Origin of the sequence: Verrucosispora sp. WMMA2121 (assembly GCF_027460185.1) — a bacterium.
Classification (GTDB): Bacteria; Actinomycetota; Actinomycetes; order Mycobacteriales; family Micromonosporaceae; genus Micromonospora; species Micromonospora palythoicola.
This window is the reverse complement of the sequence record NZ_JAPZBH010000005.1, coordinates 20,001-74,957: the sequence shown is the minus strand read 5'-3', so window position 1 is coordinate 74,957 and position 54,957 is coordinate 20,001. Positions and strand designations below refer to the sequence as shown.

The window sequence follows — 54,957 nt, the reverse complement described above, 5'->3', positions numbered from 1 at the left end:
GGTGGCCGATTCCCGGTCACGTCGGTGAGGGTACCGACGTGCAGGGTCTCGGCCTGGTGCGGCTCGGCGCAGTCCACCGGGGCGTACGCGCTGAGGTAACCGACCTCCTGCGGTCGCCGGTGGCAGGTGCCGGAGTCGGGAGTGAAGGACGCGGGCACCGCCATCGACGCCCAGTCGTCGACCAGGTCACCGTCGGTGCCGGCCGGTCTGGTGCAGCCGGTCGCCGCCAACGCCACCACGGCACCCAGTGCGACTCCGGTCAACCATCGCCGCATCCCCGCCGACCTCCCGCTGCCGCCCGTCGAAGCGGCAGCATACGGTACCGGGATCGGACGGTGCCGGGGACGTTCGCGCGCCGTGCTCACGTCACGGGCAGTCCCCGCGGGCCGACGCCGCGCATCGAGCCGGTGAGCTTGCGGTCGTCGCTCCACAGGATGCACCGCACCCCCCGGTCGCCCTCCTCCCACTCCCGCTGCGAGGGCGGGTAGAAGATGGAACCGGCGCGGTAGGGCAGGTCGGCGTTGTTGGGCACGTCCGCGAAGGCGGCGATCAGCTCCATGCACCGTTTGTGGGCCCGGCCGGCCGAGGCGACGAACTGTTCCCAGCTCATGTCCTGCTCGACGTAGACACCGACGAACTCCGCGCCGTGCGGCTCGGTGCACAGCACCGGTGCCATGTAGTTCAGGCTGTCGCCGATCAGTTTCGGGTCGAAGCAGCGATGCACCAGCGGTGAGTCGCCGATCAGCGCGCCACGCAGGCTGCCGGTGCGGTTGACCGGCCGGGTGTTGTCGATGCTGTCGGTCTCGCTCAGGTCGCACCGGAACCAGCGGGCGCCGCCGTTCCAGGCCGGCACCGACGGCAGGGCGATGTTGAGCGTCAACCGGGCGGTGTGCCAGTCACCGCCGAGCACCAGCCGGGCCCGCTGATCGCACTCCGCCCGGGCGGTACGCAGCGCCGCCGACCCCGGCTCCGGACGCTCGCCCTCGGCGTCGTCGTCGGTGAACGTACCGACGTGGATGGTCTCGGCGAGGTGGTTGCGGGCGCAGTCCACGGTCTCGTACGTGCTCGCCTGCACGACCGAGGTGATCCGGGGCAGGCAGGCGTCGGTGGCCGGGACGAACATCGTGGGTGCCCGCAGTGTCTGCCAGTCGTCGGTGAGGTCGCCGTCGGTTCCGCCCGGCCGCACGCAGCCGCCGAGCACCATCGCAGCCACACTGGCCAGCGCCAGTGCCGCGAGCCACCGTCGCATCGTCCGCCCTTTCCGGGAGCTGCCGCCCGGCTGCCGGCTCCCGCGCCCACCGGCCTGCACGATACCGTCACCGTCCCCGATGGAGTGTTGCCGCGAATGGGTCGTCTGGCCAGTGGAAGCCGAGCTTCATTCCGTTTCACCGGTTCGAAGGGGGTCATTCTGCACCATTGGTCACCTCCGGGTCACCAGGCGTCCCGGTTGCTGGCACGCTGCCGTGGCCGCTGGCCACGTTCGTACACTGGCTCCGTGACCGTACCGCCGCCGATCGTCGCGCCCAGCATCCTCGCCGCCGATTTCTCCCGTCTCGCCGAAGAGGTGCGTGCCGTCGAGGACGCCGCGGACTGGCTGCATGTCGACGTCATGGACAACCACTTCGTGCCGAACCTGACCATCGGGCTGCCCGTGGTGCAGAGCCTGCGGGCCGCCACCAAGCTGCCCTTCGACGTACACCTGATGATCACCGACCCGCGGCGTTGGGCGCCTGGCTACGCCGACGCCGGGGCGTACAACGTCACCTTCCACGCCGAGGCCTGCGACGACCCGGTGGCGTTGGCCCGCGACCTGCGGGCGGCGGGCGCCAAGGCGGGGCTGGCGATCGACCGGGACACCCCGATCGAGCCGTACCTCGACCTGCTGCCGAGCTTCGACACGCTGCTGGTCATGACCATCAAGGCCGGGTTCGGCGGGCAGCGGTTCCTCCCGCAGTTGCTGGACAAGGTCCGCGCCGCGCGCCGGCACGTCGACGCCGGCCACCTGGAGCTGCGCATCGAGGTCGACGGCGGGATCGCCGCCGACACCATCGAACAGGCGGCCGAGGCAGGTGCCGACGCCTTCGTGGCCGGCACCGCCGTCTACGGCGCCGACGACCCGGCCGAGGCGGTACGCCGGCTGCGCGGGCTGGCCGAGCGCGCGGCGACCCGGGCCTGACGTGGAGACCTCCGACGATCGCAAGGACGTGATCCTCGTCGTCGACGACGACGAGGACATCGCCCGCTTCGTCGAGTTCAACCTGCGTCTGCAGGGCTTCGACGTGATCCTCGCCGCCGACGGCCAGGAGGCACTGGAGCTGATCGAACGCCAGCGGCCGGACCTGGCCGTGGTCGACCTGATGATGCCCCGGGTGGACGGGCTGGAACTGACCCGACGTCTGCGCGCCGACCCGATGACCGCCGCCCTGCCGGTGATCATGTTGACGGCTAAGGGAATGACCCAGGACAAGGTTCACGGGCTCAACGCCGGCGCCGACGACTACCTGGTCAAGCCCTTCGACAACGCCGAGTTGGTCGCCCGGGTCAGCTCCACGCTGCGGCGCAACAAGGAGTTCCGGGAGGTCTCCCCGCTGACCGGCCTGCCGGGCAACAGCCGGATCCGCCGGGAGATCGCTGACCGGGTCCGTGGCGGCGCGGACTACGCCGTCGGCTACATCGACATCGACCGGTTCAAGAGCGTCAACGACCGGTACGGGTTCGTCCGGGGCGACGGCTTCATCTCCGCGCTGGCCCGCAGCCTGCACCGGGCGGTGGTCGCGGTGGCCCTGCCGCCGGCCTTCCTCGGCCACGTCGGCGGCGACGATTTCGTCTTCGTGTGCACGCCCGAGCAGGTGCGGCCGCTCACCCTGCGGGTGTCGGCGGACTTCGAGAAGGCTGCGGACGCCCTCTACGATCCCACCGACCGGGAACGCGGTTACGTGGAGTTGAAGGACCGGCGCGGCAACATCCGCCGGGCGGCGCTGGTCACCCTCTCCATCGGGGTCGCGATCTCCGACACCGACAAGCGCATCACCGATCCGCTGGAGGCGATGACGGTCGCCTCCGAGATGAAGACCGTGGCCAAGAGCCAACCCGGCTCGTACGTGGCGGTGGACCGTCGTCGCGGTGTCGCCGACCCCGGTCACCGTCATGTGAAGTAGCTCGCCCGGGTGCCCCGACGCCCCGGCGGGCGTGTAAGACTTTGCTCAGTACCCACCACGCGCTGGCGGGACTCGGTGTAATTCCGAACCGGCGGTGATCCACGGTCCGACCGTGGTAAGCCCGCGACCCGGGAGCGGTTCGTCCGCCCGGTGGACCTGGTGAGAATCCGGGGCCGACGGTTGGGGGCGGCTCGTCCGCGCCCAGACAGTCCGGATGGGAGACAGCGCGCGGGACGGAAGGGGGCCGTGTGGCTCGCCGGGCTCCGGCGTGCGCGCGTCCCGACCGGGGCGGCTGTGCCGTACCCGGACTCCGCCTGCCCGTGGCCACCTGGCCGAACTCCCCGCCCGCGCGTACGAGCGAGAGGGCAACGGCAGGCGATGGCGAGCGTCTCCGTGGACGAGGCGATGCGTCGGGCGATCGAACTCGCGGCGCGCGGGCTCGGCACCACAAGTCCCAATCCCGTCGTCGGCTGCGTGCTGCTCGACGCCGACGGTGAGGTGGTCGGCGAGGGCTTCCACGCGTACGCCGGGGGACCGCACGCGGAGATCGTCGCGCTGGCCCAGGCCGGCAAGCGGGCCAAGGGTGGCACGGCGGTGGTCACCCTGGAACCCTGCGACCACGTCGGCCGCACCAGCCCCTGTAGCACCGCGCTGGTCCAGGCGGGGGTGGCCCGGGTCGTCATCGCGGTGCCGGATCCCAACCCGGTCGCCACCGGCGGCGCGGCCACGTTGCAGTCCGCCGGCATCCGGGTCGACGTCGGCGTCCGCGAGGCCGAGGCGGAGGCCGGCAACGTGGCCTGGCTGACCGCCATGCGCCGAGGCTGGCCGTACGTGATCTGGAAGTACGCGGCGACCCTCGACGGTCGTTCCGCGGCGGCCGACGGCACCAGCATGTGGATCACCTCCGAGGCTGCCCGGATGGACGTGCACGCGCTGCGCGCCACCGTCGACGCGGTGGTCGTCGGCGTCGGCACGGTCCTCGCCGACGATCCCCGGCTCACCGTGCGCAACCTGCGCGACGGCAGTCTGGCCATCCGGCAGCCGCTGCGCGTGGTGGTCGACTCGGCCGGGCGTACCCCGGACGACGCCCGGGTCCGCGACGGCGCCGCCCGCACCTGGGTGGCCACCGCCGCCGAGGTGGGCACCGGCCCGGACGGCGGGGTGGACCTGCCGGCGCTGCTCGCCGCCCTGCACACCCGGGGGATACGGGCGGTGCTGCTGGAGGGCGGCCCCCGGCTCGCCGGGGCGTTCCTCGCCGCTGGCCTGGTCGACCGGGTGGTCGGCTACCTCGCACCCCGGCTGCTCGGCGCCGGGCCAGCCGCGCTCGTCGACGCGGGTGTGAGCACCATCGCCGAGGCGATCGACCTGGAACTCACCGACGTTACGCAGGTCGGTCCCGACCTGCGGATCACCGCGCTGCCCCGGAAGAGGGAGGGCTAGGCATGTTCACCGGCATCGTCGAGGAACTGGGCGAGGTCGTCGGGATGACCCCGACGGCGGAGGACTCGACCCTGGTAGCGGTCCGTGGCCCACTGGTCACCTCCGACGCACGGCACGGCGACTCGATCGCGGTCAACGGCGTCTGCCTGACCGTCGTCGAGGTCGACGGCGGGGTGTTCACCGCCGACGTGATGGGCGAGACGCTGCGCCGCTCGGCGCTGGGCGCGCTGGGTACCGGCGACCGGGTCAACCTGGAGCGGGCCGCCGCGCTGGGCGGCCGCCTCGGCGGTCACCTGGTGCAGGGGCACGTGGACGGCGTGGGCGAGGTGCTCTCCCGCGAGCCGGCGGCGCGCTGGGAGACGGTCCGGTTCCGGTTGCCCGCCGCGCTGTCCCGCTACGTGGTGGAGAAGGGCTCGATCACCGTCGACGGGGTTTCGCTGACCGTCGCCGAGGTGGGCGACGACTGGTTCACCGTCGGCCTGATCCCCACCACCCTGTCGGCGACCACCCTCGGCAGCCGGTCCGTCGGTGATCCGGTCAACCTGGAGGTGGACGTGCTGGGCAAGTACGTCGAGCGGCTGCTGGGCGCTCGCGCGGCCGACGGGGCGGAGGTGCCGGCATGACCTTCGCCGACATCGAGCAGGCCCTGGCCGAGATCGCCGCCGGCCGCCCGGTCGTGGTGGTCGACGACGCCGACCGGGAGAACGAGGGCGACCTGATCTTCGCGGCCGAGCTGGCCACCCCGGAACTGCTGGCCTTCACGGTGCGGCACACCTCGGGCTTCATCTGCGTACCGCTCACCGAGAGCGAGTGCGACCGGCTCGACCTGCCGCCCATGCACCACACCAACCAGGACCGGCGGCAGACCGCGTACACGGTGACCGTCGACGCGCGGGAGGGGGTGACCACCGGCATCTCGGCGGCCGACCGGGCGCACACCATCCGGCTGCTCGCCGACCCGGCCACCGGATCGACGGACCTGGCCCGTCCCGGGCACGTGGTGCCGCTGCGGGCCCGTCCGGGTGGGGTGCTGCGCCGTCCCGGGCACACCGAGGCGGCCGTCGACCTGACCCGGCTGGCCGGGCTGCGCCCGGCCGGGGTGCTCTGCGAACTGGTCAACGACGACGGCACCATGATGCGGCTGCCGGACCTGGAGAAGTTCTGCGCCGAGCACTCGCTGACCCTGGTCACCATCGCGGATCTGATCGCCTACCGGCGGCGTACCGAGAAGCAGGTCGAGCTGGTCGCCGACGCCCGGATGCCCACCGAGCACGGAGTGTTCCGGGCGCTGGGCTACCGCAGCGAGTACGACTCGGCCGAGCACGTGGCGTTGGTGATGGGCGACCTCGGCGACGGCCGCGACGTGCTGGTCCGGGTGCACTCGGAGTGCCTGACCGGTGACGTCTTCTCGTCGGTGCGCTGTGACTGCGGCCCGCAGCTCAACGCCGCCCTGGACCGGGTGGCTCGCGAGGGACGGGGCGTGGTGCTCTACGTGCGGGGCCACGAGGGGCGCGGCATCGGGCTGCTGCACAAGCTCCAGGCGTACCAGTTGCAGGACCAGGGCCGGGACACGGTGGACGCGAACCTCGACCTGGGGCTGCCGGCCGACGCGCGCGACTACGGCACCGGCGCGCAGATCCTCTACGACCTCGGGGTGCGCTCGATGCGACTGCTGACCAACAACCCGGCCAAGCGGGCGGGGCTGGAGGGCTACGGCCTGACCATCACCGGCCGCGAGGGGCTGCCGGTGCGCCCGCACCCGGAGAACGTACGGTACCTGCGGACCAAGCGGGACCGGATGGGGCACCTGCTGGACCAGCTGGACGAGGCCGCCGAAGCGCCGATGGGGCGTACGGTGCCGGGCACAGAGATCGGAGCGTAGGCGAGATGGCGGGTTTCGGGGAGCCGGGTTCGGCTCCGGTCGACGCGGCCGGGATGACCGTCGGTGTGGTCGCCGCAAAATGGCACGGTGACCTGACCGACCACATGCTCGACCGGGCGGTGGCCGCCGCGCAGGCGTGCGGCGCCCGGGCGGTGGTGGCCCGGGTGGCCGGCTCGGTGGAACTACCGGTGGTGGCGCAGGCGCTGGCGCGGCGCTGCGACGTGGTGGTCGCCCTCGGCGTGGTGGTGCGCGGTGCCACCGCCCACTTCGACTACGTCTGCCGGTCGGTCACCGACGGGCTGACCCGGGTCGCCCTGGACGAGGGCAAGCCGGTCGCCCACGGCGTGCTGACCGTGGACACCATCGAGCAGGCCCGCGACCGCGCCGGCCTGCCCGACTCCGCCGAGGACAAGGGCTGGTCGTCGACGGTGGCCGCCCTCGACGCCGCCCTGGCCATCCGCCAGGTCGCCACCTCCGCCAATCAGCGCGTCGGCTTCACCTCCTGACCCCCACCCCCTGCCCGGTTGATCAAGAAGTTCGCGTCAAGAAACCGTGCTCGGGCGACGAAAACTTCTTGATCAACACTTGAGGTGGAGGGCGGGGGAGGGCCGAGTCAGGTGAGGTCGGGGGCCTTGGCGGCCTGGGTGAGCCACTGTTGTTCGAGTTGTTCGAGGACGCCCTCGGCGGCGAGTTGCCCGACCGCCGCGCTGACGCAGCCGGCCAGCGGCGAGTCCTTTGCCAGCAGCAGTCCGAACGCCTCCGGGCTGCCCACCTGGGGCAGTTGTCCGACGACCACCGCGTCGTCGATCTCCCCGCCGGTGAGGTCGAACGCGGTGGGCAGGTCCACCACCAGGCCGTCGATCCGCCCGCCGCGCAGCGCCTTCGTGGCCTCGTCGTCGGACTTGTAGGTCCTCGGTTCGGATTTCGGCCGGACCAGATCGGTGATGGCCTGGTAGCCGGCCGTGCCGGTCCGGGCGCCGAGCCGGGCGTCCCGCAGCTCGGTCAGCGCCCTCCGGTCGGCGATCTTGGAGGACTCCAGCGCGACCACCGCCTGCCGGACCAGGTAGTACGGCGCGGAGAAGTCGACCGCCTGCCGGTGCTCATCGGTCATCGGGTACCTGTCGATGCCGAAGTCGAAGGTCTTCGGCCCGGCGGCGACGGCGGCGTCGGACGGCACCCGGGTCCAGGTGACGTCGTCGCGGGCGTAGCCGAGCTGCTCCGCCACCGCGTAGGCGACGGCGGACTCGAAACCCTTGCCGTTGGCCGGCTGGTCGTCGACGAACCACGGCGCCTCGGCCGGCTCGCCGGTGGCGACGGTGAGGGTGCCCGGCGACTGGGTGGGCAGGCTGTCCTTGGCGCACGCCATCGACACGGTCGGCATGGGCGCGGGCTGGGCCTGCGGCGTGCAGGCGCTGGCCGCGAGCAGGACGGCCGCCGCGGAGGCGAAGGCGAGGGTACGCGGGGTGGTGACCATGGCGGACAGCGTACGACCAACATAGGCGAGGATCGAAGGGTTGTCCCACCGCTCCGCCAGGTGCGCCGGTCCCGTCCACCGGTCACCACCGACCCGGTGCTCGGGGCGACCCTCGGCGACTGCGAGAATCCGTCTCCGTGAAGACGTTCGAGGAGTTGTTCGCGGAGTTGCAGGCCAAGGCCGCGGCCGGCACCCCCGGCTCGGGCACGGTCGCCGCACTGGAGAAGGGCGTGCACTTCATCGGCAAGAAGGTCGTCGAGGAGGCCGCCGAGTCGTGGATGGCCGCCGAGCACGAGGGGCCCGAGCGCACCGCGGAGGAGATCTCCCAGCTGCTCTACCAGGTCCAGGTGCTGATGCTCGCCAGTGGTCTGGACCTGAAGGACGTCTACCGACATCTGTGAGTGCCCCCGCCGTCGACCAGAGACCCGATCGAAGGAGCACTCCCGTCATGCTGCGTGTCGCCGTACCCAACAAGGGCGCGCTGGCCGATTCGGCCGCCCAGATGCTGCGTGAGGCGGGCTACCGCCAGCGCACCGACACCAAGGACCTGGTCTGCCGTGACCAGGCGAACGACATCGAATTCTTCTACCTGCGCCCGAAGGACATCGCGACCTACGTCGGCTCCGGTGACCTGGACGTCGGCATCACCGGCCGGGACCTGCTCATCGACTCCGGTGCGCCGGCCGAGGAGGTGGTCGACCTGAACTTCGGGCGGGCCACCTTCCGGTTCGCCGCCCGTCCGGACGACGTCGACGACGTACGGGAGCTGGGCGGGCACCGGATCGCCACCGCGTACCCGGGGCTGGTCGAGCGGCACCTCGCCGAGCTGGGCGTCAAGGCCGACGTCATCCGGCTCGACGGTGCGGTGGAGAACGCCATCCGGCTGGGTGTCGCCGACGTGGTCGCCGACGTGGTCGAGACCGGAGCCACGCTGCGTCAGGCCGGTCTGGTGGTCTTCGGTGAGCCCCTGCTGAAGTCCTCGGCGGTGCTGGTCCGCCGCACCGGCGCGGCGGCGCACCCGCAGGCCGAGCAGCTGATGCGCCGGCTGCACGGGGTGCTGGTGGCCCGCCGCTACGTGATGCTCGCCTACGACGTGCCGGCCGGGCTGCTGGACCGGGCCAGCTCGCTCACCCCGGGTATCGAGTCGCCGACGGTCTCCCCGTTGCACCGGGAGGGCTGGGTGGCGGTGCAGGCGATGGTGCTCCGCGACGACGTGCACCGGATCATGGACGAACTCTACGAACTGGGCGCCCGCGCGATCCTGGTCACCAACATCCACGCCTGCCGGCTGTGACCGGTGGGTGGGCCGGTACGTCGCTGTGTGGCGGCGGCCGCCCGGGTACGACCGGATGGCAGACTGGTGGGGTGAGTGACACCGACGTGGTCCGGGTGCGGCCCCGGCGAATCCGGCTGGTCTGCTGGGTGTCGGCCATCCTGCTGGTCGTGGTCTTCGCCCTGGTCGCCACCACCCTCACCGGCCCCACCGGTAACGGGTACGGCACCTTCCAGCGCGGCGACCAGTTGGCCATGATCGGGCTCGGGATCATGTTCGCCCTGGGCACCCTGCTGTTCACCCGACCCCGGGTCGAGGCGGACGTGCGGGGGGTGCGGGTCCGCAACATCATCGGCTCGTACGAGCTGCCCTGGGAGGTCGTCCGCGGCGTCCGGTTCGACCGTGGGGCACCCTGGGCGGCGCTGGAGCTCTACGACGACGACCTGCTGCCGGTGGTCGCCCTCCAGGCCGCCGACAAGCAGCTCGCCGTCGACGGGGTACGCGCCCTGCGCCGCCTGCACCAGGCGCACCTGACCGCGCTCGCTGAGCGGGCAGCGGGCCGGCGCCCGGTTTGAGGAGCCGCTGGCCGAGGGTGTAGTGTTGTCGAGTCGACCAGGCTGTCCTAACCGTTAGGACGGCCGTGAAAGCGGAGCGCCTGCTCCCACCCGAGTCGCCGCCTGTGGCGTCCGGGTCCGGTCACCGGTTCCGGGCACGTCCCGGCGCCGGATGCGCGATCCTGTGATCGTGCCGACCGGTCGAGCGGGCCCTGGCATACGCCGGGGCCTTCTACTTTCCGGGCCGGCTCCCACCGGGAGCCGCCGGGTCGGCCACGCATGAAGATCCGACTCGAGGAGGCCCCATCAGCGTCGAACCACGCGTGAACGAGCAGATCCGGGCACGTGAGGTCCGACTGGTCGGCCCCGAGGGTGAGCAGGTGGGCATCGTCCCGCTGGAGCGCGCCCTTCAGCTGGCCGCGGACGTCGATCTGGACCTGGTCGAGGTTGCGCCGATGGCGCGCCCGCCGGTGTGCAAGCTCATGGACTTCGGCAAGTTCAAGTACGAGAGCGCACTGAAGGCGCGCGAAGCGCGGCGTAACCAGCAGCAGACCGTCATCAAGGAGATGAAGCTCCGGCCGAAGATCGATCCGCACGACTACGAGACCAAGAAGGGTCACGTGGTGCGGTTCCTGAAGGCCGGTGACAAGGTCAAGGTGACGATCATGTTCCGCGGTCGCGAGCAGAGCCGCCCGGAGCTGGGCTACCGGCTCCTGCGCCGGCTCGAGTCCGAGATCACGGAACTGGGATACGTGGAGTCCGCTCCGAAGCAGGACGGCCGAAACATGATCATGGTTCTCGCTCCGCACCGGGCCGTTAAGGCCTCCGCGGTCGCCGCCACGGCGTCCCGCGGTGGACCCCGGGAGCGGACCGCGGAGGAGCCCGCCACCGCCGCGGCCGCCGAACCTGCGGTGACCAGTGAGAGCGCAGCAGCCGGTGAGACCGGCACGACCGCTGACACCAGCGGTCAGTAACAGGGGAGAAGACGTTCCACATGCCGAAGATGAAGAGCCACACGGGGATGGGCAAGCGGGTCCGCGTGACCGGCAAGGGCAAGATCACGAAGCAGCAGGCCGGTCTGCGTCACAACCTCGAGAAGAAGCCCTCCACCCGCACCCGCCGGCTGACGGGCGTGGTCGAGGTGGCCAAGGCTGACGTCAAGCGCATCAAGAAGCTGCTCGGCCGCTGACGCGCGCCACCTGAATCCAAGAAGGAGTTGAGATGGCACGCGTCAAGCGGGCTGTTAACGCCCAGAAGAAGCGCCGTACCCTGCTGGAGACCGCGAGCGGATACCGCGGTCAGCGCTCCCGGCTGTACCGCAAGGCCAAGGAGCAGGTGCTGCACTCGATGCAGTACGCCTACCGGGACCGTCGCGACCGCAAGGGCGACTTCCGGCAGCTGTGGATCCAGCGGATCAACGCGGGTGCCCGCGCCAACGGGATGACCTACAACCGGCTGATCCAGGGCCTGCGCCTGGCCGGCATCGAGGTCGACCGCAAGATCCTGGCTGACCTGGCCGTCAACGACGCCGCCGCGTTCGCGGCGATCGTCGAGCTGGCCCGGGCCGCCGTGCAGGCCGAGGGCACCGGCGGCGCGCCCGCCCAGGCCGCCTGAGTCCCACGCAGCGCAGCGAGGCGTCCCTCGGCAACGGGGGACGCCTCGCGCGTGCGGCCGAGACCATGCTCTTCACACCGCGTACGCCCCGGGTGGTGGCCGCGCGCCGACTCCAGCGTCGCCGCGACCGCGAGGCCGCGGGTCGGTTCCTCGCCGAGGGACCGCAGGCGGTCCGGGAGGCGCTGAGCCGACCCCGCACCGTGCTGGAGCTGTTCGGCACCCCGGCCGCCCTCGACCGGTACGCCGATCTGGCGGCGAGCGCCGCCGGCGGCGACGTGCCCGTCTCCGAGGTGACCGACGAGGCCTTGGCCGCGCTCGCCGAGACCGTCGCCCCGCAGGGGCTGGTCGCCGTCTGCCGGCACCTCGACGTGTCCCTGGAGGTCGCGTTGTCACGCGTCCCCCGGCTGGTGGCCGTGCTCGCCGGCATCCGTGACCCGGGCAACGCCGGCACCGTGCTGCGGACCGCCGACGCGGCCGGCGCCACCGCGGTGATCTTCGCGGGTGACGCCGTCGACCCGTACAACGGCAAGTGCGTCCGGTCGTCGGCCGGCAGCCTCTTCCACGTCGACGTGGTACGCGAACGCGACCCGGCCGCAACGCTCACCGCCGCCCGGGCCGCCGGACTGACGGTGCTCGCCGCCACCGGCCACGGCGAATCTGACCTCGACGAGCTGGTCGACGCCGGCCGGCTGGCGGCACCGACCGCCTGGCTGTTCGGCTCCGAGGCGCACGGCCTGCCCGTCGACCTGGCCGAGGCCGCCGACGCCCGGGTCCGGGTGCCGCTGCACGGGCGGGCCGAGAGCCTCAACCTGGCTGCGGCGGCGGCCGTCTGCCTGTACGCTTCGGCCAGAGCACAGCGCTGACCCGAGGTCAGGCGCGCATGACGGAGGAGACGCGGCCCCCATGGTGAACGCACCACGGCGTTCGTTTAGCCAGCCCGCCGGTGTCGGCGGGCGGCGGGCCTGACCTGCTCTCCACACGACTCCCACCGGCGGGCTGCGGCACAGCCGCGCGTCCGTAGACTCGCCTAGCCGCCCGCGAGGGCCGGCGCCGTCGTGAGGGAGTGCCCGTACGCCATGACTTACCGCAACGATCCGTACGACCCGAAGCAGGTCGCCCTGCTGGACCCGGCCGCGCTGGCCGAGGCCGTGACCGAGGCCGAGAAGGCGTTCGCCGCCGCCGGTGACCCGGACGCGCTGGCCGCGGTGCGCCCGGCGCACCTGGGCGACCGGGCCCCGGTCTCGCTGGCCCGTCGCGAGATCGGCGCGCTGCCGCCGGCCGCCAAGGCCGACGCCGGCAAGCGGGTCAACGAGGCCCGCCGGGCCATCGAGCAGGCGCACGCCGCCCGGGCCGAGGTGCTGGAGCGCGAGCAGGCCGAGCGGGTCCTGGTCGCCGAACGAGTCGACGTGACGTTGCCGTACGACCGGCGCCCGCGTGGCTCCCGACACCCGATCACGCTGCTGATGGAGCAGATCAGCGACCTGTTCATCGGGATGGGCTACGAGGTGGCCGAGGGCCCCGAGGTCGAGCTGGAGTGGACCAACTTCGACGCGCTGAACATCCCCGCCGACCACCCGGCGCGGGGGCTGATGGACACCTTCCACATCGCACCGGAGGGTTCCGGTCTGGTGCTGCGTACGCACACCTCACCGGTGCAGGCACGCACCATGCTCAGCCGCAAACCGCCGATCTACGTGGTGGTGCCCGGCCGGGTCTACCGCACCGACGAGTTGGACGCCACCCATTCCCCGGTCTTCTACCAGGTGGAGGGTCTGGTGGTGGACAAGGGCATCACGATGGCGCACCTGCGGGGCACCCTCGACCACTTCGCCCGGGCGATGTTCGGCGCGGGGGCGAAGACCCGGTTCCGGCCGCACTACTTTCCGTTCACCGAGCCGTCGGCGGAGTTCGACGTGTGGTTCCCGGAGCACCGCAAGGGCCCGCAGTGGGTCGAGTGGGGTGGCTGCGGCATGGTCAACCCGCGGGTGCTGCGGGCCTGCGGCATCGACCCGGAGGTCTACTCCGGCTTCGCCTTCGGCATGGGCATCGACCGGACGGTGATGTTCCGGCACGGAGTGGGCGACATGCGGGACCTGGTCGAGGGCGACGTCCGGTTCACCCGGGCGTTCGGCCACGGGGCTTAGTGCGGGCGCGAGTTACGGAGACGGTGGTTACCCATAATGCGAGTTTCTCTCAGTTGGCTGCGGGAGTACGTCGACGTACCCGACCTGCCCGTCGACGAGCTGGAGCGGGCCCTGGTCGACCTCGGCATCGAGGTCGAGTCCATCGTGGACCTGTCCGGCACGGTCACCGGGCAACTGGTGGTCGGCGAGGTCCTGGAGATCGAGGAGCTGACCGGCTTCAAGAAGCCGATCCGGTTCTGCCTGGTGAACGTGGGCGCCGCCAACGGCACCGGTGAGCCGCAGGAAATCGTCTGCGGTGCCCGCAACTTCGCCCCGGGTGACCGGGTGGTGGTGATCCTGCCCGGCGGCGTGCTGCCGGGTGGCTTCGCCATCGGTGCCCGCCGCACGTACGGGCGCAACTCCAGCGGCATGATCTGCTCGGCCCGGGAACTGGGCCTGGGCGACGACCACTCCGGCATCCTGGTGCTGCCCGAGCACGTGGTGGCGGCGCCCGGCGACGACGCCCGTCCGGTGGTCGGCCTCGACGACGTCATCGTCGAGGTGGAGATCACCCCGGACCGGGGCTACCAGATGTCACTGCGCGGGCTCGCCCGCGAACTGGCGCACGGCCTCGGCCTCGACTACTCCGACCGGGGCCGGATGCCCGCGACGCCCGGCACGGCCGAGCCGGCGTACCCGGTCGAGGTGCGCGACCCGGTCGGCTGCGACCGGTTCGCGGCCCGGATGGTGCGCGGCGTCGACCCGGCGGCGCAGACCCCGGACTGGATGCGGCAACGGCTGACCATCGCCGGCATCCGCAGCATCTCGTTGCCGGTGGACATCACCAACTACGTGATGCTCGAACTCGGCCAGCCGATGCACGCCTTCGACGCCGACCGGATCGCCGGCCCGCTGGTGGTGCGCCGGGCGGTACCGGGGGAGAAACTGACCACGCTCGACGGGGTGACCCGCGCCCTCGCCCCCGAGGACATGGTCATCTGCGACGCCGGGCTGCCGAACCCGGTCGCCGCCGAGGGTGACGGCATGCCGATCTCACTGGCCGCCGTGATGGGCGGCGAGACCAGCGAGGTGCTGCCGGGCACCGTCAACGTGCTCTTCGAGGCCGCGCACTGGGACCCGGCGATGGTGGGTCGCACCGCGCGCCGGCACAAGCTGTTCAGCGAGGCGGCGAAGCGTTGGGAGCGCGGGGTCGACCCGGCGCTGCCGCTGGTCGCCCTGGACCGGGCGGTCGGGCTGCTCACCTCGTACGCGGGCGGCACCGCCGGCGAGGAGGTGCTGGACATCAACCACGTCCGGCCGCGTACCCCGGTCACCCTGCCGGCGGACCTGCCCAGCCGGCGGGTCGGTGTGGACTACCCGCCGGCCCGGGTGGTCGCGCTGCTGGAGCAGGTCGGCTGCACCGTGGCGCGCGGCACCGACCGGCTGGCCGAGGAACCGGGCTCGGTGGGGGTGGCCGCCGGAGACGGCGAGGCGCTGAGCGTCACCCCGCCGACCTGGCGGCCCGACCTGACCGATCCGGCGGACCTGGTCGAGGAGGTGGTCCGCCTCGACGGGTACGACAAGGTGCCGTCGGTGCTGCCGACCGCGCCGCCCGGCCGGGGCCTGACCTGGCAGCAGCGACGCCACCGGGCGGTGTCCCGTTCCCTGGCCGAGCGCGGCTACGTCGAGGTACTGGCGCACCCGTTCGTCGCCACCGAGCTGGCCGACCAGCTCGGCCTGCCCGCCGACGACCCGCGCCGCCGGGCGGTGCGGCTGGCCAACCCGCTGTCGGAGGAGGAGCCGCTGCTGCGCACCACGCTGCTCGGCCCGCTGCTCGGCATCGTCCGGCGCAACCTCGGCCGTGGCCTGCGGGACCTGTCCCTCTACGAGATCGGCACGGTCTTCCAGCCTCGGGTGGATGCCGGCAGCCCGCCGCCGATGGGCGTGGACCGGCGTCCTACCGACGCGGAGTTCGCCGCCGCCGACGCGGTGGTTCCGCACCAGCCCCGGCACGTCGCCGTCGTGCTGACCGGTGAGATCGAGCCGGCCGGCTGGTGGGGCGGCGGGCGGGCGGCCGGCTGGGCGGACGCCGTCGAGGCGGGCCGCGCGGTGCTCGCCGCCGCCGGGATACCGGACCGGCAGGTCGAGGTGCGCTCGGCCGAGTACGCCCCCTGGCACCCGGGCCGCTGCGCGGCGCTGCTGGTCGACGGTGCGGTCGTCGGCCACGCCGGTGAGCTGCACCCGCAGGTCGTGGCGACGCTCGAACTGCCGAGGCGGACCTGCGCCATGGAGCTGGACCTGGACGCTCTGCCGGCACCTGCGGTGACGGCCGCGCCCGCTGTCTCCGGCTACCCGCCGGCGCTGATCGACGTGGCGCTGGTGGTGGCCGAGTCGGTACCGGCGGCGCAGGTCCGGCAGGCACTCGTCGAGGGTGCCGGCGAGCTGCTGGAGTCGGTCAGCCTGTTCGACGTGTACGCCTCGGAGCAGCTCGGCACCGGACGCAAGTCACTGGCCTACAAGTTGACCTTCCGGGCTCCGAACCGCACGTTGACGGTCGAGGAGGCGGTGGCCGCCCGCGACGCCGCCGTCGCCCGCGCCGCCGAACGCTGCGGCGCCGCCCTCCGCGGCGCCTGAGCGGCGGGCAAGGGCCCCTTCCCGACGCCTCGTGCGGGGAAGGGGCCCTTGCTCACTGCGGGAGTGGGAGCGGTGTGCGGTCGGTGACGGCGGCAAGGGGGTAGGTGCGGGATCGACCGAAAGGTCAACACCGGTGGCTGTTTGGTTACCCGCGAGTCACGTCTGAGGGGTTAGCCTGCTGTATCCCGACGACCCTGGGATCACACCCGCCACCCCCACGGGAGCCCCCTCATGTCCGATGATCCGCCCGCCTCGGTCGACGTCTGCATCGTCGGTGGTTGTGGCCGGGTGGGCCTGCCGCTGGGCATCGCCTTCGCCGCCCGCGGGCTGTCCGTCGTGCTGTACGACATCAACGCCGAGGCTGTCGCGGGCGTCAACGCGGCCACCCTCCCCTTCGCCGAGCCCGGCGCGGCCGATCCGCTGGCCGAGGCGGTGGCGGCCGGCCGGTTGCGCGCCACCACCGACCCCGCTGCCGTCGGGATCTCGGACCACCTGGTCGTCGTGGTCGGTACGCCGGTCGACGAGCACCTCAACCCGGATCTCGGTGCTGTGCCCCGCGCGTTGGAACGCTGCGCCGAACACCTGCGCGACGGTCAGTTGATCGTGCTGCGCAGCACCGTCTACCCCGGGGTCACCGCGCTGACCGAGAAGTTGCTGGCCGGCAAGGGCCTGCGCGCGGACGTGGCGTTCTGCCCGGAACGGATCGCCGAGGGCCGGGCGATGACCGAGCTGTTCACGCTGCCGCAGATCGTCGCCGCGCGGACCCCGGAGGCGCTGGCGCGGGCGGAAGAGCTGTTCCGGCACCTGACCGACCAGATCGTCCCGCTCGAACCCGAGGAGGCCGAGCTGGCGAAGCTGTTCACCAACACCTGGCGGTACATCAAGTTCGCCACCGCGAACCAGTTCTGGATGATGGCGAACGACTTCGGGCTGGACTTCGCCCGGATCCGGCACGCAGTGGCGTACGACTACCCGCGTGCGGCCGATCTGCCGATGCCCGGTTTCGCCGCCGGGCCGTGCCTGTTCAAGGACACCATGCAACTGGCCGCGTTCAACCGGAACAACTTCGTGCTCGGCCACTCGGCGATGCTGATCAACGAGGGGTTGCCGCTGTATCTGGTGTCCCGCCTGGAAGACCGGTTCGACCTGGCCACCTCGACGGTGGGCATCCTCGGCATGGCCTTCAAGGGCGGCAGCGACGACCCCCGGGAGAGCCTGGCGTACAAGCTGCGCAAGATCCTGGCGTTGAAGACCCGGGAGACGCTCTGCACCGACCCGTACGTGGCCGACGACCGCTTCGTCGACCTGGACGAGGTGTTGCGCCGGGCCGACCTGCTGGTCATCGCCGCACCGCATGAGCAGTACGCCCGCCTGGACACCGACAAACCGGTGATCGACATGTGGGGTCTGACCGGGCAGGGGGTACGGGTGTGATGAATCCCCGGGTCTCGGTGATCGTGCCGGTCTACAACGAGGGCGAGGCGATCATCCGCTGCCTGGAGCGGATGCTGCGTGAACTGATGCTGCCCGCCGAGGTGCTGATCGTGCACGACATGCCCGAGGACACCACGGTCCCGTACGTCGAACGGATCGCGCGTACCGACCCCAGGGTCCGGGCGGTGCTCAACACCTACGGCCGGGGCCCGGCCAACGCGATCCGGTTCGGCATCGACGCGGCCCTGGCACCGGTCGCGGTGGTGACGATGGCCGACGGGTGTGACGATCCCCGGCAGATCGACGAGTTGGCCCGGTTGGTGGACCGGGGGGTGGTGGTCGCCGCGGCCTCCCGGTACATGCCGGGTGGTCAGCAGGTCGGCGGGCCGAGGCTCAAGCGGATGATGTCCCGCTGGGCGGGACGAAGTCTTTACACCTTCGCCCGGGCCGGCACCCGCGACGCCACCAACAGCTTCAAGGCGTACGACACGGCGTTCGTCCGGGAGGTCGGCATCGAGTCGCGGACCGGCTTCGAGATCGGGCTGGAACTGACCGCGAAGGCCACCCGGCTGCGCCTGCCGGTGGCGGAGATTCCGACCATCTGGCTGGACCGTCCGCTCGGCGAGTCCCACTTCGACCTGGGCCGCTTCCTCCCCGGCTACCTGCGCTGGTACCTGTTCGCCTACGGTCGACGGCTGAGCCGGGAGAAGTTGACCGCCCGGGTGCGGACGGCGGCCGTGCCGGCTCCGCGTGGCACCGAGTACGAGAAGACGGCATAGGAGCGTTCGTGGCGAAGATCCTGGTAACCGGTTCGGCCGGCTTCATCGGCGGCTATCTCGTCGCGGAGCTGCTGGACCGCGGCCACGAGGTGGTGGGTGTCGACAACTTCTCGAAGTACGGTCCGGTCGCCCAGAGCCACGAGGGGAACCCCCGGTTCCGGTTCGTGGAGGGGGACGCCCGCGACACCGAGCTGCTGACCGGGCTGCTCGACGGCTGCGACCACCTGGTCGCCGGGGCGGCGATGATCGGCGGGATCTCCTACTTCCACGCGTACGCCTACGACCTGCTCGCCACCAACGAGCGGATCATGGCGGCGACCTGTGACGCGGCGATCCGAGCCCACCGCGACGGCCGGCTGTCCAAGGTCACCTACCTCTCCTCCTCGATGGTGTTCGAGTCCACCGAGCACTGGCCCAGCCGGGAAGGCGACGAGCGACGTGTCCCGCCGCCGCTGTCCTCGTACGGCTTCCAGAAGCTGGCCGTGGAGTACTACGCCCGCGCGGCCTGGGACCAGTACCGGTTGCCCTACACGATCGTGCGGCCGTTCAACTGCGTCGGCGTGGGGGAGGGGCGGGCGCTGGGCCAGGCCGAGGTGCTCTCCGGCAACGTCAAGCTGGCCATGTCGCACGTGGTGCCCGATCTGGTGCAGAAGATCGTCAAGGGGCAGGATCCGCTGCACATCCTCGGCGAGGGCGACCAGGTGCGGCACTACACCTACGGCGGGGACCTGGCCCGGGGCATCGCGCTGGCCATCGAGCATCCGGCGGCGGCCAACGAGGACTTCAACCTCTCCACCGCTGAGTCGACCACCGTGCTGGAGTTGGCCGAGCTGATCTGGCGCAAGATCAAGGGACCGGACGTGCCGTTCCGGTACGTCAGCGACGACCCCTTCCAGCATGACGTACAGAAGCGGGTGCCGGACACCACGAAGGCCCATGAGGTGCTCGGCTTCACCGCCACCACATCCCTGGATGAGATGCTCGACGAGGTCATCCCCTGGGTGACCGACGCGGTCGCCGAGGGCCGCCTCTAGTGCCTTGACCACGAAGGTTCGCGGTGTTGGGTCAGGCTGCGAGGGCGGCGGGTTGGCCCCAGCGTTGTTGGCGTTCGCTGCGGATGCGGGCTCGTTCGCGGCGTTGGGCGGCCAGGACGTCGGGGTGGCGGGCGTTGGCGTTGCGCCAGCGCAGGTAGGTCTGCAGCTTTCGAGTCAGCGCCGGGTGGTTCGGGTGGTTGGAGCCGGCGATGACGAAGGTGCGTAGCGGCCCGAACTGGGCTTCGATCGGGTTGGCCCAGGAGGCGTAGGTCGGGGTGAAGCAGAGCTCGACCTTGTTGCGGGCCGCCCATGCCCGGATCTTGCGGCCTTTGTGCGCGGACAGGTTGTCCAGGATGACGTAGATCGGTGCCCCGTCCGGGCGGGCGGCGCGGATCGACGTGAGTGCGGCCAGGGTGTTCGCGGCGCTCTTGCGGCGCCGGACGACACCCCAGAGCTGGTCGTCGCCGACGGAGTAGCAGCCGTGGAACTGCCGGACGCCGTGCAGCTTGTGGTAGTTCGCGGGCAGCCGGTGCGGATGGCCTGCGGGTGCCCACCCGGCGCCGGGCTGGGGGCGGATCACGAGGGGTCCGAACTCGTCGAAGGCGAACACCCGTTGTGGGAAGTGGGTGCTGACGTACTCGATCCGGGCGAGTTCGGCATCGCGCTGCGGGTCGGTGGACTCCTTCCACGTCTTGGTCCGCTGGAAGGTGATCCGGTGCCGGTGCAGGATCTGCCGCAACCGTTCCCGCCCGATCCGGACCCGGCGGGTGGCATGCAGGCGCAGGTGGTCGGCGAGCTTGCGGATGCTCCACCGGGTGAACGGCCGCCCCAGCTTCTCGGGGCGGGTGTTGGCCGTCTCGACGATGAACTGCTCTTCGTCGCTACTGATGTGGCGGGGACGGCCACCCGCCCACTGAGGGTCCAGGCTGGCCATCCCCATCTCGTTGAACCGGTGAATGACCTGCCGGATCGTGTCCTCATCGGCTTGGACCAAGCGGGCGATCGCCGGCACCGTGTTCCCACCGGCCGAGGCGAGCACGACCATCGCCCGCCGTAGTCGGATCGGAGAACCGGTTCCCCGGCGGGTGATTCTGAGCAGCTGCTGACCTTCCTGGTCACTCAGCCGCCGCACGCGTACAAGATCTGCCACCGCCACAGCCTGACCCGCACAACGCCGCCCGCCCGACAGGCCGCGCGGCGTGTCAACCAACACCGTGAACGTTCGTGGTCACGGCACTAGGTCTCAGAAGGGCCTCCCGCTATGCCTGAGACATAGCGGGAGCCTGCCAAACAGCAGCCGAGAGCTCCCTGTCTTATGATTGTGTCGGTCTTTTTACACTTCCAACCCGTCAGTAGAGCAACCGCCTACAGTCCTTCGTGAACAAGAACGAGGGACTTCTTCATATGCCGGAACCGTCCTCTGATCCGTTGCTGGGCTCGGTCCAAGAGGCCGTCGTTCATGCTTATTATCCGGACCGAGTTCGTACCGCAAGTGGGGCTCGGACCAGGGCACAGGCGGGACAGTCGGTGGTCACCGTGTTCGCCGGGGCACTGGTGGCGACCTTCACCCTGACATCATTGGCGAACGCCCCGCAGTTAACTCGTGCCGGCGGATGCGTTGCCGTGGGTCTGTGGCTACTTGCCGCCGTCCTATACGTGCGTGCGATCGCCACTTCCGTGCCGGTAGGACCTGAAGCCGCGCCAGCGGCACGTGACGCTCGTTCGCTCATCGAGGAGGTCCTCAAGCGTGCTGACCGCGAGGCGCTGCAGATAGATCGGCGGCAGAGCATGGCGAATATCGTATCCGTGCTCGCGCTGGTGGCCACGGTATTCACCTTCACCACCGCACTTCTCATGGAACAACCGGACAAGTCGCGGCGTGGAGTCCTCATTCTCGGTGCGGAGGGCCAAGGGTTGCTTGCCACGCTATGTAACGCCCCATTAGAGCGCCTCGAAGGCGACATCGACGTGACGACATTGGGTGGCCAGTACGTCGCGATCACAGTTCCTCGCTGTGGCACCGATGGGCAGGTGACCTTACGGATCCCGCGCAGCGCGGTGGCAGGGACACTGACTAGGGAGGGCTAGCCAGCATGGCATTGGGGCACGATCCGGCGATCCTGCTGTTGTGCGGCGAACCCGCCCTGTCAGCGGTTGCCACGGACATCATTGAGGCGGCCGTCAACGCGATTGGGCGTTTGCACGAGGAGGGTGGCTCGCTTGATTCCATCGTTCTTGTCGGTGACCTGACCACGAATGCTTCTGCGCCTGAGTTTGAGACCCTCACCGCGCTGGTCGACCGCGTTCTGCGCGAATGCCTCGAGGCGCCTGGACTCCAGGAACTGCCTGTCGTCCTAGTACGGCAGCCGCCGTTCGGGATCATGGCTGGAGTTCGAGGTTGAGGCGTCGGGTGTAGTGGGCTTGGCGGGCTCGGGCTTGATGGCGGCGGCGCCAGTCTGACCAGCGCAGACGGTGGGCGAGGTCGCGGATCGGGCGGAGTACGAGGGTGTTGATCAGCCGGCGGGTCTCGTTGACGGTCAGCTTGATCAGACCGGTGTCGGTGGAATCATCGTCGGCTTCGGCGGCGCAGATCGCCAAGACGGCGAGGGCGGCCAGGGCGAGGGTGGTGAAGCGGTGCCAGGAGTCCCAGCGGCGGACTTGGTGTTGGTCGAGGCCGACCTGGCCCTTGGCGGCTTGGAAGCTTTCCTCGACCGTCCAGCGGATGCCGGCGACCCTCACGAGCTGGGCGAGGGTGGCCGGTCTGGGTGTCCAGCAGCGGTAGAAGGCCAGTTCACCGGTGGTGGTGTTGCGGCGGATCAGGAGGCTGTGGTGGCCGCCGTCGTCGGGGTCGGCGTCGGTGCAGACGTCGTCGAGCCAGGCCCAGTCGTAGAAACGCGGGCCCTTGGATCCGGCGCCAGCGCTGCGGCGCTGCCACGCCGAGGCCGGCAGGCCGGCGGCGACCCGGTCAGCCCGCACCCGAGTCTTCCCGCCGTCGAGAGGGACCAGGTGGCTGCGGGACACGGCCAGGACGTAGCCCAGGTGGTGTTCACGCAGGCGAGCACGGAAGACACTGCTGTTGCCGTAGGCCTCGTCCGCAGCCGCCCACCCAGCGGGGACGCCGGCGTCGAGGGCAGCGGTGATCATGTCGGCGGCCAGCTCGGACTTCGTGGCGAAGACGACCTCGTCGGGAACTCCGGCGGCCTGGCATCTGTCCCGGTCATCGGTCCACGACACCGGCAGGTAGACCCGGCGGTCGATCAGTGTGTGCCCATGCCGGCTGGCGTAGCCACAGAACACCCCTACCTGCGCGTTCTCGATCCGGCCGGCGGTGCCGGTGTACTGGCGTTGCACCCCAACCGTATGCGTGCCCTTCTTCAGATCCCCGGTCTCGTCAACGACCAGCACCGCGTCCGAGTCACCGAACCGGGCCACGACCACGTCACGCAGATCGTCGCGGACGGCGTCGGCATCCCACACCGCCCGATACAACAACCTCTGCATCGCATCCGGCCGCGCATGCCCGGCCTGCTCCGCCAACTGCCAGCACGTCTTGACCTCGATATCCGCCAGCAGCCCGGTCACGAACGCCGCCGCAGCCCGCCGCGGCTCGACCCGCCCGAACCGACCCGCGAACGCATCACACACCCCGGCCAGAACCCGCCGCCACCGGGCAGGGTTTACGCTGTGGCACGCGGCCACCGCCAGATCTGAAGTTATGTCCACAGCAGACAGACGATCACGCGGTGGCCGCACCTCGTCTACCCGGCCCCACCAGCGACATCTCAAACGGCGGCTGCCGTACTAGCGGCGCCCGGGCCTCATGATCGGCAGCCGCGGGCCTCCTCGCTGGTGACCGTGCGGTCGTTGACCGACTGGTGGCCACAGGTACAGGAGAGCTTTTGGGCAGGCGAGACCCCCGATGTGGAAGAGGTCATCCGGGACAGTTTCGCCCACTTCATCAGATGGTACGAGCATTACCAGCCAGAGTCGGGACGGTGGGATGGCACGCTTCCCGGCGACGTAGGGGTGGTACTTGATGCGGGCGGGGTACGACTTGGACTGGCAGTGGCTAACACCGCATTCCGGATGCTTGCCGTCGATGCCGGTGAGGATCTCGCCACGCTTCATCCGATGCAGATGCCGGCATTCCTGAGAGACACGAACGGGCAGCCGCCAGTAGACGCCTTCGCGCTCGTAACAGCGTTGGCCCCGGCAAATTTCGCGCCGGTTGCGCCGGTTCCCGCTTTTCCGATCGTCGGACGCCCAAGACCGACGTCCGCTGCCGGTTGGAACATGGCTCAACCAGGGGTCAGCCTTCTCATCGCAGGTCGAGACGGGGCCGGGAACGTCCGGTTGACCGACCAGATGCGAGTCCATCGCCTCGACGTGATGGCACCGGTCTCGAATGAGTCGGCAAGCCCGGCACAACCTAAGGTGCAGCCTTCCTCCTCGGTTAACGACGGCGGCGAGCCGTTGCGAACGACTAACGAGGAGCTACTCGGCCTGCTCGGAGCCCTTGATCAATCCATCGCTACCGGCAACGCGGTCCTTGTGGTTACTTCCGGGATCGAGGCCGAGTCGTGCGGCGAGTGGGAGACTGAACTGAGCACTCCTGACGCTCTTTTCGAGGCGTTAGCAGAGTACCTACCAGCGCAGACCGACGGGCGGGTTGCTCTCGCTGAGGTCATGAACCGGCTGCGACAGGTGGATCCAGCCCTTGTCCGCCGCACCGTTGCCGGCATGCTGGTCGACACCGGCTCGGCGATCAACAAGACGGCCATGCGTCTGCTGCTGGCACCGTGGTACCGCATCTACGACTGCACCGGAACGAACATCTTCGCGGCAATAGCGGAACGCGTGCAGGTAGGCGCGGACGTGGTGGTGGTCGACGCTCACGGAGAGGCACCCGGCAGCCTCCGTCCGGAGCTTGAGGTGGTGGCCATGAACGGCATCGCCCCGGGCACCCCTGTCGCTCCGGTGGTCTTCGACATCGACGATCGGGGTCGGGGATCGCGCGCGCGGTGGTTTCGCCAGATGAAGGCGGATCTGATCACGCACCCGGTGGTGTTCGTGTCTAAAGAAATCAACAGCCGGCACATGTCGCTGTACCTGGACGCGCTTGTTGGGGAGGATGGTCCTGCGACGGGACAACCGCCGAGGTTTGTGATCGCGCCGGGGAATGATCCGATAGTCGCCTGGAAGCTTGCTGGCGCTGGTTTTGCACAACTACCGGTCGGGATCACCGAGTTGGCGCGGCACCAACTCGGTACGAGCCGTGAGCCGATCCGTCGCGGCATTCAGCTACGCGCCCGTATGCGAGCTGTGCAGGACCGCAATGCGGGGGTGCAGATGGTCTCCGCCCTGTTGGAGGCGGCACCTGAAGGCGATCCATTCTATCTTAGGGGCACGGACCCGACCTGGGGGGATGTCAAAGAGGCCATTCCCGCGTCGCTGTCGACACTGAGCACGATGCTGAAGGCGGCCGAGGCATCCGTCCCCCAGCGGCCTGTGCTGGTGCTCAACGACCGGTCGGGCACCGGCAAATCGACGACGTTGATGCAGTTCGCGATGGCCCTGCACACGAAGGGTCTAGCGGTGGGGTGGGTAGACCGGGCTACGACTAAGTCTAGCCAGGACGTGTTCGAAGAGTGCATTGCCCTCGGCCTGGATGCCGTGCTCATCGACGACGTCGACATCTTCGGTGCCGAAGCCGCCCGACTTATGACCCGGCTCGGCCGTCGAGGAAATGTGCTCGTCGCCGCGACGATCCGGAGCACCCGCGGGCATCTCCTAGACGAGGTACCCGGTTTGACTCAGGTGCCGCCACTGCGGCTGACCGACGAGGATCTGGACGCGTTGGTGCGCCGCCTCGATACGTATCGCCAGCTCGGCAAGCTCAAGAAGCTGAAGCTGCACGCAGCCAGGATCGAGCGACTGCGCCAAGTCTGTGACCGAGATTTGATGGCAGCGATGGTGGAGGTGATAACCGGTTACCGCTTCGAGCAGCGAGTAAACAGCGAGTTCGACCAACTCGACCAGCGGGAGCGCAACATATATGCCACCGTTTGTATGTTCGAGGCGCTGCAGTATGAGGATCGCTCCCTGACGCTTCCGCAGAATGCGCTGCTTCAGATCGCTTCGGACGGTCCGCCCGACACTGCCGTTAACCGCGCAATCGAGGGCCTAATCAGTTCGCGGCGAATGCTGGTCAGGCGAGAGTCTGGTCACATTAGGACGCGACACCGCGTAGTGGCGGAGGCGATGGAGAAGTCCCTCCGCGGGGACAAGGCGTATTTTCGTCAGCTTTTCGAACAGTTGCTTCTTTTCTACGTGCAACGTGGTTCCGGCATAACGGATCGTAATGATCCCACGCGCCGTGCTATGGTAGCGTTGATCAACCATCGAGTTATGATCAAGTCTGGGTTGTCTGTCAAGACCGTTCGTGAGGTGTACAGCGAACTGCACGATTACCTCAAGGACGACTTCCACTATTGGTTGCAGTGTGGTTCTTACGAATTGGAGAAGCGGAACCTTGACTTGGCGGCAACCTACTTGGAAACCGCGAGGGGTTGCGAGGGTGGCTTAGACCACTTCAAGGTCGTTACGACCTGGGGGATGGTGTGCCTGCGTCGGGCCAATGAGAGCCCTGCGGACAGTGTGCTGCACGCGGAGGCTGCGGAGGCGTTCAAGGAACTTGAACGGGTGGCCTCGCAGGAGGGCGATCGCTCGCCACACACCTTCGCCACCATTGTGCAGGACGGGACGCTGTGGTTGCAGCGTGGAAGCTTCTTCACGGTTGACGAGCGACAGGACATCGCGCGCCGTATTCTCCGCTGGATCGAGATCGGGCGTCGGCTGCTTAATCTGAACGTTCACTTCCGCTCCGTGGCGGATCAATACTCGCCCGCGCTGAAGAAGATGGTGGAGGCTGAGGAGGACCAGGCCATTCCCTTGTGAGTGGCGACGGCCCGTCGCCAGCGGCATTGGGTCGGCCCTGGCGGACGTGGAGGTCGTGGGCAACTTCTCATGGTAATGCATCACCACGCATGAACTTGCGATGACCGTTGCGTTGCTGCTAGCCTCGTATGCATATTCATGCGGAGGTGGGTATGGGGATTCGGGCTGCGGTCGCCGGGGCGAGCGGGTACGCCGGTGGTGAGCTGCTCCGTCTGCTCGCCGGGCACCCCGAGTTCGACCTGGTCGCCGCGACCGCGCACAGCCAGGCCGGGCAACCGGTCGAGGCCGTTCACCCGCAGCTGACCGGGCTGGACATCACCCTCGGCGGGACCACGCCGGAGGTGCTGGCCGAGGCCGATCTGGTCTTCCTCGCGCTGCCGCACGGTGAGTCCGCCGCCCTGGCGGCGCGACTGCCCGCCGGGGTCCGGATCGTCGATCTCGGCGCCGACCACCGGCTCGCCGACGGCGACGCCTGGGCCCGTTACTACGGCGGCCCGCACGCGGGCGCGTGGACCTACGGCCTGCCCGAGCTGCCCGGCCAGCGGGCGCGGATCGCCACCGCCGAACGGGTGGCCAGCACCGGCTGCTACGCGGCGACGATCACCCTGGCGCTGGCGCCGCTGATCGCCGCCGGTGCCGCCCGACCCGACGACGTGGTGGTCGTCGCCGCGTCCGGCACCTCGGGTGCGGGCCGGGTGGCCAAGGCTCACCTGCTGGCCAGTGAGGTGATGGGCGACCTGTCGCCCTACAAGGTGGGCGCACACCAGCACGTACCCGAGATCAAGCAGGCCACCGGGGCGACCGGGCTGTCGTTCACGCCGGTGCTGGCGCCCATGCCGCGCGGCATCCTGGCCACGGTCACCGCGCTGCCGACCGGCGAGGCCGACCCGCGCGCGGTGCTGGCGCGGGCGTACGCGGACGAACCGTTCGTGCACCTGCTGCCCGAGGGGCGGTGGCCGCACACCGCCGCCACGCTGGGCGGCAACTCCTGCCACCTGCAGGCCGGCGTCGATGTCGACTCCGGCCGGCTGATCGTGGTCGCCGCGCTGGACAACCTGGGCAAGGGTGCCGCGGGCCAGGCGGTGCAGAACGCCAACCTGATGTTCGGTCTGCCCGAAACCACGGGCCTGTCCGTGTGGGGGACCGCGCCATGACCGTGACCACTCCCGAGGGATTCCGGGCGGCCGGGGTCGCCGCCGGCCTCAAGACCAGCGGTGGGCCGGACGTGGCGCTGGTGGTCAACGAGGGCCCCGACACCGCCGTCGCCGGGGTCTTCACCACCAACCGGGTCAAGGCCGCGCCGGTGCTCTGGTCCCAGCAGGTGGTCCAGGGTGGCCGCGTACGGGCGGTGGTGCTCAACTCCGGCGGTGCGAACGCCTGCACCGGCCCGGCCGGCTTCCAGGACACCCACGCCACCGCCGAGCACACCGCCGCCGCGTTGACCTCAGCCAACGCGTACCAGGTCGGTGCCGGTGAGGTGGCCGTCTGCTCCACCGGCCTGATCGGCGAGCGGCTACCCATGGACCGGCTCCTGCCCGGGGTCGCCGCTGCTGTCGAGAGCCTGGGTGACCACGGCGGCGTCGCCGCCGAGGCGATCATGACGACGGACACCCGGCCGAAGACCACCGTTGTCTCCGGTGCCGGCTGGACCGTCGGCGGCATGGCCAAGGGCGCGGGCATGCTCGCCCCGGGGATGGCCACGATGCTCTGTGTCCTCACCACCGACGCGGTGGCCGGGCCGGCGACGCTCGACGCGGTGCTGCGGGCGGCCACCCGGGTCACCTTCGACCGGGTGGACTCCGACGGCTGCATGTCGACAAACGACACGGTGCTGCTGCTGGCCAGCGGTGCCTCGGGTGTCACGCCGAGCGAGGCGGAACTGACCTCGGCGGTCACCGCCGCCTGCCACGACCTGGCCCGGCAGCTGCTCGCCGACGCCGAGGGGGCCACCAAGGAGATCGCCATCGAGGTGGTCGGCGCCGCCGACGAGGACGACGCGGTCGAGGTGGGCCGGTCGGTGGCCCGCAACAACCTGGTCAAGACCGCGCTGTTCGGCAACGACCCGAACTGGGGCCGGATCCTCGCCGCTGTCGGCACGACCGCCGCCGCCTTCGAGCCGGACGCGGTCGACGTGGCGGTCAACGGTGTCTGGGTCTGTCGGGCCGGCGCCGCCGCCGAGGACCGCTCGAAGGTCGACCTCTCCGGCCGGGACGTCACCATCCGGATCGACCTGCACGCCGGCACCGCCGAGGCGACGGTGTGGACGAACGACCTGTCGCACGCCTACGTGCACGAGAACTCGGCCTACTCAACGTGAGCGCGAGGAACGCAGCGCAGCGGAGTCCCGCAGTCGCGAGCGGAAGGTTAGCCCGGTGAGCGCGAGGAACGCAGCGCAGCGGAGTCCCGCAGTCGCGAACGGAAGGCGGATCCGGTGAATCTTAACTCCGATCTGGCCCTGGCCCAGGCCAAGGCGGCCACGCTGATCGAGGCGCTGCCCTGGCTGGCCCGTCTGTCCGGTGCCACCGTCGTGATCAAGTACGGCGGCAGCGCGATGGTCGACCCGGAGTTGCGGCGGGCCTTCGCCGCCGACATGGTCTTCCTGCGCTACGTCGGCCTCAAACCGGTGGTGGTGCACGGCGGCGGACCGCAGATCTCGGCCATGCTCGGCCGGTTGGGCATCGCCAGCGAGTTCCGGGGTGGCCTGCGGGTGACCACCCCGGAGGCGATGGACGTGGTCCGGATGGTCCTGTTCGGGCAGGTGGGCCGCGAACTGGTCGGGTTGATCAACGCGCACGGTCCGTTCGCGGTCGGCCTGTCCGGTGAGGACGCCGGGCTGTTCCGGGCGGTGCGGCGGTCCGCGTACGTCGACGGGCAGCCGGTCGATGTGGGTCAGGTCGGCGACGTCGAGTCGGTGGACGTCTCGGCGGTGGACGACCTGATCGCGGCCGGCCGAATTCCGGTGATCTCCACGGTGGCGCCGGACGCGGACGGGGTGTTGCACAATCTGAACGCCGACACCGCCGCCGCCGCGCTCGCGGTCGCGTTGCGGGCGCGCAAGCTGGTCGTGCTCACCGACGTGCCCGGCCTGTACGCCGACTGGCCGGACAGGTCCAGCCTGCTCAGCGAGATCAACACGGACGAGTTGGCGAAGCTGCTGCCGTCGCTGGAGTCGGGCATGGTGCCGAAGATGGAGGCGTGCCTGCGGGCCGTCGACGGAGGAGTGCCGGCCGCACACGTCGTGGACGGTCGGGTCGCCCATTCCACCCTGCTGGAAGTGTTCACCCCGGAAGGCTTCGGAACGATGGTGATTCCCTCATGAGCGCCCTGGTCAGCCGGTGGCGGCAGGCGATGATGGACAACTACGGCACGCCGCCGTTGGCGCTGGTGTCGGGTTCCGGCGCCGTCGTGGTCGACGAGGCCGGCCGGGAGTACGTCGACCTGCTCGGCGGCATCGCCGTCAACTCTCTCGGGCACGCGCACCCGACGGTGGTGGCGGCCGTGTCGAAGCAGGTCGCCACGCTCGGCCACGTCTCCAACCTGTACGTCTGCGAACCGCCGGTGGCGCTCGCCGAACTGCTGCTGGCCCTCGCCGGCCGGCCGGGCCGGGTGTTCTTCGCCAACTCCGGAGCCGAGGCCAACGAGGCGGCGTTCAAGCTCTCCCGGTGCACCGGCCGCACCGGGGTGGTGGCCACCGTCGGCGGCTTCCACGGGCGGACGATGGGCGCTCTCGCCCTGACCGGTCAGCCGGCCAAGGCCGACCCGTTCCGGCCGCTGCCGGGCGAGGTGACCCATGTCCCCTACGGTGACGTGGCCGCGCTGGCCGCGGCGGTGACCGACGCCACGGCCATGGTGATCCTGGAGCCGATCCAGGGCGAGAACGGTGTGGTCGTCCCGCCCGCCGGCTACCTCGCCGCGGCCCGCCGGATCACCGCCCGGCACGGTGCCCTCCTGGTGCTGGACGAGGTGCAGACCGGCGTCGGCCGGACCGGGCACTGGTTCGCCCATCAGGCCGACGGCGTCGAACCGGATGTGGTGACCCTGGCCAAGGGGCTTGGTGGCGGGTTGCCCATCGGCGCGACGCTCGCCTTCGGCCCGGCCGCCGACCTGCTCGGCCCCGGTTCGCACGGCAGCACCTTCGGCGGCAACCCGGTCAGTTGCGCCGCCGCGCTGGCCGTCATCTCCACGATCGCCAGTGAGGGGTTGCTCGACCACGTCAAGCGGCTCGGTGAGCGGCTGCGTCGGGGGATCGAGGCGCTCGGTCATCCGCTGGTGGCCGGCGTACGCGGTGCGGGGCTGCTGCTCGGCGTCACCCTGACCGCACCGTTGTCCGCCGCGCTCGCCGGGGCGCTGCGCGAGGCCGGCTTCCTGGTCAATCCGATCCAGCCCGACGTGATCCGGCTGGCCCCGCCGTTGATCCTCACCGCCGCTCAGGTCGACGCCTTCCTGGCGGCGCTGCCGGCCGCCCTGGCGGCGTCCACGGGTGTCCCGGATCGGGTTGCCCCGGTCGCGCCGTCCGGCGGTGCGATTCCGGTCGCCCCGGTCGACGGGAGTGCGCCGACCAGTTTCTCGACCAACCCGGTGGCGCCGAGGGAGGCTTCCGCGTGATCCGGCATTTCCTGCGTGACGACGACCTGTCGCCGGCCGAGCAGTCCGCGGTGCTCGACCTGGCCGGCCGGATGAAGGCCGACCGGTTCGCGTTCGCGTCGTTGGCCGGGCCGCGCTCGGTGGCGGTGCTGTTCGACAAGCAGAGCCTGCGCACCCGGATCTCCTTCGACGCCGGCATCGCCGAACTGGGTGGTCACCCGCTGGTGGTGGACACCCAGGTCACCCACTTCGGCCGGGGTGAGTCGCTCGGCGACGCCGGCCGGGTGCTGTCCCGCTACGTGGCCGCGATCGTGCTGCGTACCCATGGCGACGACCGGATCGCGGAGGTCGCCGCCGGAGCCACCGTGCCGGTGGTCAACGCGCTCACCGACGGGTTCCACCCGTGCCAGTTGCTCGCCGACCTGCTCACCATCCGCGAGTGGTTTGGTGGCACGGTGGGGCGGACGCTCGCCTACGTGGGGGACGCGGCGAACAACATGTCCCACTCGTACCTGCTGGCCGGCGCGACCGCCGGCATGCACGTGCGGGTCGCCGGTCCGGCCGGTTTCCACCCGCACGCGGAGGTGGTGGCCCGGGCCGAGGCGATCGCCGCCGGCACCGGCGGTTCGGTCCGGGTGCTCACCGACCCGGTCGCCGCCGTCCGCGACGCCGACGTGGTGGCCACCGACACCTGGACCTCGATGGGACAGGAGGCCGACGGCATGGACCGCAGCACCCCGTTCCTGGCGTACCAGGTCAACAAGGCGCTGCTCGGGCACGCCGCGCCGGAGGCTATCGTGCTGCACTGCCTGCCGGCACACCGCGGCGAGGAGATCACCGACGAGGTGCTCGACGGCCCGCGCAGTGCCGTCTTCGACCAGGCGGAGAACCGGCTGCACGCCCAGAAGGCGCTGCTGACCTTCCTGTTGCAGGAGTCCCGGTGAGCGCGAGGAACGCAGCGCAGCGGAGTCCCGCAGTCGCGAACGGAAGGTTGGCCCGGTGAGCGCGAGGAACACCGCACCGCTGACCCGGGGTGCCCGCCACGCCCGCATCGTCGAGTTGATCCGCGACCGGGCGGTCCGTTCGCAGACCGAGCTGGCCGAGTTGCTCGGCGCGGAGGGCGTCCAGGTCACCCAGGCCACCCTGTCGCGGGACCTGAAGGAGCTGGGCGCGGTCACCGCGCGGGGCGGTGACGGCCGCGCCGTGTACGTGATTCCCGAGGATGGTCACCGGCCGCTGCGCGACGCCGAGGCGGCACCGGCCCGTCTGGTGCGGCTGTTGCGTGAGCTGCTCAACGAGGTCGATTCCAGCGGCAACATCGCGGTCCTGCGTACTCCGCCGGGGGCCGCCCACTACCTGGCCAGCGCGTTGGATCGGGCGGGCCTGTCGGAGGTCGTCGGCACCATCGCCGGCGACGACACCATTTTCGTCGTGGCACGTGCCGCCGACGGTGGCGCCGCGCTCGGTGAACGGCTCGCCAGCTGGGCCCGCCGGGACGACAGTGCCGAAGGGAGCGGTACGCAGTGAGCGAGGTCGTGTCGGACGTGGGTGCCCGGTGGGGAGGCGGCTGATCGTGGGGACCACAATTGACCGGGTGGATGACAAGAGCCTGACCGAGAACAGCGCAGCGGCCAACCGGACGAGCCTGTGGGGAGGGCGGTTCGCCGGTGGCCCGTCGGAGGCCCTGGCCCGCCTGTCGGTCAGCGTGCAGTTCGACTGGCGGCTGGCCCCGTACGACATCGCTGGTTCCCGGGCGCACGCCCGGGTGCTGGCCGGTGCCGGCCTGCTCGACCCGGAGGAGCTGGGTCGCATCCTCGCCGCCCTCGACGACCTGGAGGCGGCCTGCGCCTCGGGCGCGTTCCGTCCCACGGTCGACGACGAGGACGTGCACACCGCTCTGGAGCGTGGCCTGCTGGAACGGCTCGGCAGTCTCGGCGGCAAGCTGCGCGCCGGCCGGTCCCGCAACGACCAGGTCGCCACCGACCTGCGGCTCTATCTGCGCGATCACGCCCGGGGCGTGGCCGCGCGGCTGGTGGAGCTGGCCGAGGCGCTGGTCGAGCAGGCGGGGCGGCACGTGGACACCGCCGCGCCGGGCATGACGCACCTGCAGCACGCCCAGCCGGTCACCTTCGGCCACTGGCTGCTCGCCCACGTGCAGCCGTTGCTGCGGGACCTGGAGCGGCTCCGCGACTGGGACCACCGGGCGGCGGTAAGTCCGCTCGGCGCGGGGGCGCTCGCCGGTTCGGGCCTGCCGCTGGACCCGGTGGCGGTCTCGAAGGAGCTGGGGTTCCGGACGTCCTTCGCCAACTCGATGGACGCGGTCGCCGACCGGGACTTCGTCGCCGAGTTCCTCTTCGTCACCGCGATGATCGGGGTGCACCTGTCCCGCCTCGGTGAGGAGGTGGTGCTCTGGACGTCGCAGGAGTTCGGCTGGGTGGAGCTGGACGACGCCTTCGCCACCGGCTCGTCGATCATGCCGCAGAAGAAGAACGCGGACATCGCCGAGCTGGCCCGGGGCAAGTCGGGTCGGCTGGTCGGCGGGCTGGTCGCGGTGCTGACCATGCTCAAGGGCCTGCCGATGACGTACGACCGGGACATGCAGGAGGACAAGGAGCCGGCTTTCGACGCGGTCGACACCCTGGAACTGCTGCTGCCGGCGCTCGCCGGAATGATCTCCACGATGACGGTACGCGTCGACCGCCTGGTCGCCGCCGCGCCGGTGGGCTTCTCCCTGGCCACCGAGGTGGCCGACTGGCTGGTGCGCAAGGGTGTGCCGTTCCGCGACGCGCACGAGATCACCGGCAAGTTGGTGGCGCTCTGCGCGGCCCGGGACTGTGCCCTCGACGAGGTCTCCGACGCCGACCTGGCCACCGTCAGCGAACACCTCGACCCGGCCGTACGCGACGTGTTGTCGGTCCGCTCGGCGCTGGCCGCCCGCATCACCCCCGGCTCGACGGGCCCCGGCCCGGTAGCCGACCAACTCGCCACCGCCGCCGACCAGCTGACCACCTGGCGCGAGTGGTCCGCCGAGCAGGTCGTCCCCCGCTGACCCGCACCCCTTCGCGATCTCTCGTGCAGTTTCGGGGAAACTGTCGCCGCCAGGCACGCCGAGGCGACAGTTTCCCCGAAACTGCTGCCTCGACGCGCCCGGACTCAGGCGTCGCGGCGGCGGAAGGCGGCCACCGCCCCACTGCCGATGACAACGACCCAACCGAGCAGAACGAGCAGGCCGGTGGCGGGCGTCAGGACCTGTGCCGGGTCGGGAAGGTAGAGCAGGCCACCAGCCCGATCCGGCAGGTAACGAGCGTGCGGGGTGACGGCGTCCAGCAGCGGCGAAACGACCAGCACCAGGCTGAGCGTGACGACGAGAGCGGAGACGACGGCCCGCAGGAGCGCGGCAAGAGCCAGCCCGAGCAACCCGATGAGCGCGAGGTAGACCGCCGCGCCGACGACGTTCCACGGGAGACCGTCGGTGACCACCGGGACGTTCCGCGCGGCCAGCGCGATTCGGGCCGTGAGCAGCCCGACGCCGAGCGCCGCGACGGCGGTTGCGGTAGCCCAGGCCAGGTAGGCGAGGGTCTTGGCGACCGGCACGGCCAGGCGGTCCGGCACGCACCGCAGGGTGGTGTGTATCTGCCCATCGGCGTACTCGGTCCCGACCGCGAGGACGCCGAGCGAGATGGTGCCGGCCTGGAGGTACGGCACCGCCTGGAGGACGACTGCGACCGGCTCGTCCACCCGGGCCGGCGAGGCGGCCAACGCCCCGGTGACGGCGACGGCTGCGCCGATCGTGCCGAAGACCGCCGCCAGCACCGCCGGCAGGCCGGACAGCTTGGCCAACTCCGCGGCGGTGGCACGGGCGCAGGAGCGGATCATGCGTCCCGCCGCAGGAAAACCGCACTGGCCAGCGCGAGCAGCGCTGCCGTCCAGGTGGCCATGACCAGGCCGCCGGTGACCGGGGCGAGCGCGTCGTCGAACGCCAACAGGTCACCGGCGAACATGCTCATGCCCGCGAGATCGGGCAGGAACCGCGCGAGCGGGGTGAGGTGCGACAGCAGCACGGAGACCGAGACGAGGCTGCTGTTCACCACGAGCACGATGATCGGGACGATCCCGTTGCGGGTGAAGACCGTGACCGCGAGGGCGATCAACGCCGTGAGCATCCAGTAGATCCCGGCACCGACGCAGCGGGACAGCACCCCTTCCGGTGCCGGTGGAGCGTCGGTGCCGACTATCCCGCCGGCCAGCGCCAACGAGGCGGGAATCACCACCAGAGCCGCGACCGCGACCAGCAGGACGACGGTGACGACCTTGGCGGCCAGCACACCGAGGCGGTTGGGGATGGCGGTGAGGGTCGTGGTGATCTGCCGACCGCCGCCGATCCGGGCACTGTTCGCGGTGTACTCGCCGGCAACGGCGACGACGCCGAGGACCACCGCGCCGACCGTGCCGATCGGCACCGCGGAGAAGACCGCCTCGACCGGCGAGGTGTAGGCCGTCAGCTCGGTCCGGCCGCTGCGCAGCGCGGCGCGGACACCGACGGCGTTGATCAGAGTGATCGCGACCGGACCGAGCACCGTGACAGCCAGCGCGACAGTGGTCGCCGGCAGCGTCGCCGTCTTGCGAATCTCGGCGACGACCGTGTCGACGAAGGTCATCGCCCACCTGCCGTCGGCCCGGTGAGGGCGAAGAAGGCATCCTCCAGGGTCGGGTAGCCGGCCGTGACGTCTCGGATCGGACCCGCGGCGACGACCCGGCCGTTGGCGATGACGACCAGGTCGTCGGCGATCTCGTCCACCTCCCTCATCAGGTGGCTGGAGAGCAGCACGGTGCCACCGGCGTCCGCGTGCCCGCGCAGCAGAACGCGGATCCAGCGGATGCCCTCCGGATCGAGCCCGTTCACCGGCTCGTCGAGCACGAGTGCACGAGGTTCGCCGAGCAGCGCGGCGGCCAGCCCGAGCCGCTGGCACATGCCGAGTGAGAACCGGCCGACCCTGGTTCCCCCGGCGGCACCGAGCCTGACCTGATCGAGCACCTCGGTCACCCGCCGGATCGGGATGCCGTTGCTGCGCGCCATCCAGGTGAGGTGGTTGCGCGCGGTACGGGAGCGGTGTGCGCCGGAGCCGTCCAGCATCGACCCGACGGTGCGTAGCGGCTGGCGCAGGCGCCGGTACGGTTGGCCGTCGACCAGGGCCGTGCCGGCATCCGCCCGGTCCAGGCCCAACAGGATGCGCAGGGTGGATGACTTGCCCGCACCGTTCGGCCCCAGCAGACCTGTCACCCGGCCCGGTGTGGTCCGGAAGGTGACATCGGTGAGGATCTCGCGGGAGCCGCGCCGCTTGACCAGACGCTCGACTGACAGCATGAGCACCATGTCAGCGCAGCGTGCCGGTCCGCGTCATCGGACCAGAGCCGGGACTTCCGCCAGCCCGCCCACCTCAGGTCGCTCCGACCCAGGTCCGATGTCAGGCCACGGTCCGGGTTCCTAGACTCGCAAGATGGCACCTGACGGGCGACCGACACGGCGGCCCTGGCTGTCCGCCGTCGCCGCCTCGGTGCCGGTGGCTCTGCTCCTCTGCCTGATGACCGCGGGCACCGTGGGTCCGGCCGGGACGCTCCTGTTGACGGTGATCACCACGACCGCCGTCGCGGCGTTGCTCTGGGCGGTGATCGGCGCCCGTCAGCAACGGCGGGTGTACGAGGACCGGCTGACCGCATGGGCGGCTGAGCGGGCCGCGGCGGCGGAACGGTTGCGCATCGCCCGTGAGCTTCACGATCTCGTCTCGCACGGCCTGGGCCTGGTCACCGTGCGTGCCGCCACGGCAGCTCGGGTGACCGGGCCGACCGGTGAGGCCGAACGGGTGAACGCCCTGTCCGACATCGAACAGGTCGGTCGGCAGACCACGGCCGAACTGCGGCGGATGCTCGATGTGCTCCGCGCACCTGGCGCCGAGCCCGCTCCCTTACGACCGCCCGACACACTCGACGCCCTACCGGAGATCGTGCGGTCCACGACCGCCGCCGGGACCGCCGCCACTGTCGAGGTGCGGCGGGTCGGTGAGGTGCCACCCGGCGTGCAGCTCGCCGTGTGCGCGATCGTCCGGGAGGGCCTGAGCAACACGGCCCGGCACGCCGGGCCGACCTGCGTGCACGTCACCGTGGATCGCGACGGCGACGCGATCGTGGTGGAGGTACGGGACACCGGTCCCCGCCCCGGCTGGCGACCCCGCCCCGGTGCCGGCCACGGCCTGGATGGTCTGCGCGAGCGAGTGAGCATGCTCGATGGTGTCTTGCGCGCCGGCCCGGTCGGGCCGGGCTTCCAGCTCACGGCGCGCCTGCCGGCCCGGCGGTCCGGATGACAACCGGATCAGCGGGCCGATCCACAAGCATCCGGGTGCTCGTCGCGGACGACCAGCCGCTCCTGCGGCACAGCCTCGCCCTGCTCATCGACGGCACCCCGGGCCTCACCGTCGTCGGTCAGGCCGCCACCGGACACGAGGCCGTGTCGCTCACCCGGGAACGCCGACCCGACGTCGTCCTGATGGACATTCGGATGCCCGACGGCGACGGCATCGAAGCGACCGGACGCATCGCCGCCGCCACCGACCTGAGCGGTACCAGGGTTCTCGTGCTCAGCATGTTCGCACTCGACGAGTACGTGGCTGCCGCGCTGCGCGCCGGGGCGCACGGCTTCCTGCTCAAGGACGCCCACCCGGACCAACTCGTCGACGCCATCCGACGGACCCACGCGGGCGAGTCCCTCTTCGCGCCCAGCATTCTCACCCGCTTCGTCGCGCACTACCTCGACCGGCCCGGCCCGCCCGAGGTCCGTAAGATCGACAGGCTGACCGGCCGCGAGACCGAGGTGCTGTCTCTCGTGGCCCGCGGCCTGTCCAACGACGAGATCGCCCGGACACTCACCATCTCGATCAAAACCGTCAAGACGCACGTCGGCAACCTGCTCACCAAGCTCGAAGCCCGTGATCGAGCTCAACTCGTCATCGCCGCCTACGAGAACGATCTTGTCGCGCGTCGATCCTCGGAGTAAGTTCCGCCTCCTCCCTGCCGGACGTCGCGGCTTCGGCCCGACCGGATCAGCGGGGGAGTGCCGCTTGCCGGTTGGGCTCCGGGCCGGGTTACCTGGACGGATGGACCATCCCTGGCTTACCGCCCCCGCCGCCGACGTCGCGTGGACCGCGCGGACGCTCCTCGGTGCCGAGGTGGCGGCGAACGGGGTGCGGATCAGGCTGACCGAGGTCGAGGCGTACGCCGGAACCGGTGTGGATCCCGCCTCGCACGCGCATCGCGGGCCAACACCCCGGACCGAGGTCATGTTCGGTCCGGCGGGCTACGCCTACACGTATTTCGTCTTCGGGATGCACTGGTGCCTCAACGTCGTCTGCGGCGATGAGAGAGAGGCGGCAGCGGTCCTGCTCCGCGCCGGCGAGGTGATCGACGGTGTGGACCTGGCCCGCAAGCGGCGTGGCGAGGTGCCCGACCGGGATCTCGCGCGCGGACCGGCACGGCTGGTGGTCGCGCTCGGCGTCGACGCGTCGGCAAACGGCACCAGCGTTGTCGACGGCACCGGGCCGCTGCTGCTGACGCCGCCGACCCACCCGGTCGCGCCATCGGCCGTCTCCGCTGGCCCGCGCGTCGGCGTGGCCGCCGCGCACGACGTGCCCTGGCGCTTCTGGATCACCGGCGACCCGACCGTCAGCCCGTACCGCCGGCACGTGCCACGAAGGCGTCGGCCGTCAGGTCGGTGACCCGTCCTCCTGGGCGGGTGCGGAGCTGGCGGGCAGGCGAGACGGGTTTCTCGGATCTGTCGGCCATCACTGGCGTGGCAACGGCCGGGTCCGCTGGCCCGCCGGCCGAATCTCGAGGCCGATCGTGTGGAACAACGCGGTGTGACGCGACGACGTACCCTGCTGGCACCAGCGAGGCTCTATTGTGGAACGGGGATGTCATGTCTTTCGCCGATGCGGTTCGTTCTGTTCTGTCGCAGTACGCTACCTTCCAGGGCCGGGCTCGTCGCTCCGAGTACTGGTGGTTCTCGTTGTTCCTCCTTCTGGTTGGAATTGCGGCCCGGGTCGTCGACAGTGCGCTGGGCGTCGACTTCGAGGCGTCGGGCGGACCTGTTTCCTTGGTCGTCAATCTGGCACTTCTGCTGCCGTCGCTGGCTGTCTCCGTACGGCGTCTGCACGACCTGGACCGTTCCGGTTGGTGGTTGTTGCTCGCCCTGATCCCGATTGTCGGGTGGATTGTGCTGCTGGTGTTCGCCGTCCAGAACGGTACGCCCGGTCCAAACCGCTTCGGCCCCAGCCCGAAGTCATAGACGAGCATCCGCTCACGAGCCGTGCCACGCGTTGATCCGCCGCATCAGCGTGGATGGGACGGCCGTGACGGGGGACACTGACGCGAGGCGGGCTCGCGGAATAGTTGACTCGTCAAATATGTTGTCGGGGGCGTCGGGCACCACCGCCCGGTCGGACGACACGAGGGAGCGGTCATGCAGTTCGGAGTCTTCACCGTCGGCGACGTCACGGTCGACCCGACGAACGGCCGGGAGCCCACCGAGGCCGAACGGATCAAGGCGATGGTCACCATCGCGTTGAAGGCCGAGGAGGTCGGCCTCGACGTCTTCGCCACCGGCGAGCACCACAACCCGCCGTTCGTGCCCTCGTCGCCCACCACCATGCTGGGCTGGATCGCCGCCCGCACCGAGCGGCTGCTGCTGTCGACCGCGACCACGCTGATCACGACCAACGACCCGGTGAAGATCGCCGAGGACTACGCGATGCTCCAGCACCTCGCCGACGGCCGGGTCGACCTGATGATGGGCCGGGGCAACACCGGGCCGGTCTACCCCTGGTTCGGGCAGGACATTCGCAATGGCATCCCGCTCGCCATCGAGAACTACGACCTGCTGCGCCGGCTGTGGCGCGAGGACGTGGTCGACTGGAAGGGGAAGTTCCGCACCCCGTTGCAGTCGTTCACCTCGACGCCACGCCCGCTCGAGGGCGTACCCCCGTTCGTGTGGCACGGCTCCATCCGCAGCCCGGAGATCGCCGAGCAGGCCGCGTACTACGGCGACGGTTTCTTCGCCAACCACATCTTCTGGCCCGCCGAGCACACCCGGCGGATGGTCGGCCTGTACCGGCAGCGCTTCGAGCACTACGGCCACGGCTCCGCCGACCAGGCGATCGTCGGTCTCGGTGGCCAGGTGTTCATGCGCCGCAACTCCCAGGACGCGGTGCGTGAGTTCCGCCCCTACTTCGACAACGCGCCGGTCTACGGTCACGGCCCCTCGCTTGAGGAGTTCACCGCCCAGACCCCGCTGACCGTGGGTAGCCCGCAGCAGGTCATCGACCGTACGCTCGGCTTCCGCGACTACGTGGGCGACTACCAGCGGCAGTTGTTCCTCGTCGACCACGCCGGGCTGCCGTTGAAGACCGTCCTGGAGCAGCTGGATCTCCTCGGCGAGGAGGTCGTGCCGGTGCTGCGCAAGGAGTTCGAGTCGCTGCGGCCGGCGCACGTGCCGCTGGCGCCGACCCACGCCTCGCTGCTGGCCGCCGCCGGTGGTGGCGGTGACAGCACCGTCCACGCCGTCGACGACGTCACCGGCCGGGCACCGGAGGCCGCCCGATGACCGTGCGTACCCTCGCCGTGGTCTCGGCCGGTCTCAGCCAGCCCTCGTCGACCCGGTTGCTGGCCGACCAGCTCGCCGCGGCCACCCGCGACGAGCTGACCCGGCACGGCGAGCAGGTCGAGCTGCGCCCGGTCGAGCTGCGCGAACACGCCCACGACATCGTCAACCACCTGCTCACCGGCTTTCCGGCGGAACCGCTGCGGCGGGTGCTGGACGAGGTCACCGGCGCCGACGGGCTGATCGCCGTCAGTCCGATCTTCAACGCCTCGTACAACGGGCTGTTCAAGTCGTTCTTCGACCTGGTCGACGCCGACGCGCTCGGCGGCCGTGCCGTCCTGATCGGAGCGACCGGCGGCACCGCACGGCACTCCCTGGCGCTGGAGCACGCGCTGCGTCCGATGTTCACCTACCTGCGGGCGGTGGTGGCGCCGACCGCCGTCTTCGCCGCACCGGAGGACTGGTCCGGCGGGACCGTCGACGGCGCGCTGCGCGCCCGGATCGAGCGCGCCGGCCGGGAACTCGCCGAACTGGTACGGCGCAGCGCCCCGTCCAGCGGACCCACCGACCCGTTCGCCCTCACCACCAGCTTCGACCAACTGCTCCACGGCCGCGACGGCTGATCCCGCCGGCCGGGCCGCCACTTGGCGGCGGCCCGGCCGGCGGGTGGTCACTGCTCCGGCTGGTACGGGTGGGCGATGAGCACCGGGCAACGGGCGTGGTGCACGAGCGTCTGGCTGACCGAGCCGAGCAGCAGCCCGGCGAAGCCACCCCGACCACGGGATCCGGCCACCACGAGCGCCGCGTCCCCGGTCGCCTCGATCAACGCCTGGTCCGCCTTGGGCGCGACGATCAACCGTTCCCGCACGGTCAGCCCCGGGCGGCTACCGCGCGCCGCCGCACCGGCGGTGGCGAGCAGGGCCTCGGCCTCCCCGGTGTCGTCGCCGTCGGCGGCGACGTGCACCAGCACCAGCGTCCCACCGCGCCGGCCGGCCTCCTCGGCGCCGTACCCGACGGCGAGTTCGGCCGACTCCGAACCGTCCACGCCGACCAGCACCGGCCCCTCGGTGGGCAGCGGACGGTCGGGCGGGCGGATCACCAGCACCGGGCAGTGACCGTGCGCGGCGACCTGGGTGCCGACCGAGCCGAGCAGCAGCCCGGCGAAGCCGCCCAGGCCCCGGCTGCCCACCACCACCAGCTCCGCCCGCCGGGACTCCTCGACGAGCGTCGCACCCGGCCCGCCGGCCACCTGACGCACCTCGACCGTCAGCCCCGGCCACCGGTCGACCAGCTCGGCGGCGGTCTGTTCGAGCATCTTGCGGCCGTCCTCCGACGCCGCCGGCACACCCACCTCGTACGGGTTGATCGGCACGCCGTAGCCGAGCGGGTGCAGGTATCCGTGTACCAGGTGCAGCGGGCGGGAACGCCACACCGCCGCCTGTGCCGCGTGCTCCGCGGCCACCAGGCTCGGCGGCGATCCGTCCACCCCCACCACGACAGGTCGGGTCATCGTCACTCCATCGGTCGGTCAGGGTTCATTGTCGACGCCTCCCGCCGCCGGTACGCGTCGACACACCACCGGTCAGGTCCCCTCGACCGTACGCAGCTTCCGGACGATCGCCAGCGGGCAGTGGGCGTGGTGCAGCACGGCGTGGCTGACCGAGCCGAGCAGCAGCCCGCCCAACGCGCCACGTCCCCGCGCGCCGACCACCACCAACTGGGCGGTGCGTGACTCCTCCACCAGCGCCCGACCCGGGGAACCGCGCACCAACCGCCGCCGCACCGGCACCTCCGGATACCGCTCGGACCAGCCGGCCACCGCCTCGGCGAGGACGCGCTCCTCCTCGTCCCGGAAGGCGTCCAGGTCGTAGACCAGGGGCAGGATGTCACCGGGACCGACCGGCGTCGGATAGAGCCAGGCGTGCACCGCGACCAGCTCGGTGCCGCGCCACGCCGCCTCCTCGAAGGCGAACCGGACGGCCTCCTGGGACAGCTCCGAACCGTCGACGCCGACCACCACCGGGCCGTCCGCGCGCGATTCGCCGCGTACCACCAGCACCGGCCCGTCGGCGTGGGCGCTGACCTGGACGGCCACCGAACCGAGCAGCAGCCCGGCGAAGCCGCCCAGGCCCCGGTTGCCGAGGACGACAAGCGCCGCGTCCCGGGCCTCGGCGAGCAGCACGCTGCTCGCCGACCCGTCGACCAGCTCGGCGGTCACCGGCACCTCCGGGGCGATCTTGCCGGCCTCGGCGACGGCGTCGGCGAGGTGCCGCTCGGCCTGGTTGCGTAGCCCACCATCGGCCGGCGCACCCGGCGCGGGGCCCAGCGGCACGCCCATCAACGGCCAGATGAACGCGTGCACGACGCGCAGCGGGCGGTGCCGGTACGCGGCCTCCCGCGCGGCGGCGCGCACCGCGTGCAGGGCGATCTCGGAACCGTCCACGCCCACCACGACGGGGGCACCGGTGTTGCTGGTCATCACATCTCCTTCTCGACTCCGCTGTCAGCCTCGCGTACCGACGGCGTCAGGGTGGACAGATCGGTTGCCGCCGTACGCCGGGTCAGCCGCAGCGCCAGGCCGGGCAGGACGCTCACCGCGGCACAGGCCAGCAGCTCGGTGCCGCCGAGGACCTCGGTGCCGAGCAGCTCCCGCAGCGGTGGCAGCAGCACCCCGGCCACCTGGAGCAGCGCGGAGGCGGCGACCGCGAGCGGCAGCGCCAGGTTGCCCCGCCGCTGTCCGGCCGGTCGTGGCGCGCGGACCGCCAGCGCGACCCCGAGCTGCGCCAGGCCGAGAACGATGAAGATCACCGACTGCCAGGGCCGGTCCCAGTGGGCGGCGAGCACGCCCGCGCCCAGGGTCACCGCCGCGATCAGCGCGCCGCCGACCAGGATCTGCCGGCCCAGCCCCGCGCCGAGCACCGACTCCTGCGGCGAGCGTGGCACCCGGCGCAGGGAGCCCGGCTCGGCCGGTTCGGCGCCCAGCGCCACCCCGGGCACCCCGTGGGTGAGCAGGTTGATCCAGAGGATCTGGGCCGGCAGCAGCGGCACGGGCAGGCCGAACAGCGGCCCGAGCAGCATCACCGCGATCTCGGCCACCCCACCGGAGAGGGCGTAGCGCAGGAACCGGCGGATGTTGTCGTAGATCCGGCGACCCTCACCGATCGCGGCGGTCACCGTGGACAGGTCGTCGTCGACCAGCACCAGGTCGGCCGCCTGCCGGGCCACCTCGGTACCGCCACCCATCGCCACCCCGATGTCGGCCCGGCGCAACGCCGGCGCGTCGTTGACGCCGTCGCCGGTCATCGCCACCACATGACCCCGGGACTGCAACCCGGCGATGATGTCGAGCTTCTGCTCCGGCTGCGTACGCGCGTACACCCGGGTCGCCGGTGGTGCCGCGGCGGGATCACCGTCGTCACCGCGTACCACCGGGTCGCCCTCGCTCCACAGCCCCAGCTGACCGGCGATGGCCGCCGCGGTGGCCGGATGGTCGCCGGTGACCAGCACCAGCCGCACGCCGGCGTCGGCGAAACCGTCGGCGATGTCCGGCGCCGCGGCGCGCAGCGGATCGCCGACCGCGACCAGACCCAGCGGGCGCAACCCCTCGGGACGCGCGGGGTCGGCCGGCGCGGTGTCCAGCACGGCGGCGGCCAACGCCAGCACCCGCAGCCCGGCACCGGCCAGCCGGTGCGCGGCGGCGGTCAGGGCGGCCAACTCGTCGGCGTCGGCGTCGAGCAGCGGCGCGGTGAGCACGTTCTCCGGGGCGCCCTTGCACACCACCAGGTAGCGACGGTCGCAGGAGCGGTGCACCGTGGTCATGCGGCGTAGCTGCTGGTCGAAGGGGTGCTCGGCGACCCGGGGCCAGGCGTTGCGGATGGTCTGCGGATCCAGGCCGCAGCGGGCCGCGAAGGCCACCAGGGCCGCCTCCAGCGGATCGCCCACCGCACCCCAGCGGGGTCGCTGCTCGGTCGGCGGGGCGAGGGTCGCGTCGTTGCAGAGCAGCCCGGCCCGGGCCAGCCGACGCAGCTCGTCCGGCACCGCCACCGGCGCGCCGTCGCGGTGCACCGTGCCGTGCGGGGCGTACCCGCTGCCGGTGACCCCGAACACGGCACCGTCGCCGGTGACCGCCGACTGCACGGCCATCCGTCCCTCGGTCAGGGTGCCGGTCTTGTCCGAGGCGATCACGGTGACCGAGCCGAGCGTCTCCACCGCGTGCAGCCGGCGGGGGATCGCCCGGGCCGCCGCCATCCGACGTGCCCCCAGCGCCAGCGCCAGCGTCACCACCGCCGGCAGCGACTCCGGCACCGCGGCGACCACCAGGCTCACCGCGGTGACCGCCATGTCCACCAGGGGACGACCGCTGAACACGCCGACGGCGAAGACCAGCCCGGACAACACCACGGCGACGACGCCGAGGATCCGGCCGAGCGAGGCGAGCCGGCGCTGCAACGGGGTCGCCGTCGGCCGGGTGCTGGCCGCCAGGGTGGCGATCCGGCCCAGCGCACTCGTCGCGCCGGTGCGCACCACCGTGCCGACGGCCCGACCGGTGGTCACCACCGTGCCGGCGCTGGCCTCCTCGCCCGCCGCCCGGGACACCGGCACCGACTCGCCGGTCAACGCCGACTCGTCCAGGTGCAGCCGGCTCGCGTCGTGCAGCAGCAGGTCGGCCGGGACCACGTCGCCGGCCTCGACCCGGACCAGGTCGCCCCGGACCAGCTCGGTGGCGGGCAGCACCGCGTCCCGGCCGTCCCGCACCACCCGGGCGGTCGGCGCGGCGAGCTGGTCGAGCGCGGCGATGGCCCGGTCGGCGCGTACCTCCTGCACCACCCCGATCGCCGTGTTCACGGCGACCACGAGCAGGATCACCACGGTGTCGGGGTAGTCCCGCAGCACCGTGGTGACCACGGCGGCGGCCAGCAGCAGGGCGACCAGGGGATCGGAGAGCTGGTGCAGGACCCGCGTCGCCAGATGCCGGCGGGGCGGTGTCGCGGCGGCGTTGGGGCCGTCCGCCTGTAGCCGCCGGGCGGCCTCGGTCGAGCTGAGCCCGGTGGCGGGTGCCGTCACGACGATGCTCTCCCCGCGTACGCCACCGTCCGCGACCTGGACCTGTCCGGTCACCGTCCGCTCCGCCCTGTGCGTCGGGCGCACCCCGACGGCCCGCCCCTTCGACACCAGCCTCGCCGAGGCCGGCGCCGCCCGGCAGGGGCGATCCGCCCGCGCGCCCCGGGACCAACGGCCCTGCCAGCCCGTCCCACCGTGGTGTCGGTGATGCCGCGCGCAGCTGGCCCGTCGGGCCCGTACCGACTGCCGCCCGAGCGACATCGGTCATGATCCGAGCAGCATCCGTGCTGCTGCTGCCTCCGTCCGGTCCGAGGCAGCAGCAGCACCGAAAGTGCTCGCCGTGGCGTACCCGCCCGACGCTGCGGCTCAGCGTTCGGCGACCAGGCGGCGGGCCCGCAACAGGCGGGCCCACCAGGGGCGGGCAGCCCGGGGAGCCGGAGCGCGTACCCCCCGGAAGCTGACCCAGCCGCCCGGGCCCATGGTCAACCGCGCGACCGCGGGTGGCCTGCGCCGACCCAGCACCGTCACCCCGGCGGTGACCAGCCCGACGGCCAGCACCCCGGCGGTGGCGACCAGCAGTCGATCCGGGTCGGGCAGCGGCCGGTACCGCACGCGTCCGGCGGTCGCGACGAACACGCCGACCGGGCGTCCGTCGCGGGTCACCGGCACCAGAGCGGCCGGCGGCGTGCCGGGCAACTCCAGCACCGGCCCGACCGACAGCGGCGGTGCCGGCTGCTGCGCCGTTTCCGGGGCCGGTCGGGGCTGGGCCAGCGGCACCGACCCGGTGGCATTGAAGATGGCGGTCATCTCAGGCACCTCCTATCGGGCGTCGGAGCCGACGCAGTCCGGCGTCACCGCGGCCCGGCCGGCGGCCAGGCGGGCGATCGGCACCCGGTACGGCGAGCAGGAGACGTAGTCGAGTCCGGCCTCGGCGAAGAACTCCACCGACTCCGGGTCACCGCCGTGCTCGCCGCAGACCCCGACCGTCAGCCCGGGTCGCGCCGCGCGGCCCTCGGCCACCGCCAGGCGGACCAGCCGGCCCACCCCGGCGACGTCGACGGTCTCGAACGGTGACGCCTCGACGATGCCCCGCTCCAGGTAGTCACCGAGGAACGAGCCCTCCCCGTCGTCGCGGGAGAACGCCCACGTGGTCTGGGTCAGGTCGTTGGTGCCCAGGGAGAAGAACTCCGCCTCGCCCGCGATCGCCCCGGCGGTCAGCGCCGCGCGCGGCGTCTCGACCATCGTGCCGACCGGGATCGGCGGCGCACCCGGCACGGTGGCCAGCACGTCGGCCACCTCGGCCCGCACCGCCGCCAGCTCGTGCACGTCGACGACCAGCGGCACCATGATCTCCGGGCGCGGGTCGCCGCCCTCGGCCACCCGCCGCGCCGCCGCCTCCGCCACGGCCCGGACCTGCATCGCGAACAGGCCCGGCACCACCAGACCCAGGCGGACCCCGCGCAGGCCCAGCATCGGGTTGCTCTCCTGCATCCGGCGGACGGCGGCCAGCAGCACCGCGTCGCGACCCGGCTGCTGCCCGAGCGCCTCCGCCCGGGCCACCCGCGCGGCCAGTTCGGGCAACGGGGGGAGGAACTCGTGCAACGGCGGGTCGAGCAGCCGGATGGTCACCGGCAGGCCGTCCATCTCCGCGAGGATCGCGACGAAGTCCTCCCGCTGCAACGGCAGCAGCTCCGCCAGCGCGGCGTGGACCTCGTCCAGCCCGTCGGCCAGGATCAACCGCTCCACCAGGGCCCGGCGGGCACCGAGGAACATGTGCTCGGTCCGACACAGCCCGACCCCGTCCGCGCCGAGCGCCCGCGCCCGCGACGCGTCGGCGGGAGTGTCGGCGTTGGCGCGTACGCCGAGCCGGCGCACCGAGTCCGCGTGCCGCAGCAGCCGGTCCACCGCCGAGACCAGCCGGTCGGACTGCGGCGCCAGTTCACCGGCGAGGTAGCGGGTCACCGGGGAGGGCCGCACCGGCACCTCGCCGAGATAGATCCGCCCGGTGGTGCCGTCGATGGAGACTAGGTCACCGGCCCGGACCGTGGTGTCGCCGACCCGGAACTCGCCGCGCTCCGGGTCGATCTGCAGCGCCTCCGCGCCGCAGACGCAGGTACGCCCCATGCCCCGGGCGACCACGGCGGCGTGCGAGGTCTTGCCGCCCCGGGCGGTGAGGATCCCGGCGGCGGCGATCATGCCGGGCAGGTCGTCGGGGTTGGTCTCCCGGCGGACCAGGATCACCGGCCCGTCCGCCGCGGTCGCGGCGGCGTTGTCGAAGACCACCCGGCCGGCGGCGGCCCCGGGGGAGGCACCCACGCCCGTGGCGAGCGGCTCGGGCGTGGCCTGCGGGTCGAAGGTGGGGAACATCAGCTGGGCCAGTTGCGCCCCGCTGACCCGGGTCAACGCCTCGTCCCAGCTGATCAGACCCTCGTCGGCCAGTTGGGCGGCGATCACGAACGCCGCCGCCGCGGTGCGCTTGCCGACCCGGGTCTGCAGCATCCACAACCGGCCCCGTTCGATGGTGAACTCCACGTCGCACAGGTCCCGGTAGTGCCGTTCCAGCGTCGTCATGATCCCGGTCAGCCGCCGGTAGCTGGCCGGGTCGAGCCGCGACAGCTCGTCCAGCCCGACCGTGTTGCGGACTCCGGCCACCACGTCCTCGCCCTGGGCGTCGGACAGGTAGTCGCCGTACACGCCGGGCGCGCCGGTGGCCGGATCGCGGGTGAACGCCACCCCGGTACCCGAGTCCGGGCCCAGGTTGCCGAAGACCATCGCCATCACGTTGACCGCCGTGCCCAGGTCGTCGGAGATGTGCTCGCGGCGTCGGTAGAGCACCGCCCGGGAGGCGTTCCACGACTCGAAGACCGCCCGGATCGCCAGGTACAGCTGCTCGTGCGGGGCCTGGGGGAACTCGTGACCGACCCGGTCGGCGAACACCTTCTTGTACGTCTCGACCAGGCCGTGCAACTGCTCCGCGGTCGGGCCGTCCGGCCCGGCGGTGGCCCGCAACGCGTCCAGTTCCCGGTCGAACTCCTCGGCCGGCACGCCGTGCACCGTCCGACCGAACATCTGGATCAGCCGTCGGTACGAGTCCCAGGCGAACCGCTCGTCGCCGCTGATCCGGGCCAGCCCGGTCACGGTGGCGTCGTTGAGCCCGATGTCCAGGATCGTCTCCATCATCCCGGGCATCGAGTAGCGCCCGCCGGAACGGACGGCCAGCAGCAGCGGTTCGGCCGGGTCGCCGAGCCGCCGGCCCAGCCGCACCTCGACCTCCCGCAGATGAGCGTTCACCTCGTCGAACAGTCCGTCGGGCACCGCCTTGTCGGCGAGGTACGCCCGGCAGGCGTCCGTGCTGACGGTGAATCCGGGCGGCACCGGCAGCCCGAGCCGGGTCATCTCGGCGAGGTTGGCGCCCTTGCCGCCGAGCAGGTCGGCCATCTCTCGGCCACCCTCGATGAAGTCGTACACGTACCTGGTCATGACCCGGCCTCCACTTCGCCGTCGATGCCTCTGCCTCGTTGGTAGCAACGCCGCATCCCGCGGGGGCAGGGCCGAAAGCCGATCCGAACCGGGCCGGTGGTCCCCACCCGCAACGCGTATGGTCGGCCGGTGACCGATGACCTGCGGCTACGCCCGGTACGCGAGGACGACCTGGTGGAGTTCTTCGTCCACCAGCTCGACCCGGAGGCCAACCGGATGGCCGCCTTCGGCGCCGAGGATCCGACGGACCGGCGGGCGTTCGCCGCGCACTGGGTCCGCATCCTCACCGGCCCGGAGAACCTGGCCCGCACGGTGACCGTCGACGGCACCGTGGTCGGTCACGTGCTGGCCTTCCCGGTCGGCGACGAGTTCGAGGTCAGCTACTGGATCGACCGGGCGCACTGGGGCCGTGGGTACGCCACCCGGGCCCTGACCGCGCTGCTGCGGGACGTCACCCGCCGGCCACTGTTCGCGCGAACGGCCACCGACAACGCCGCGTCGCTGGCGGTGCTTCGCCGCTGCGGCTTCGTCGTCCGGGGGACCGAGCGGGCGTACGCCCCGGGCCGCGGCCACGAGATCGACGAGTACGTCCTGGAACTGCCGCCGTCAACCGGCACCGACCCGGCGTGATCCGCCCCCTGAAACCGGGGCTGACCAGGGCGGCGACTACCCTCGCGGGGTGAACTGGCTGGAACTGGTCGGCTGGGCCGGCTCCGCGTTGCTGGTCTGGTCGCTGCTGCAGACGCGCATCCTGCGGCTGCGCGCCCTGAACCTGGTCGGCTGTGCCGTCCTGATCGGCTACAACGCCACGATCCGGGTGTGGCCCATGGTCGGGCTGAACGTGGTGCTGGCCGTGATCAACATCTGGTACCTGCGGCGGCTGCTCACCACCCGCCACGACGAGCAGACCTACCAGGTGGTGGAGGTGGGTGCCGACGACGCGTTCCTGGCCCACACGCTGCGGGTGCACGCCGCCGACATCGCCCGGTTCAACCCGGGTTTCCGTCCCGACCGCCCGGTCGGTCGGTCGGCCTTCCTGGTGGTACGCGCCGACGAGGTCGTCGGTGTGGTACTGGTCCGCGACGTCGGCGACGGGGTGGCCCAGGTCGACCTGGACTACGTCACTCCGCCGTTTCGTGACTTCACCCCCGGCGAGTTCGTCTACCGGCGCAGCAGCCTGTTCACCGACCGTGGGTTCCGCCAGGTGCTGAGCCCACCGGGCATGATCGCCCCGTACTACCACCGCCTCGGGTTCCGCCGCGCGGGGGAGTCGTACGTGCTGGACCTGCCGGCGCCGGCGCTGCCGCAGGGCTGAGCGCGCGCCCCGGCCCCACCTGGTGATGATTCACCGCCGGAGCGAGTGGGCATAGGCTCCGCTACGCCGGCGGGGCCGCCACCGGCGGCGCCACGGGGCGCGGTCCAGCGAGGGAGAACCAGGCGTGCAGAGCTACTGGAGCCAGCTGGCCCTGGTCGCGGTCCTGATCGTGGTGAACGCGATCTTCGCCGGCAGTGAGCTGGCGCTGGTGTCGCTGCGCGACAGCCAGGTCCAGCGACTGGAACGCAGCGGACGCACGGGTCGGGTGCTGGCCCGGCTGGCCCGCGACCCGAACCGCTTCCTGGCCACCATCCAGATCGGCATCACGCTTGCCGGGTTCCTCGCCTCGGCGGCCGCCGCGGTGTCGCTGGCCCAGCCGCTGGTTCCGCTGCTGGACGGCGTCTTCGGCCGGGCCGCCGGCCCGATCTCCGTGGTGCTCGTCACGCTGGTGCTGACCTTCATCACCCTGGTCTTCGGTGAGCTGGCCCCGAAACGGATCGCCATGCAGGTTCCGGAGCGGTGGGCGCTGCTCGTCGCCCGCCCGCTGGATCTGCTCGCCGGCTTCACCCGGCCGGTCGTCTGGGTGCTCGGCGCCACCAGCGACCTGGTGGTACGGCTGGTCGGCCTGGACCCCAAGCCCGAGCGGGACGAGATCAGCCCGGACGAGCTGCGGGACATCGTGGCCGGCCACCACGGCTTCACCAAGGAGCAGCAGACCATCATCGCCGGCGCGGTGGAGATCGCCGAGCGCAGGCTGCGGGCGGTGCTGGTGCCGCGGCTGCGGGTCTTCTGCCTGGACAGCGGCACCACCGCGGAGGCCGCCCGACTCGTGCTGGCCGCCTCCGGGCACTCCCGCGCGCCGGTGGTACGCCACGGCGGCCTGGACGACTCGGTGGGCGTCATCCACCTGCGGGACCTGGTCGGCGTCGGTGACGATCAGCCGGTCGACGAGTACGCCCGTCCGCCGCTGCTGCTGCCGGACTCGGTGCCGGTGGTCGACGCGCTGCGCCGGTTCAAGGCCGAACGCCAGCACATGGCCCTGGTCGTCGACGAGCGCGGCGCCGTCGAGGGCATCGTCACCCTGGAGGACATCCTCGAGGAGATCGTCGGGGAGATCTACGACGAGACCGACCGGGATGTCGGTGCGGTCCGCACCGACGACGACGGGGCGCTGCTGCTGCCGGGCACCTTCCCCGTCCACGACCTGCCCGACATCGGCGTGGAGCTGCCCGGACGGCCGGACGGCGACTACACCACCGTGGCCGGGCTGCTGCTGGCCGGTCTCGGCCGGATCCCGCACGCCGGGGAGCAGCTCACCGTCGACGGCTGGCGGCTGGAGGTGACGCTCGCCGACGACCGCGCGGTCTCCGGTGTCCGGCTGCGCCGGACGGCGACGGGACCCGCGGACCCGGACGCTGCCGAGACGACCGGACAGGCGGCGGACGAACCCGACGCGCAGCCGGACGCGGCAGGGCCGTCGGTCGACTCCCCGTCGGTGCTGGACCGCACCCGGCACTGAGCACCGTGCGAACGGGTCCGACCGCGCGGGCCGCCGACGTAGCCACGCACAGCCGGCTCAGGCAGGCTCCGGGCCAGCGTCGCGCGGCCGACCCGGATCGGGCGGACCAGGCAGCGGCGGGTCCAAGCGCACCCGGTGCACCGGCACCTGCCAGGTGCTCCGAGCGAGCAGTCGGGCCAGCGCGCGGATCGCCCAGGGACCGGACGGGTGCCGTTGCGGACCGATCAGCCGTCCACTCAACCGGCCGTACCAGTGCCGGGTGACGACCAGGTCGGTCAGCCGCAGCGGGCCGTCGGCGGGGCCACGCAGCACGAGGTCCACCACCCGACCCAGGCGCCGGCCCTGAGGGTCGTACGCGGTACGCCCCAACAGGTCACCCGCTCGCACGGTGCGCCCCCGGAATCCGATCGATCACGTGCCGGCGCAACCACTGCTCCACCGGCGAGGTGGGCAGTTCGTCGGCCCGCACCCGCAGCCACACCGCACTGTCGACCCGTTCGACGAGCGCGTACGGGATGCGTAGCGGCGCCATCGGCCGGTCCGTGACGAATCGCTCGGCGGTCAGCACCAGCATCCGGCCGAGGCGACCGCCCACCCGCTGGCCGAGCGCACCCGGCCCGCTGAGCAACGACCGCAGGTACGGCACCCCGTCCGCGTCGAGCGCGAACTCCACGTCGTCGACCTTGCCGATCAGCCGCCCGTCCCGGTCGACCAGTTGCCGGTCGAGCAGCTCCTGGCTGACCTGGATCCTCACTGGCCCATCCTCGTACCGATCGCCAGCGGCACGGCGACGATCGAGGCCGCGAGGATGACCAGCAACAGCACCGCGCCCAGCAGGTTGAGAGCACGGCCGTTGACCCGGTCACCGAGGTAGGTGCGGTCGTTGGCGACCACCAGGATCGGCAGGTAGGTCAGCGGCAACGCCACCGCGCTGATGATCAGCATGTACTCGGTGAGGGCCACCGGATCGACCGTGGTGAGCAGCGCGAGCACCCCGAGCAGCACGCTGACCAGCAGCACCGTGTGGAAGCGGGCCGCCTCGTGCGGGCTCACCCGTTTGCCCCACTGCCAGCCGAAGTACTGCGCGGCCGCGTACGCGGCGGACAGACCGGTCTCCAACGCGGCGCCGAAGGTGACCGCGAAGAACGCCAGCGCGGCCACGGCCAGGCCGACCGAGCCGAAGGCCAGCACCACCGGATGGGCGACCTGGTCGAGACCGTCCACCGACAGGCCGGCGGGGCGCAGCACCACCGTCGCCGTGGCCATCAGGGACAGCGCGAGGAAGCCGCCGACCGGAAAGCCGACGAGCACGCTGAAGCGGGCGTCGGCCAGGTCGGTGGCGCTCCACCGTTCCTCGACCCCACCGGAGGAGAAGAAGAAGACCTCGTACGGGCTGACCGTCGAGGCGAACAGCGCGACCGCGACGAACCAGTACGCCCCCCATCCCTGACCCGAGTCGCCAGGTGTCACCGCACCGCGCCCGAGCGCCGCCCAGTCGGTCGGCAGCCAGAACAGGGCGACGGCGAACACCACCAGGGCGAGCCCGGCCAGCCCGAAGACCCGTTCCATCACCGGGAACCTCATCCGCCAAAGCACCAGCCAGACCGCGATCCCGGCGACCGGCACCCAGAGCAGGTACGGCACGCCGGTGGCAAGCCGCAACGCCAGCGCCACCCCACCCAGTTCGGCGGCCAGCGTGATCACCGTGACCAGGTACGACGCCACCAGGTTGAGCAGCGCCATCCGCGCGCCGAGCCGCTCCCGGACCAGGTCGAACACCGCCCGCCCGGTCACCGCCGCGATCCGTCCGGCCATTTCCGCGTACGCGCAGATGGCGACGACCCCGAGCAGCAGCACCCAGGTGTGCGCCATGCCGAAGCGGGCACCGGCCTGGCCGGCGGCGACCAGGTCGCCGATGTCGACGAAGCCGCCGACCGCGGACAGGATGCCGAGCGTGGCGGCGAGAAGCTTCCTCACGTCGGCGGTACGGGCTCGGTCATCGACGCGACGATAACGCCACCAAAGCCGCCAGCTACCCGAAACCGCCCTCAGCGCTGCTCAGGCACGGCGGTGACGATGAGCGGCGGTCGGGCAGCGCGCAGTGTCCTGTCGACGGTGTGCGGCCGGCTCGGCGACCCGACCGCCCTGGTCGGGGCGCGGCTCCGGTCAGTCCGTGGCCGGGTAGAGGTTCTGGAGGCGGACCTGGCCACGGGCGACCAGCCGCCCGTCCGCGTCCGTGATCTCCACCTGCCACAGTTGCTGGCTGCGCCCCCGGTGCACCGGGGTGCCGACCGCGACCAACTCACCCTCGCCCACGGCCCGCAGGAAGTCGGTCTGGTTGGACACGCCGACCACCCGCCCGCGCTCACCCAGCCAGACACCGGCGCCCAGGCTCGCCGCCGTCTCCACCACCGAGCAGTGGACCCCGCCGTGCAGGATGCCGTACGGCTGGTGCAACTCCGGGCGAACCCGCCAGCGAATCGTGACCCGGTCCCCGCTGATCTCGTCCAACTCCAGTCCGAGCAGGGCGAAGAAGCCACCCGACATCGTCGACACGTCCACGGACACCTCCATGATCTTGGACTGGTCAGCCTAGTGCCGGTGCCTGTCGCCGGAACCCGGTAGGGCCGGACCGGGCTGATGGGGGACAATCGGTGATCGTGACCGACAGCACCCTCCCGCCGGCCCGGCGGGACTCCCTGACCGATGACCTGCGCTGGCGGGGCCTGCTCCAGGACTCCACCGACCCGGACGAGCTGCGCGCGCTGCTCGACGGCCCGGGAACCGCCTTCTACGTGGGCTTCGACCCGACCGCGCCGAGCCTGCACGTCGGCCACCTGATGCAGGTCACCACCGCCCGCCGCCTCCAACTCGCCGGGCACCGGCCACTGCTGCTGGTCGGCGGCGCCACCGGGCAGATCGGTGATCCGAAGGAGAGCGCGGAACGGACCCTCAACCCGCCGGAGGTCGTGGCGAGCTGGGTGCAGCGGATCCGT

At 71.5% G+C, this 54,957-nt stretch carries 55 protein-coding genes and 1 riboswitch (1 of these 56 cut by a window edge); of the genes, 38 read left to right on the top strand and 17 right to left on the bottom strand.

Annotated elements, in window-relative coordinates; all coding sequences use genetic code 11:
• Positions 1 to 275: septum formation family protein (locus O7605_RS08930; protein WP_443083906.1), on the bottom strand; the 275-nt coding region annotated here is incomplete at its 3' end.
• An 86-nt stretch (positions 276 to 361) separates the two neighbouring features.
• Complete coding sequence (locus tag O7605_RS08925; protein WP_269737329.1) at positions 362 to 1,249, bottom strand: septum formation family protein; 888 nt, start codon at positions 1,247 to 1,249, stop codon at positions 362 to 364.
• Positions 1,250 to 1,495: 246 nt separating this feature from the next.
• Between O7605_RS08925 and rpe the strand changes: the two genes are divergently transcribed.
• The 6 genes from rpe to ribH all read left to right on the top strand — a co-directional run bounded on the left by rpe (position 1,496) and on the right by ribH (position 6,986).
• Positions 1,496 to 2,176, top strand: a complete 681-nt coding sequence (gene rpe / locus O7605_RS08920) for a ribulose-phosphate 3-epimerase (protein WP_269737330.1) — start codon at positions 1,496 to 1,498, stop codon at positions 2,174 to 2,176.
• Position 2,177: 1 nt separating this feature from the next.
• Positions 2,178 to 3,158, top strand: coding sequence for a response regulator (locus O7605_RS08915; protein WP_269737331.1), 981 nt, complete (start codon positions 2,178 to 2,180; stop codon positions 3,156 to 3,158).
• Between the two features lie 57 nt (positions 3,159 to 3,215).
• Positions 3,216 to 3,388: riboswitch (FMN riboswitch) on the top strand.
• A gap of 148 nt (positions 3,389 to 3,536) precedes the next feature.
• Complete coding sequence (gene ribD / locus O7605_RS08910; protein WP_269737332.1) at positions 3,537 to 4,598, top strand: bifunctional diaminohydroxyphosphoribosylaminopyrimidine deaminase/5-amino-6-(5-phosphoribosylamino)uracil reductase RibD; 1,062 nt, start codon at positions 3,537 to 3,539, stop codon at positions 4,596 to 4,598.
• Between the two features lie 2 nt (positions 4,599 to 4,600).
• Entirely contained in the window at positions 4,601 to 5,221 is a 621-nt protein-coding gene (locus O7605_RS08905; RefSeq protein ID WP_269737333.1) for a riboflavin synthase, read from the top strand.
• Positions 5,218 to 6,480, top strand: coding sequence for a bifunctional 3,4-dihydroxy-2-butanone-4-phosphate synthase/GTP cyclohydrolase II (locus O7605_RS08900; protein ID WP_269737334.1), 1,263 nt, complete (start codon positions 5,218 to 5,220; stop codon positions 6,478 to 6,480). Before O7605_RS08905 ends, O7605_RS08900 begins: the two co-directional genes overlap by 4 nt.
• 5 nt (positions 6,481 to 6,485) lie before the next feature.
• Positions 6,486 to 6,986: a 6,7-dimethyl-8-ribityllumazine synthase gene (gene ribH, locus O7605_RS08895; protein ID WP_269737335.1), complete on the top strand. Its 501-nt coding sequence runs from the start codon at positions 6,486 to 6,488 to the stop codon at positions 6,984 to 6,986.
• 107 nt (positions 6,987 to 7,093) lie between these two features.
• Here the strand turns inward: ribH and O7605_RS08890 are convergent, their stop codons facing one another.
• Complete coding sequence (locus O7605_RS08890) at positions 7,094 to 7,954, bottom strand: ABC transporter substrate-binding protein (RefSeq protein WP_269737336.1); 861 nt, start codon at positions 7,952 to 7,954, stop codon at positions 7,094 to 7,096.
• A gap of 137 nt (positions 7,955 to 8,091) precedes the next feature.
• On the opposite strand from O7605_RS08890, the gene O7605_RS08885 reads away from it, so the two are divergent.
• The 12 genes from O7605_RS08885 (at position 8,092) to O7605_RS08830 (ending at position 19,399) form a co-directional block, all read left to right on the top strand.
• Complete coding sequence (locus tag O7605_RS08885) at positions 8,092 to 8,355, top strand: phosphoribosyl-ATP diphosphatase (RefSeq protein ID WP_088947482.1); 264 nt, start codon at positions 8,092 to 8,094, stop codon at positions 8,353 to 8,355.
• A 47-nt stretch (positions 8,356 to 8,402) separates the two neighbouring features.
• A complete protein-coding gene (gene hisG, locus O7605_RS08880; RefSeq protein ID WP_269737337.1) occupies positions 8,403 to 9,248 on the top strand; it encodes an ATP phosphoribosyltransferase in 846 nt (281 codons plus the stop codon).
• 71 nt (positions 9,249 to 9,319) lie between these two features.
• The gene (locus tag O7605_RS08875) at positions 9,320 to 9,802 is read left to right on the top strand and encodes a PH domain-containing protein (protein ID WP_269737338.1); all 483 of its coding nucleotides are present in this window, start codon (positions 9,320 to 9,322) and stop codon (positions 9,800 to 9,802) included.
• Between the two features lie 302 nt (positions 9,803 to 10,104).
• Positions 10,105 to 10,755, top strand: a complete 651-nt coding sequence (gene infC / locus O7605_RS08870) for a translation initiation factor IF-3 (protein ID WP_269737339.1) — start codon at positions 10,105 to 10,107, stop codon at positions 10,753 to 10,755.
• Positions 10,756 to 10,775: 20 nt separating this feature from the next.
• Positions 10,776 to 10,970 (top strand): 50S ribosomal protein L35, encoded by a 195-nt coding sequence (gene rpmI / locus O7605_RS08865; RefSeq protein ID WP_093404274.1) that lies wholly within the window; start codon positions 10,776 to 10,778, stop codon positions 10,968 to 10,970.
• A gap of 32 nt (positions 10,971 to 11,002) precedes the next feature.
• A complete protein-coding gene (gene rplT, locus O7605_RS08860) occupies positions 11,003 to 11,395 on the top strand; it encodes a 50S ribosomal protein L20 (RefSeq protein WP_093404272.1) in 393 nt (130 codons plus the stop codon).
• A 65-nt stretch (positions 11,396 to 11,460) separates the two neighbouring features.
• Complete coding sequence (locus O7605_RS08855; RefSeq protein WP_269737340.1) at positions 11,461 to 12,258, top strand: TrmH family RNA methyltransferase; 798 nt, start codon at positions 11,461 to 11,463, stop codon at positions 12,256 to 12,258.
• Between the two features lie 213 nt (positions 12,259 to 12,471).
• Entirely contained in the window at positions 12,472 to 13,539 is a 1,068-nt protein-coding gene (gene pheS, locus O7605_RS08850; RefSeq protein ID WP_269737341.1) for a phenylalanine--tRNA ligase subunit alpha, read from the top strand.
• A gap of 36 nt (positions 13,540 to 13,575) precedes the next feature.
• Positions 13,576 to 16,152 (top strand): phenylalanine--tRNA ligase subunit beta, encoded by a 2,577-nt coding sequence (gene pheT / locus O7605_RS08845; RefSeq protein WP_269737342.1) that lies wholly within the window; start codon positions 13,576 to 13,578, stop codon positions 16,150 to 16,152.
• A 231-nt stretch (positions 16,153 to 16,383) separates the two neighbouring features.
• On the top strand, positions 16,384 to 17,586 hold the full coding sequence (locus O7605_RS08840) for a nucleotide sugar dehydrogenase (protein WP_269737343.1): 1,203 nt from the start codon (positions 16,384 to 16,386) through the stop codon (positions 17,584 to 17,586).
• Positions 17,586 to 18,365, top strand: a complete 780-nt coding sequence (locus tag O7605_RS08835; protein ID WP_164445141.1) for a glycosyltransferase family 2 protein — start codon at positions 17,586 to 17,588, stop codon at positions 18,363 to 18,365. Before O7605_RS08840 ends, O7605_RS08835 begins: the two co-directional genes overlap by 1 nt.
• A gap of 8 nt (positions 18,366 to 18,373) precedes the next feature.
• Entirely contained in the window at positions 18,374 to 19,399 is a 1,026-nt protein-coding gene (locus O7605_RS08830) for an NAD-dependent epimerase/dehydratase family protein (protein WP_269737344.1), read from the top strand.
• Between the two features lie 31 nt (positions 19,400 to 19,430).
• Here the strand turns inward: O7605_RS08830 and O7605_RS08825 are convergent, their stop codons facing one another.
• The gene (locus O7605_RS08825) at positions 19,431 to 20,549 is read right to left on the bottom strand and encodes an IS630 family transposase (protein WP_269737345.1); all 1,119 of its coding nucleotides are present in this window, start codon (positions 20,547 to 20,549) and stop codon (positions 19,431 to 19,433) included.
• Positions 20,550 to 20,776: 227 nt separating this feature from the next.
• Here O7605_RS08825 and O7605_RS08820 point away from each other — a divergent pair, with 227 nt between their 5' ends.
• On the top strand, positions 20,777 to 21,487 hold the full coding sequence (locus tag O7605_RS08820) for a hypothetical protein (RefSeq protein WP_269737346.1): 711 nt from the start codon (positions 20,777 to 20,779) through the stop codon (positions 21,485 to 21,487).
• Positions 21,488 to 21,492: 5 nt separating this feature from the next.
• The gene (locus O7605_RS08815; RefSeq protein WP_269738768.1) at positions 21,493 to 21,801 is read left to right on the top strand and encodes a hypothetical protein; all 309 of its coding nucleotides are present in this window, start codon (positions 21,493 to 21,495) and stop codon (positions 21,799 to 21,801) included.
• Here O7605_RS08815 and O7605_RS08810 read toward each other — a convergent pair.
• The gene (locus tag O7605_RS08810; protein WP_443083905.1) at positions 21,779 to 23,098 is read right to left on the bottom strand and encodes an IS701 family transposase; all 1,320 of its coding nucleotides are present in this window, start codon (positions 23,096 to 23,098) and stop codon (positions 21,779 to 21,781) included. The two genes, O7605_RS08815 and O7605_RS08810, sit on opposite strands and share 23 nt — an antisense overlap.
• 165 nt (positions 23,099 to 23,263) lie before the next feature.
• Here O7605_RS08810 and O7605_RS08805 point away from each other — a divergent pair, with 165 nt between their 5' ends.
• The 8 genes from O7605_RS08805 (at position 23,264) to argH (ending at position 33,989) form a co-directional block, all read left to right on the top strand.
• Positions 23,264 to 26,356, top strand: a complete 3,093-nt coding sequence (locus O7605_RS08805) for a P-loop NTPase (RefSeq protein ID WP_269738767.1) — start codon at positions 23,264 to 23,266, stop codon at positions 26,354 to 26,356.
• A 152-nt stretch (positions 26,357 to 26,508) separates the two neighbouring features.
• Complete coding sequence (argC, locus tag O7605_RS08800; protein ID WP_269737348.1) at positions 26,509 to 27,510, top strand: N-acetyl-gamma-glutamyl-phosphate reductase; 1,002 nt, start codon at positions 26,509 to 26,511, stop codon at positions 27,508 to 27,510.
• The gene (argJ, locus tag O7605_RS08795) at positions 27,507 to 28,673 is read left to right on the top strand and encodes a bifunctional glutamate N-acetyltransferase/amino-acid acetyltransferase ArgJ (RefSeq protein ID WP_269737349.1); all 1,167 of its coding nucleotides are present in this window, start codon (positions 27,507 to 27,509) and stop codon (positions 28,671 to 28,673) included. Before argC ends, argJ begins: the two co-directional genes overlap by 4 nt.
• 114 nt (positions 28,674 to 28,787) lie before the next feature.
• Positions 28,788 to 29,675: an acetylglutamate kinase gene (gene argB / locus O7605_RS08790; RefSeq protein ID WP_269737350.1), complete on the top strand. Its 888-nt coding sequence runs from the start codon at positions 28,788 to 28,790 to the stop codon at positions 29,673 to 29,675.
• Positions 29,672 to 30,961, top strand: coding sequence for an acetylornithine transaminase (locus O7605_RS08785; RefSeq protein ID WP_269737351.1), 1,290 nt, complete (start codon positions 29,672 to 29,674; stop codon positions 30,959 to 30,961). The genes argB and O7605_RS08785 overlap by 4 nt, the downstream gene beginning before the upstream one ends.
• A complete protein-coding gene (argF, locus tag O7605_RS08780) occupies positions 30,958 to 31,884 on the top strand; it encodes an ornithine carbamoyltransferase (RefSeq protein WP_269737352.1) in 927 nt (308 codons plus the stop codon). Before O7605_RS08785 ends, argF begins: the two co-directional genes overlap by 4 nt.
• 55 nt (positions 31,885 to 31,939) lie before the next feature.
• On the top strand, positions 31,940 to 32,467 hold the full coding sequence (locus O7605_RS08775) for an arginine repressor (protein WP_269737353.1): 528 nt from the start codon (positions 31,940 to 31,942) through the stop codon (positions 32,465 to 32,467).
• A 58-nt stretch (positions 32,468 to 32,525) separates the two neighbouring features.
• Positions 32,526 to 33,989: an argininosuccinate lyase gene (gene argH / locus O7605_RS08770; protein ID WP_269737371.1), complete on the top strand. Its 1,464-nt coding sequence runs from the start codon at positions 32,526 to 32,528 to the stop codon at positions 33,987 to 33,989.
• Between the two features lie 104 nt (positions 33,990 to 34,093).
• On the opposite strand, the gene O7605_RS08765 is transcribed toward argH, so the two are convergent.
• From O7605_RS08765 to O7605_RS08755, 3 genes are read right to left on the bottom strand one after another with little or no spacing between them, the layout of a single operon-like run.
• Positions 34,094 to 34,816 (bottom strand): hypothetical protein, encoded by a 723-nt coding sequence (locus tag O7605_RS08765; protein ID WP_269737354.1) that lies wholly within the window; start codon positions 34,814 to 34,816, stop codon positions 34,094 to 34,096.
• Positions 34,813 to 35,598 (bottom strand): hypothetical protein, encoded by a 786-nt coding sequence (locus tag O7605_RS08760; RefSeq protein ID WP_269737355.1) that lies wholly within the window; start codon positions 35,596 to 35,598, stop codon positions 34,813 to 34,815. Before O7605_RS08760 ends, O7605_RS08765 begins: the two co-directional genes overlap by 4 nt.
• Positions 35,595 to 36,314, bottom strand: coding sequence for an ABC transporter ATP-binding protein (locus O7605_RS08755; protein ID WP_269737356.1), 720 nt, complete (start codon positions 36,312 to 36,314; stop codon positions 35,595 to 35,597). The genes O7605_RS08760 and O7605_RS08755 overlap by 4 nt, the downstream gene beginning before the upstream one ends.
• A gap of 124 nt (positions 36,315 to 36,438) precedes the next feature.
• Between O7605_RS08755 and O7605_RS08750 the strand changes: the two genes are divergently transcribed.
• From O7605_RS08750 to O7605_RS08725, 6 genes are all read left to right on the top strand, one after another.
• Positions 36,439 to 37,299, top strand: a complete 861-nt coding sequence (locus O7605_RS08750) for a sensor histidine kinase (protein ID WP_269737357.1) — start codon at positions 36,439 to 36,441, stop codon at positions 37,297 to 37,299.
• Positions 37,296 to 37,988, top strand: coding sequence for a response regulator (locus tag O7605_RS08745; protein ID WP_269737358.1), 693 nt, complete (start codon positions 37,296 to 37,298; stop codon positions 37,986 to 37,988). The genes O7605_RS08750 and O7605_RS08745 overlap by 4 nt, the downstream gene beginning before the upstream one ends.
• 100 nt (positions 37,989 to 38,088) lie before the next feature.
• Positions 38,089 to 38,706, top strand: coding sequence for a DNA-3-methyladenine glycosylase (locus O7605_RS08740; RefSeq protein ID WP_269737359.1), 618 nt, complete (start codon positions 38,089 to 38,091; stop codon positions 38,704 to 38,706).
• Positions 38,707 to 38,906: 200 nt separating this feature from the next.
• Positions 38,907 to 39,275, top strand: coding sequence for a DUF805 domain-containing protein (locus tag O7605_RS08735; protein WP_269737360.1), 369 nt, complete (start codon positions 38,907 to 38,909; stop codon positions 39,273 to 39,275).
• A gap of 174 nt (positions 39,276 to 39,449) precedes the next feature.
• Entirely contained in the window at positions 39,450 to 40,589 is a 1,140-nt protein-coding gene (locus tag O7605_RS08730) for an LLM class flavin-dependent oxidoreductase (RefSeq protein ID WP_269737361.1), read from the top strand.
• On the top strand, positions 40,586 to 41,209 hold the full coding sequence (locus O7605_RS08725) for an FMN reductase (protein WP_269737362.1): 624 nt from the start codon (positions 40,586 to 40,588) through the stop codon (positions 41,207 to 41,209). The genes O7605_RS08730 and O7605_RS08725 overlap by 4 nt, the downstream gene beginning before the upstream one ends.
• Before the next feature lie 47 nt (positions 41,210 to 41,256).
• Here O7605_RS08725 and O7605_RS08720 read toward each other — a convergent pair whose 3' ends face one another.
• The 5 genes from O7605_RS08720 to ppdK form a co-directional block, all read right to left on the bottom strand.
• Positions 41,257 to 42,102: a universal stress protein gene (locus tag O7605_RS08720; protein ID WP_269737363.1), complete on the bottom strand. Its 846-nt coding sequence runs from the start codon at positions 42,100 to 42,102 to the stop codon at positions 41,257 to 41,259.
• Between the two features lie 66 nt (positions 42,103 to 42,168).
• Entirely contained in the window at positions 42,169 to 43,065 is an 897-nt protein-coding gene (locus O7605_RS08715; RefSeq protein WP_269737364.1) for a universal stress protein, read from the bottom strand.
• Positions 43,065 to 45,704 (bottom strand): cation-translocating P-type ATPase, encoded by a 2,640-nt coding sequence (locus O7605_RS08710; protein WP_269737365.1) that lies wholly within the window; start codon positions 45,702 to 45,704, stop codon positions 43,065 to 43,067. The genes O7605_RS08715 and O7605_RS08710 overlap by 1 nt, the downstream gene beginning before the upstream one ends.
• A 309-nt stretch (positions 45,705 to 46,013) precedes the next feature.
• Positions 46,014 to 46,454, bottom strand: coding sequence for a hypothetical protein (locus O7605_RS08705; RefSeq protein ID WP_269737366.1), 441 nt, complete (start codon positions 46,452 to 46,454; stop codon positions 46,014 to 46,016).
• Positions 46,455 to 46,466: 12 nt separating this feature from the next.
• Positions 46,467 to 49,127: a pyruvate, phosphate dikinase gene (ppdK, locus tag O7605_RS08700; protein ID WP_269737367.1), complete on the bottom strand. Its 2,661-nt coding sequence runs from the start codon at positions 49,125 to 49,127 to the stop codon at positions 46,467 to 46,469.
• 129 nt (positions 49,128 to 49,256) lie between these two features.
• Here ppdK and O7605_RS08695 point away from each other — a divergent pair, with 129 nt between their 5' ends.
• The 3 genes from O7605_RS08695 (at position 49,257) to O7605_RS08685 (ending at position 51,961) form a co-directional block, all read left to right on the top strand.
• Positions 49,257 to 49,757 (top strand): GNAT family N-acetyltransferase, encoded by a 501-nt coding sequence (locus O7605_RS08695; protein WP_269737368.1) that lies wholly within the window; start codon positions 49,257 to 49,259, stop codon positions 49,755 to 49,757.
• Positions 49,758 to 49,806: 49 nt separating this feature from the next.
• A complete protein-coding gene (locus O7605_RS08690; protein WP_269737369.1) occupies positions 49,807 to 50,442 on the top strand; it encodes a hypothetical protein in 636 nt (211 codons plus the stop codon).
• A gap of 124 nt (positions 50,443 to 50,566) precedes the next feature.
• Positions 50,567 to 51,961 (top strand): hemolysin family protein, encoded by a 1,395-nt coding sequence (locus O7605_RS08685; protein ID WP_269737388.1) that lies wholly within the window; start codon positions 50,567 to 50,569, stop codon positions 51,959 to 51,961.
• 57 nt (positions 51,962 to 52,018) lie between these two features.
• Here O7605_RS08685 and O7605_RS08680 read toward each other — a convergent pair whose 3' ends face one another.
• The 4 genes from O7605_RS08680 to O7605_RS08665 all read right to left on the bottom strand — a co-directional run bounded on the left by O7605_RS08680 (position 52,019) and on the right by O7605_RS08665 (position 54,508).
• Complete coding sequence (locus O7605_RS08680; protein WP_269737389.1) at positions 52,019 to 52,348, bottom strand: PRC-barrel domain-containing protein; 330 nt, start codon at positions 52,346 to 52,348, stop codon at positions 52,019 to 52,021.
• Positions 52,335 to 52,715: a hypothetical protein gene (locus tag O7605_RS08675; RefSeq protein WP_269737390.1), complete on the bottom strand. Its 381-nt coding sequence runs from the start codon at positions 52,713 to 52,715 to the stop codon at positions 52,335 to 52,337. Before O7605_RS08675 ends, O7605_RS08680 begins: the two co-directional genes overlap by 14 nt.
• Positions 52,712 to 53,938, bottom strand: a complete 1,227-nt coding sequence (locus tag O7605_RS08670) for an NRAMP family divalent metal transporter (RefSeq protein WP_269737391.1) — start codon at positions 53,936 to 53,938, stop codon at positions 52,712 to 52,714. The genes O7605_RS08675 and O7605_RS08670 overlap by 4 nt, the downstream gene beginning before the upstream one ends.
• Positions 53,939 to 54,127: 189 nt before the next feature.
• Positions 54,128 to 54,508: a PaaI family thioesterase gene (locus tag O7605_RS08665; protein ID WP_281583303.1), complete on the bottom strand. Its 381-nt coding sequence runs from the start codon at positions 54,506 to 54,508 to the stop codon at positions 54,128 to 54,130.
• Between the two features lie 107 nt (positions 54,509 to 54,615).
• Here O7605_RS08665 and tyrS point away from each other — a divergent pair, with 107 nt between their 5' ends.
• Positions 54,616 to 54,957, top strand: the start of a protein-coding gene (gene tyrS / locus O7605_RS08660; RefSeq protein ID WP_443083851.1) for a tyrosine--tRNA ligase. Its footprint extends 951 nt past the window's final position; the window shows 342 of its 1,293 coding nt (coding positions 1–342); its start codon is at positions 54,616 to 54,618; the stop codon falls past the right edge of the window.

Bases quoted from the DNA above. Each gene is read 5' to 3' on its own strand.
- O7605_RS08925 (WP_269737329.1), bottom strand. From the start codon at position 1,249: ATGCGACGGTGGCTCGCGGCACTGGCGCTGGCCAGTGTGGCTGCGATG.
- ribD (WP_269737332.1), top strand. From the start codon at position 3,537: ATGGCGAGCGTCTCCGTGGACGAGGCGATGCGTCGGGCGATCGAACTC.
- O7605_RS08905 (WP_269737333.1), top strand. From the start codon at position 4,601: ATGTTCACCGGCATCGTCGAGGAACTGGGCGAGGTCGTCGGGATGACC.
- O7605_RS08900 (WP_269737334.1), top strand. From the start codon at position 5,218: ATGACCTTCGCCGACATCGAGCAGGCCCTGGCCGAGATCGCCGCCGGC.
- ribH (WP_269737335.1), top strand. From the start codon at position 6,486: ATGGCGGGTTTCGGGGAGCCGGGTTCGGCTCCGGTCGACGCGGCCGGG.
- O7605_RS08890 (WP_269737336.1), bottom strand. From the start codon at position 7,954: ATGGTCACCACCCCGCGTACCCTCGCCTTCGCCTCCGCGGCGGCCGTC.
- hisG (WP_269737337.1), top strand. From the start codon at position 8,403: ATGCTGCGTGTCGCCGTACCCAACAAGGGCGCGCTGGCCGATTCGGCC.
- rpmI (WP_093404274.1), top strand. From the start codon at position 10,776: ATGCCGAAGATGAAGAGCCACACGGGGATGGGCAAGCGGGTCCGCGTG.
- rplT (WP_093404272.1), top strand. From the start codon at position 11,003: ATGGCACGCGTCAAGCGGGCTGTTAACGCCCAGAAGAAGCGCCGTACC.
- O7605_RS08855 (WP_269737340.1), top strand. From the start codon at position 11,461: ATGCTCTTCACACCGCGTACGCCCCGGGTGGTGGCCGCGCGCCGACTC.
- pheS (WP_269737341.1), top strand. From the start codon at position 12,472: ATGACTTACCGCAACGATCCGTACGACCCGAAGCAGGTCGCCCTGCTG.
- pheT (WP_269737342.1), top strand. From the start codon at position 13,576: ATGCGAGTTTCTCTCAGTTGGCTGCGGGAGTACGTCGACGTACCCGAC.
- O7605_RS08840 (WP_269737343.1), top strand. From the start codon at position 16,384: ATGTCCGATGATCCGCCCGCCTCGGTCGACGTCTGCATCGTCGGTGGT.
- O7605_RS08835 (WP_164445141.1), top strand. From the start codon at position 17,586: ATGAATCCCCGGGTCTCGGTGATCGTGCCGGTCTACAACGAGGGCGAG.
- O7605_RS08815 (WP_269738768.1), top strand. From the start codon at position 21,493: ATGGCATTGGGGCACGATCCGGCGATCCTGCTGTTGTGCGGCGAACCC.
- argC (WP_269737348.1), top strand. From the start codon at position 26,509: ATGGGGATTCGGGCTGCGGTCGCCGGGGCGAGCGGGTACGCCGGTGGT.
- argJ (WP_269737349.1), top strand. From the start codon at position 27,507: ATGACCGTGACCACTCCCGAGGGATTCCGGGCGGCCGGGGTCGCCGCC.
- O7605_RS08785 (WP_269737351.1), top strand. From the start codon at position 29,672: ATGAGCGCCCTGGTCAGCCGGTGGCGGCAGGCGATGATGGACAACTAC.
- O7605_RS08765 (WP_269737354.1), bottom strand. From the start codon at position 34,816: ATGATCCGCTCCTGCGCCCGTGCCACCGCCGCGGAGTTGGCCAAGCTG.
- O7605_RS08760 (WP_269737355.1), bottom strand. From the start codon at position 35,598: ATGACCTTCGTCGACACGGTCGTCGCCGAGATTCGCAAGACGGCGACG.
- O7605_RS08755 (WP_269737356.1), bottom strand. From the start codon at position 36,314: ATGGTGCTCATGCTGTCAGTCGAGCGTCTGGTCAAGCGGCGCGGCTCC.
- O7605_RS08750 (WP_269737357.1), top strand. From the start codon at position 36,439: ATGGCACCTGACGGGCGACCGACACGGCGGCCCTGGCTGTCCGCCGTC.
- O7605_RS08745 (WP_269737358.1), top strand. From the start codon at position 37,296: ATGACAACCGGATCAGCGGGCCGATCCACAAGCATCCGGGTGCTCGTC.
- O7605_RS08740 (WP_269737359.1), top strand. From the start codon at position 38,089: ATGGACCATCCCTGGCTTACCGCCCCCGCCGCCGACGTCGCGTGGACC.
- O7605_RS08735 (WP_269737360.1), top strand. From the start codon at position 38,907: ATGTCTTTCGCCGATGCGGTTCGTTCTGTTCTGTCGCAGTACGCTACC.
- O7605_RS08730 (WP_269737361.1), top strand. From the start codon at position 39,450: ATGCAGTTCGGAGTCTTCACCGTCGGCGACGTCACGGTCGACCCGACG.
- O7605_RS08725 (WP_269737362.1), top strand. From the start codon at position 40,586: ATGACCGTGCGTACCCTCGCCGTGGTCTCGGCCGGTCTCAGCCAGCCC.
- O7605_RS08715 (WP_269737364.1), bottom strand. From the start codon at position 43,065: ATGACCAGCAACACCGGTGCCCCCGTCGTGGTGGGCGTGGACGGTTCC.
- O7605_RS08705 (WP_269737366.1), bottom strand. From the start codon at position 46,454: ATGACCGCCATCTTCAATGCCACCGGGTCGGTGCCGCTGGCCCAGCCC.
- ppdK (WP_269737367.1), bottom strand. From the start codon at position 49,127: ATGACCAGGTACGTGTACGACTTCATCGAGGGTGGCCGAGAGATGGCC.
- O7605_RS08665 (WP_281583303.1), bottom strand. From the start codon at position 54,508: ATGTCGGGTGGCTTCTTCGCCCTGCTCGGACTGGAGTTGGACGAGATC.